Below are 57671 nucleotides of genomic sequence, written 5' to 3'. Positions count from 1 at the left end.
GTTATTGCTGGCCAGCGTCGGGTCCTCGAGCAAGGCGGTCTGACCCAGTACCTGGCACAGCGCATGCCACTGGCCTTCGCCGGTGGCAGCGACGAACATCTGCTCGCCGCCGGCGAAGCTGAACACGTCGTAGATGGCCCAAGCGCTGATGCGGTTAGGCATCGGCGCCGCCGCCTCGCCGGTGACCACGTATTGCTGCATGTGCTGGGCCGCCAGCAATACGCAGTTCTCGTACAGGGCGCTTTGCACCTCGCGGCCGTTGCCCGTGCGGTGGCGCTCGTTGAGCGCGGCCAGCACGCCAATGGCGCCGAACATGCCGCCCATGATGTCGTTCACCGAGCTGCCCGCGCGCAGCGGGCGGCCCACCGGCCCGGTCATGTAGGCCAGGCCGGCCATCATCTGCACCACCTCGTCCAGCGCTAGGCGGTTGTCGTAGGGGCCGCTGAGAAAACCCTTGTGCGAGGCATAGATCAGCCGTGGGTTGCGTTGGCGCAGTGCGGCGTAGCCCAGGCCCAGCTTGTGCATCCGCCCAGGCTTGAAGTTCTCGATGAAAACGTCGGCGGTGTCGACCAGTTGCAGCACGGCCTCGCGGCCTTCGGGCGTTTCGACATCCACGGCAATGCATTGCTTGTTGCGGTTGAAGGTGCGGAAAAAGCCCGCCCCCGCCCCCAGCAAGCGGCGCGTGCCGTCACCGTGCAGGGGTTCGATTTTGATCACTTCGGCGCCAAGGTCACCGAGGATCATGCCGCAGGTCGGGCCCATGACCATATGCGAAATCTCGACGACACGAATGCCGTCCAACGGAAGTTTGGACATCGTGGTATTCCTCGTTCGGGCGCTCAGGCGTGGGGGAAGTTCAGCGGTAGCCCGGCGCGGGCGATGCAGCCGTACAACGGTTCGCCCGGCAGCGCTTGGCTCAACACCTGGCGCGATTCGATCAGCGCTGGCAGGTCGATACCGGTGGCGTAGCCCATGCTCTGCAGCATGAACACCAGGTCTTCGGTGACCGTGTTGCCCGAAGCGCCTGGGGCGAATGGGCAGCCGCCCAAGCCTGCCAGGGAGGCGTCCAGTTCGCGGATGCCTTGCTGCACGGCGACCAGGCTGTTGGCCAGCGCCAGCCCGCGGGTGTCGTGAAAATGCGCGGCCTGGAGTTTGTCGCCGGCAATCGCCCGCACCGCCTGGATCACCGTTGCCACTTGGCCTGGGTTGGCGTAGCCGGTGGTGTCGCCCAGCGAGACAAGGTCGCAGCCCGCCTCGAGTACTTGCTGGGTCAGCGCGCACAAATCGGCCAGTGGCACGTCACCCTGGCGGGTGCAGCCGAAGGCAACCGACATGCCGGCCACTACCTGCACATGGTGCAGGCCCATGCCCGTGCGCAACTGGCACATGCGCCCCAGTTCCTCGACCATTTCCATCGGCGTGCGGCGTACATTGGCCAGGCTGTGCGCCATGCTGACCGATACCGGGGCAACGATGCGGTGAGCGCCGGATTCGAGCGCGTCCCTGGCGCCGCGAAGGTTTGGCGCCAGCACGGTAACCTGCAGGCCCGGGTACGTCAGGGCGTGGGCCACCACCTCGCGGGCATCGGCCATTTGTGGCAGCAGGCGTGCCGGCACGAACGAGGCGACTTCCATGTGGCGCACGCCGGCCGCGTAGGCAGCGTCGATCCAGCGGCGCTTGGCGGCCGTCGGCATGATCGCCTGGAGGCTCTGCAAGCCATCGCGCAGGCCAACTTCGTTGATTGTTATTGTTGTCATCACGGTCTCTCTGTCTCAAGCGTTGCGCCAGACTAAGAGCTGGATGGCGGCTAGAAAAGACGTGTTTTACGGGCTGATCCATCGTCAGCCACGATGGATCAGCCCGCTGCCTGCCAGGCCGGTGCGCGCAGCAACAGGTGATCGAGCAGGCGCCGCGCCGACAACGACAACGTGTGCCGGTCGCGCATGCAGATGACGAACTCGCCCAGCGCCCAGTCGTCGGTAAGCGGGATCACCCGCAGGTCGAACAACGCCGCATAGCGGGCCACGGCTTCTTGAGGGAATACCGCCAGGCCCAGGCCGAACTGCACCAGGCGGTACGCTGCGTCGAACGACGACACGTACGAACGAAAACGCAGCTGCCGGCCAGCCTGTTCAGCGCTCTTGCGCATGAAGGTGTTAAGCGTGGCGAAGGCCGACAGGCCAAGATGCTCGTAGCTAAGGGTTTCTGCAAAAGCAACCTGGCTATGCCCAGCCAACGGGTGGTCGGCACCGACCACCACGGCCAGGTGGTCCTGACGGTACGGCACGAACTCCAGGTCGCCTACCGCCATGGATTTGCGGCAAATACCCAGGTCTGCGCTGCCCTCCGCCACACCGCGTACCACATCGGGGCTGAAACGCTCTTCGATATCAACCTGAATCAGCGGGTGTTCGAGCATGAATGCCGACAGTTCCTCGGGCAGGAACTCCATGATCGAAGAGACATTGGCCAGCACCCGCACATGGCCACGGGCGCCCTCGGCGTATTCGCTCAGTTCGCTGTCCAGGCGCTCCATGGCGCGGGTCATTTCCCGGGCATGGCGCAGCAGGGCCAGCCCGGCCGGGGTGGGTGCCACGCCGCGCTTGCTGCGGCTGAGCAACTGGGTAGCGAAACGCGCCTCAATGTCCGAGAGGCGCTTGCTGACGGCGGACGGCGCCATGAACGCCCGTTCGCCAGCGCGGGCGATGGTGCCTTCTTCGCAAACGATGATGAACAGGTTCAGGGACAGCGGGTCGAGGGGCTGCATGCTTGGCTTGGCTCGGCTGGGCAGTTGGACGGGCCGCTGCAATGTAGCACGCAGGCGCTGACTTGCCCGCCAACAGCGGTGCCCTCAGTGCCATGCCTGGGGTTACCGCAGGCGTCAGGAGTGGGGCGCCACGACCAGCCCCAATCCCCAACCTTGGGGCAACGGGGCCCACAGGCAAATGCCTGGAAAATCCCCGTGCAGAAATTTGCATCCCTTGCCCGGCAAGGCCTGCACCGCTTTTTTTACAGGTTGGCACACCTATTGCCGATCTCCTCCCAGACGCCCCCAGTCCATGGGCCCGTTTGCAGGAGGAAATACTCATGCACCGACCGATACCCCACCCGCTGGCAGTAGCGATTTTCGCCGGTCTGCTCCAGCTCCCGGCGCAAGCCGCCTTGAATGCTGTTGACCAAGCCGCCTACGTCCCCGCCAATGGCGGCTTCCCCGCCTGGTACCAGGACAGTCACGGTCGTGCTCTCGACCTGTGCCTGACCAAGGCGGTCAGCTCTCGTGTACCTGGCGCCCCCGGCGCGCCGTCGTACATGTGCACGCTGCTGCCTACCCCCGGTGTGTTCGACGACACGCAACCCATTGTCTTCCCCACCAACTTCCCTGACGAAGCGTTCTGGTTCACCGCCGACGCCGCCATCGTCGACGCCGCCCGCGGTATCGACCTGGGCTACGGCACCGCCATCGAAGCGGCATTTGCTGCCGAAGAACCGGTTGACGGTGACCAGGTCAGCTTCGCCCGGGTGCGCATTCGGGTCGATGTACCCACCGCCGGTACCTACGTGATCACCCACCCCTACGGCGTCGAAGTATTCGATGTACCCGCCGCCGGGCGCAGGGCGATCAACATGACCCGCGACATCGGCATCGCCGGCGCTGGCGACTTCACCGGCGCCCTCAAAGGCGACGTCGGGCCGTTCCTGCGCAGTGTCAACGGCCCCTACACCGAAGGCAACGAGCGTTTCATCGGCGACCCGAACCTGGAAGAGCGGGTAACCGGCAGCCCGTTCAACACCAACTATGTACGCATCGAAGGCCCCGGTGGCATCGACCTGCGCACCGAACTGTTCTCGATCTCGGGCAAACTCTCGACCGTCGCGCTGCCGACCCCGCTGATGCCACAGCGCAGCACCTATTCGCGGCACACCGAAAACGGCGACCTGCGGGCCCAGCAAGACATCTTCGTGATGGCACCACCGCCACCGGCCACCGCCACCCTGACCAGCCAAACGCCAAACCTCAACCTCACCGAGGCCAATGGTACCGGCGCCTGGTACGCCCAGTCGGCCCTGAACCCGGCCGCTGGCACGATAGTGACGCTGACCGCCGACAACAGCGTGGCGATCCCCACCAGCAGCCTGACCACCCGCAACGTACCGCTAACCGACCTGGTCACCATTACCCAGGCCCAGTACCGCCTGTCCACCGGCGAGCTGACCCTGGTCGCCAGCACCAGCGACGAAACCACCCCGCCGGTCCTCACGGCGCACACCGGCAACGGCACGGTCATCGGCAACTTGAGCGGCAGCGGCGCAGTGAAGTCGTTGATCACCGGCCTCACACCGATACCGCCAGCCAAGGTGCAAGTGACGAGCACCAACGGCGGTAGCGACACCGAAGACGTGGTGCTGGTGCCATGAACAGACAAAGGCTCAGCCTTCAAGGAGGCAGCATGAACACTTGGTCGCGCCGTGCGCTGTTCGCCGCCGGTTTCTCCCTCACCGTTACCAGCGCCGCCTTTGCCGCGCTGTCTGATGTCGACCCGGGCCCCTATACCTTTGCCACCGGCGGCTACCCCATGTGGTACAAGGACAGCCTTAACCAGTCCTTGGAGCTGTGCCAGTCACGGGCCACCAGTTCGCGGGTTCCCGGTGCGCCGGGCGCACCGTCCTACATGTGTACCCTGCTGCCCGAGCCGGGCATCTACGACGACACCCTGCCGTTGGTGTTCCCCGACAACTGGCCCCCGGAAATGTTCTGGTTCCTGGCCGAGGCCACCATCCCAGCGGTGGGCAACAGCGGCTATGAACTGGATGCCTACGTTGCCGGTATAGAAGCGGCGTTCGCCGCAGAAAACCCAGTCGATGGCGACCAGCAGAGTTTCGCTCGCATCCGCATCCGGGTGTCGGTGCCACGTGCCGGTACCTACACCATTACCCACCCCTATGGCGTAGAAACGGTCAACGTCACCACGCCGGGGCGGCGCGCGATCAACATCACGCGTGACATCGGCATCGGCGCACCGGGCAACTTCCGTGGCGCGCTCAACGGCGCCGTCGGGCCATGGCTGCGCGGTGTTGGTGGGCCCTACCCGGAAGTCAACCCGGATACCGGCGCAACCGAAACCTTCATCGGCGACCCGAACCGGCCCGAAGCGGTGCTCGGCAGCCCATTCGACACCAACTATATCCGCATCGACGGCCCGCCTGGCCGTATCGAGACCTCGTTGTTCACGGTCTCGGGCAAGGTGCTGGACGAACGTGCGCAAACGCCGGCTACCCTCGAACGCGCCACTTATTCACGCAACGGCAGCGGCACCCGCGTAGAAGTGTTCGCCAAAGCCCCTAAAGAGGCCAGCGTGTGCATGCGCAATGGCCTGGCGCTGATCGGCACCCCACCTTCGCCGTGCCAGTTCGACTTGATCCCCGACGACCGTGGGCTGTTCTTCACCCAGCAATTCAGCCAAGACCCACCGCCGCCAGTGGTGGTCGTCACCGCCAGCAACAGCATAGGTGGCACCCAGCCGACTGCGCTGTCGAGCAAGCTCACCGACGTGGTCAAAGTCAGCACCGCACGCTACGAGTGGGCGAGCAAGCGCTTAGTGATCGAAGCCCGTTCCAGCGACGAAGTGTCAGTGCCCGACCTGCTCGCCCAGGGCTACGGCCGCCTGTCCAAGGGTGGCGCGCTGCAGACCCTGACCGTCAACGACGTGGCCCAACCACCGGCCACCGTTACCGTCAAGTCGGCCCATGGCGGCAGCGACGTCGAACCGGTGATCGTGGTCGGCAACGCCCCGGTCGAAGCGGCCAACCAGCCACCGCTAGCCCAGGCTGATGTCGGCAGCACCAGTGTCGGTATCCCGATCACCCTCAACCTGCTGCAGAACGACAGCGACCCAGACGGCAATGTGCCGCTGACCATCAGCGACCTCACTCAACCCGGTACCGGCCTTGGCGGTGTGGTGATGAACGGCACCACCTCGGTCACCTACACCCCGCCAGCTGGGGCTACGCAAGCGCTGGTGGCCACCTTCAATTATCAGGCGGTGGACGCCAAGGGCCTGAAGTCGGAACCGGCAACGGTGACCATCAACGTCGCGCCTAACCAGGCACCGACCGCAAACCCAGAAACGGTCGCCACCCTGGGCGTGCCATTGACCATCAACGTGCTGGCTAACGACACCGATCCGGAAGGCAACCTGCCGCTGACTGTCGTCGCGGCCTCCCTCACCCCACCGACCGGAGGCCGGGGCACGGTGAGCACCGACGGCACCACCATTACCTACACCCCACCAGCCACGGTAACGGCGCCGTTCACCACCACCTTCACCTACCAGGTGCGTGACTCGCTGGGGGCGCTGTCCAACCCCGGCACCGTCACTGTCAACGTATCGCCGAAACCCGCCGCCGAAACCTTCACGGTCACCGCCGCCACGGTCTCAGCCCGCTCCAACAACCGTTACAACTGGGACATCAGCGGTACCTCGTCGGTAACCACCGGCAACACCGTCACCGTGCGGGTGACTACGACCACTGGTGTGCAGACCCTTGGCACCGCCACGGTACCGGTGACCGGCCGCTGGCGCCTGGCGGTCAGCAACAGCACCACGGTGATCCCGACTGCCGCGCCGACGGCGACGATCACCACCAGCCAAGGCACCACACGCACCGTCAACGTCGTCGTGCAGTAAAGGCTGGAGGCTGCGATGAAACGCCTGATTCCCTTGCTGCTCAGCCTGGCCCTGGCGGGCCAGGCCAGCTGGGCCGACGACCTGATGGACAATGCCGACCTCGCGCCCGGCAACGACCTCGGTGAACCGGTAATCATCCGTCTACTGCCGGTCGGCGCCGGCCAGGCCGCGGTGATCGAGCAGCAAGGGTCGGGCAACCGTGCCGCCCTCGACCAGAACGGCCAGGCTCTGCTGGGCCGCATCGTCCAGGCCGGGGGTGCACAGGAAGCGTACATCTTGCAGGAAGGTAGTGACCTGATGGCCATCATCCGCCAACAGGGAAATGGCAACAGCGCGTCGATCCGTCAGAGCGGCAGCAGCAACAGCGCTGCCATCGAGCAGATCGGCAACGACAACAGCGCCAGCATCGTGCAGTCCGGCACAGGCCTTAACAGCTCCGTGACCCAGACCGGCAATGGCCAGCATGTTCAGATCACCCAATACCGATAGACCTGGAGGCACCACCATGTACAAGCTCGCTCCCTTAAGTGCCGCTATCGTCCTGGCCCTCGCAGGTCAGGCCATGGCTTCTGACAGCACCTCGTCCCAGACCCAGGACGGCAAGGAAAACATCGCCGAAGTCAGCCAGTCCCTGGCACCTTTCGCTTCGGCCACTCAAACCCAGACCGGCAAGGGCCACAACCACCTGGCGGTGCAGGACAACAGCACCAGCGACATCCAGCAGAGCGCCACGGGTTCGTACAACGCCGGCTACGCCGAGCAGTTGTACGAAAACGGCAGCCAGATCACCCAGCAAGCCGGGGGCACTTACAACGACGCCTTCGCCAGCCAGTCCCTGGGCCTGAACAACCAAGCGCTGCAAACCCAGCAAGGTGCCGAAAACGCCTCGACCGTGTGGCAGGACAGCCAGGAAGGCAGCAAGGCCACCACCTTGCAGTCTGGCCAGCGCAACGAAGCCTTTATCGAGCAGACCTTCGGTGGCAGCAACAACAAAAGCACCCTTAACCAAAACGGCCAAGGCAACTATGCGGCCGCCGAGCACCTGAACCAGGTCGATGGCGACATCCAGGTCTACCAGGACGGTCACGACAACTGGGCTTATGGCGACCAACGCGACGGTACTGGCGGCACCATCGGCATTGGTCAGTACGGTGGCGGCAACTCGGTGGAAGTGTGGCAGGACACCCAGGTCGGCAGCCAGGCGTCCGGGACCCAGTCGGGCCAAATGAACGAAGGCTATATCGACCAGAGCTTCGGCATGAGCAACAAGGTCAGCCTGTCGCAACAAGGGACCGCCAACGCCAGCTGGTCGGACCAGTTCGAGACCAACAACTCGAACACCACCATTACCCAGACCGGCAGCAACAACCTGCACTTCACCTACCAGAACGGTGAAAACCTCAACCTCACCATCAATACCAAGGGCGACGGCAACAGCGTTACCGCCAGCAACTGGAAGGGCGCCAAGATGGGCGGCCAGTTCGGCACCAACCAGAACGCCACCATCAACCAAAACGGCAGCGCCAACAGTGCCAACCTGACCCAGAACGGTGACAACCAGCTGGCCACACTGACCCAGAAAGGCAAGAGCAACCAAATGTCGACCAAGCAGGCCGACAGCAACAACGAGCTGTACTTCGAGCAGAACGGCACCGACAACATCCTGGTCGCCGACCAGCGCGGGACCGACAACTATGCCTACGGCAATAGCCAGGGCAACAGCAACTCCATCAGCTTGGACCAGTCCGGCTACAGCAACCAGAGCTATACCAACCAGCTGTACGGTAGCGGCAACGAAGCCACTATCAAGCAAACCGACAGTATCAACGTCGCCTACGTGACCCAAGGAGGTCAGGGCAACAAGGCGTTCGTCGACCAGAGCGGTATCGCCCAAACCGCCACTATCAGCCAGCTGGGCAGCGCGAACCTGGCTACTGTGACCCAGAAGTAAACGTCTCCCCCTTGAACCGCGGTGCTCCTCTCCCTGGTGCCGCGGTTCCTTTTTTCTTGGACCTACAGCGTTTTTCTTCTGCCCTACTCGCGGGCATGTCCGCGAATAGGCCAAACCTGCCAAGCGCATTACAATGGCCCTACCCAACCCGATACCCCGGCCATGATCCAGTCCGACCTCGACCTGTTCGACCCCCAGCCGCAACGCCTGGCCAGCCACACCGTGCTGCTGCCCGGCTTTGCCTTGGCCGACATCGAGCCGCTGCTCGACGCCCTGCGCCCGGTGTTGCGCGCCGCGCCGTTCCGGCACATGTACACCCCGGGCGGCCTGCGCATGGCGGTAGGGCTGACCAACTGTGGCACGCTGGGCTGGGTCAGTGATGAACATGGCTACCGCTACAGCCCCCGCGACCCCATCAGTGGCGAACCCTGGCCCGCCCTGCCCTCGCTGCTATTCAGCCTGGCCACCCGCGCGGCGGCCATGGCCGGGTTCGACGGTTTTGTGCCGGATGCCTGCCTGGTCAACCATTACCTGCCCGGCACCCGTCTAAGCCTGCACCAGGACCGCGACGAGCAGGACTTCGGCCAGCCGATCGTGTCGCTGTCGCTGGGCTTGCCTGCGGTGTTCCTGTTCGGTGGCTTGCAGCGCGCCGACAAAACCCAGCGCATTCCGCTGAACCACGGCGATGTGCTGGTCTGGGGCGGCGAGGACCGCTTGCGCTTCCATGGCGTGCTGCCGATCAAGCCCGGCGTCCATCCGCGCCTGGGGGAGCGGCGGATCAACCTCACCCTGCGCAAGGCCGGTGGCTGAATTGAGCCCGCGGCCCACCACCCGGCGCAAACCGTAGCAACGCCCGAAACCAGGTTGAACGTCTTGGCCTGGCAGGCTTCAAAAGATAGGCCACGCCCTATTCAGCCTGGAGCCCGCCATGCCCTACCTGTTCTATGCCCCCAACCCCCAGTTCGGAGCCGCGCCCCCATGAAAATGCCCTGCCGCGCGCCCAATGCCTGCCTGCAACTCGATTACGTACGCGACACCCTGTTCGGCCCGGTGGCGCAAAGCGTGGAATGCCAATGCCAGATCGCCGCCCTCAACCTGCAAGGCCTCCCGGGCCTGCGCCTGCACATCTGCCCGCCGCTGCCCGACAAGGTAGAGCGGGCCCACAGCGTGGCGTTTGTCTGGGATGGGCGCAGCTACCACGGTGTGGTGCGCGATCAGGGCAAGTGTGGCGATGGCGGCCTTAACCTGTTGCTAGAGCTGCAGTAAGCGATCAACGGCGGCCAACCGGGCTGAACCCGACGGTGCGGCGGGCCTCCATAGCAAAAGGCCCATGCCTGCCGGAGAACGCCATGAACAGTCCGTTGCTCAAGCTCTTCACCCACCCTGCCGACGCCTGGCTGGACATCCGCCGGGCCGAAGAAGACCACCCGCAACAATACCTGCCACGCCTGCTGGCCTTGGCGCTGATTCCCGCTGTATGCCTGTTCATCGGTACGACCACCTTCGGCTGGAGCCTGGCAGGCGAAGAGCGGGTGCGCCTGAGCATGGGCAGTGCCGGGCAACTGGCAGGCTTGCTCTACGCCACCACAGTCGTGGGGGTAATGTTGATGGGCGTAATGATCCGCTGGATGTCACGTGGCTTCGATGCGCAGCCCAGCCTTAACCAGTGCATCGGCTTTGCCGCTTACTGCGCGACGCCGTGGTTTTTTGCCGGGGTGGTCGGGGTGCTGCCGATCCGCTGGCTGGCCCTGACGGCGCTGCTGGCAGCTTCGGCTTATGCCAGTGTGTTGCTGTATGGCGGGTTGCAGACTTTTCTGCGGCTCAAGAAGGAACAGGCCATGTTGTTCGCGACCTGCGTATGGGGCGTGGGGTTACTACTGCTGGTAACCATTCTGGTGGCGATGATTTTGTTCTGGTTCAACGGCCTGATGCCGGAATATGTGCGCCCGGCCAGCCTAGGCTAACCGGGGCGCGGTGGGCGCGCTCAGGCGATGGCCTTGAGTGGCGCCGGGTGGCTGTCACGCAGCGCGTGCAACTGCCCCACCAGGTTGACCAGGTCACGGCAACTGTTGAGGCTTTGCAGCGGGACCCCGCTAAGGGTCACGCCCTCATCGAGACTCTGGCCCTGACCCAGGCGGATGGTCAGGTGGGCGCCGTCCGGGCAGCTGACTTCACAGCGGTCGGGCAGGCAGGCCTGCTCGATCATCTGCCGCATCTCCAGCATCGAAACTCCTATCAACGACATGGTACGACCCTCTCTGTGGGATGGCCTGTTGTGTGAGTACGCCTTTAGCAGGCGGGGCGCCAATTGATATTGCCCATGCCGCGGCAGGCGTCCATGCGCCAGGGCAATGATCATGCGGGGAAATCCTCTAGCACCTTAGTGGAAGATTGCCGGGGCGGGCCGAGTGTTCGAATGCAATAGGACATTTAACGACGAGCGGTCCGCTGTCGCCAAATGGGCTGCAAAGCAGCCCCGTGTTTTTCAGGCGACGCTTAATGCCGCGCACCGCCCCGCTCATCCTGCAGCTGCCCAAACCGCCCGGCCTCAAAATCGTCGAACGCCTCGGCAATCTCTGCTTGGCTGTTCATCACGAACGGGCCATAGCCCACGATCGGCTCATCGATCGGCTCACCGCTGAGTAGCAACACACTGGCGCCTTCCAGTGCTTCGATAGCCACGTCCTCACCAGCGCGGTCGAGCAGTACCAGGCTGGACGGGCCGGCTTCGCGCTCGCCGTTGATTCGCACATTGCCGCGCAACACCACCAGCGCTGCATTGCGCCCGGCGGCCAGCGGCAGTTGCAAGGCTGCACCAGCGTGCAGGCGTAAGTCCCAGACATCCATGGCGGTAAAGGTTTGCGCCGGCCCCGAGTGCCCTCCATAGCTACCTGCAATTACCCGCAGGCTACTGCCCTCGCCGTCCAGCGCTACCACCGGGATGTCCGCCGCCAGCAGCGTCTGGTAGCCAGCCGCTACACGCTTGTCCCGTGCCGGCAGGTTGACCCACAGCTGGACCATTTCCAGCGTACCGCCACTGCGGGCAAAGGCCGGCGAATGGAACTCTTCATGGATGATGCCGTTGGCCGCCGTCATCCACTGCACGTCACCGGGGCCGATCAAACCGCCAGCACCGGTGGAGTCACGGTGCTCCAACTCGCCCTGGTAAACGATGGTCACGGTCTCGAAACCGCGGTGCGGATGCTGGCCGACACCGCGCCGGGCATGGGTTGGGGTGAAGTCATGAGGGCCGGCATAGTCCAGCAGCAAAAACGGGCTGATCTTGCTGGCCAGGTTGTCGTAGGTGAACAGGCTGCGCACCGGGAAGCCATCGCCTACCCAATGCGCATGCGGGCTGCGGTGAATACCCAGAATCGTTTTCATGAGAAGGCTCCTCGCTTGGTTGGGATCACCTTATCAATCAAGCCAATCAGGCGGTAGCTGGCTGATTTGGCATACATCGTTCCAAAAATGGAACAATCAGCACTGCAAGAAACCAATCACCTGCTCGGCCGCCATGGCGGGGTCCTCTTGCATGAAGCAGTGCCCGCCGGCGACCTGCCGCGCGGACACGTTACGGTTGAGCGCCGCCAGGCGGCTCACTGAATGGGGCACAAAGGGGTAGGTATGCTCGCCATGCAGCACCTGCGTGGGCGTACGAATAGCCGCCAGGCTCGCCCACATGCGCTTGGGGAACGAGCTGAAGATTTCTACTTCGCGGCTGGGCCGGCACTTGAGCACCACCGCATCGCCACAGTCACCAATGGCATGGTCGATGTAAGCCCGCAAGGCCGCGTCGGTCCAGCCCTTGAAGATGCCCCGCCCGTGCAGCGAAGCCAGGGCGGCCTCACGATCGGGCCAGTGGCTGCGCCGGCTGGCGGCCTTACGTGCCAGGGCATGCCGCTGGTGCAAGCCGACCAGCGCCGCCGCCCCCATTACACCCAGCATACGCCGGCTAAACAGTACCGGGTCAAGCAGAACGGCCCGGGCGAACAACTGCGGCTCACTGGCCAAGATCAGGCCGGTGAGCACACCGCCGAAGCTGTGCCCCACGGCAAACCGCGGCACGTCGCCATACTCGCTTCGTCCGGCGGCAAAAGCTTCCACCGCCAGCGCGGCGGTGCGGTTCCAGCCACGAAACACCCCACCATGGTCACTGTCCCCATGGCCTTGGACATCGCTGAGCCACAGGTCGAAATGCTCGCCCAAGCGCATCAGCAATGGCTGGTAAGCCAGGCAGCAAAAACCGTTGCCGTGCAGAAAATGCAGCAAGGGCTTACCACTGGCCGGGGTTCGCCAGCCTCGCAGGGTAAAACCTTCGGCGCATTCATGGGACCAGGGGATCAACTGCATGGCGTTGCTGTACTCACGGGGTCAGGAAAATGCCGATTCTACAAACAGCAGCGGGTACAGGGAAATCACCAGCAACAAGGCCATCAGGACATTGAACAGCATTAGCCAGCGCGGGTTTTGCAGCAGGTTGCGCAGGGCGCTGCCAAACATCACCCATATGCCCACGCTGGGCAGGTTGACCAAGGCGAACAAGGCAGCAATGACAATGACATTGGTCACATAGCCTTGCGCCGGTGTGTAGGTGGTGATAGCCCCCACTGCCATCACCCAGGCCTTGGGGTTGACCCACTGGAATGCTGCGGCGCCCCAGAAGCCCAGCGGTTTACGGGCGTTGGACGAGGCTGTGCCGACAGGCCCGGAGGTGGCGATTTTCCACGCCAGGTACAGCAGGTACGCGGCGCCGGTGTAGCGCAGTACCGTATACAGCGGCGGCCAGGCCTTGAACACCTCACCCAAGCCCAGGCCAACGGCCAGCACCATCACCATGAAGCCGACGCTGATGCCAATGGCGTGGGGGATCGAGCGGCGTACACCAAAATTCACCCCCGAGGCCAGCAGCATGGTGTTGTTGGGGCCAGGAGTGATCGAGGACACGAAGGCGAACAGCACGAAGGCGGTCAGCAGGTCGGCAGAGGCAAGCATGGCGGGCATTCCAATTTCTTTGTAGGTGCTGTCACACTAACGGAGTCGCCCTTACCAGCGACCGGTACAGCTCTACGAAATTATGCAGATACACATTTTTGTACCGCCATCATCTGACCAAGGAAGCCGTCACCATGAGCATCACCATTCGTCCTGCCGTTCGCACTGATGCCGAACAGATCCTGGCCTTCATCACCGAACTGGCCGAGTACGAACGCGCCCGCCACGAAGTGATCGCCAGCGTTGCCGATATCGAGCACAGCCTGTTCGGCGAGGGCAGCACGGTGCACAGCTTGATGTGCGAGCGTGATGGCCGAGCAATCGGATTTGCCGTGTATTTCTACAGCTACTCGACCTGGCTTGGGCGCAACGGCATTTATCTGGAAGACCTCTACGTGACCCCCGAACAGCGCGGCGACGGCGCTGGCCGGCAAGTGCTGCGGCACATTGCCCGCGAGGCGGTGGCGAATAACTGTGGGCGCTTGGAATGGAGCGTACTGGACTGGAACGAGCCGGCGATTGGCTTTTACCAGTCGCTGGGGGCCGAGGCACAGGATGAGTGGGTGCGCTACCGGTTGGATGGGGACAAGCTGGCGGCATTTGCCCGGGGGTGATTAGGGGGCGCTTTACGCCAATGTCATAAGGCGATGCTGTGACAATCCAAGGGAACCGTATTATTCTCCCAAGGTATGTCCCATCGCCCCAATATGTGAGCGCCTCATATGAAAATCGATGATATGGACGCCTTCGTGGCGGTCATACGTTGCCAGTCGACCAACCTCGCCGCCGAGGCCCTGCAGCTAACCCAGCCGGCCATTACCCGGCGGCTGCAAAACTTCGAGGAAGACCTGGGCGCCACCCTGCTCGACCGCAACACCAAGCCGCTCAAGCCAACGCCCATGGGCCTGCGGGTCTATGAACAATGCAAAGCCATTTTGCGCGAGATCGACTCGCTACGCGAACTGGTGGCCAACGACGGCGCCCCCTCCGGCACCTTGCGCCTGGGCGTGCCGCAAACACTCGGCGATGTGGTGCTGCTTGATGCCTTGGCACAAATTCGCCTGGCCTACCCCGACCTGCGTACGCAGGTCACCAGTGGCTGGGGCAGCAGCCTGATCGCGCGTATGGAAAACGGCGAACTGGACGCCGCCGCCGCGTTGTTCCCACCGGGCAAGATCTTCCCCGAGGGCATCACCAGCCAGTCGATCGCGCGCATGCCGCTGCGGGTGGTGGCGGCCAAAGGCAGCGCTGGCAAGCGCAACCTCAAACTCAGGGAATGTTACACCCGCGGCTGGGTGCTCAACCCGGATGGTTGCGGCTTCCGCGCCGGGTTGCAACGGGCGTTGAGTGAACAGGGGCTGAGCCTGTCGATCAACCTGGAGACCTTTGGTACCGAACTGCAGCTGGGGCTGGTGGCCAATGGGCAGGGCCTTGGGCTGGTGCCCGAGCCGCTGCTGCAGAACAGCCGCCACCGGGATGCGCTGGACGTGGTCAACGTGACGGATTTCAAACCGCAGGTGGACTTGTGGCTGTTCCACCCGCGCTACCTGGGCAACTTGCAGGAGCCGGTGGAGTTGTTTGGCCGTGTGGCTGGGCAGCAGCTTTGCGGATGAGTTGAAATTGCTGGGGGGCTCTCGCGCAGAAGGCTGAGCTCGCAATTGGCCCGCGCCGCCACGAGGCCCCTGCTAAATCACAGCACAGTTTGCTGTGACCACATATAAAAGTTAACACTCCGCCGCTATTGGCCTCGCGCGCCTGCAAAGCGGCCTCGACCTCTTGCGGCAAGAGAACGGGCATCTGGTGGTACCTAGGCTCTGTATGAAAAAAGGTGTCGCAGACACCGCATGGAACAAGCCAGCGAGACCATTGAAGCGTAGCTTTTTGCAAGTTTGTCGAAGCGCGTCACGATACGGCGGTTCTCTTTCAGCCAGCCGAACATGCGCTCGATGATGTTGCGCTGCCGGTACTTGGGGCGATCAAAAAGTCTCGGTAAACCAGGCTTGGGTTTGCGCTTCATGGAGCGCGGGATGACGGGCTGCATGCGATACCGGTCGCAGTACCGGCGCAATGCCTCGGCATCATAACCCTTGTCGGCCAGCAACCATTTGCAGCGTTTGCGAGGACGGCCACGTTGGCTTGTCGGAATGCTGACGTCATCCAGCAAGGGCTGGGCGTAGCTGATATCACTGGCTTGCCCGCCAGAGAGGAGGAAGCGCAACGGCACGCCGTTGGCGTCGCAGAGCATGTGAATTTTGGTAGTCAGGCCACCGCGACTGCGGCCTAAAGCGTGATCGGCAGGCTCATCAAGCCCCCCTTTTTCCGCGCCCCAGATGAGGCGCGGGGAGCCCGCACAGCTGTCGAATCAATCATCCAGGTTTGCAAGTCGATCAAACCTTGATCATTGAGCTTGAGGTGCAATCGTCTGAGCATTTGATCGAATGTTCCCTGGTTTCGCCAAGCTCGAAACCGATAGTAGACCGTCAAAACCACCCACGTAATGCCAATTTCGCATAAAACTGAAAACACATAATTCCACAAACAAATAATTAGCATAGAACTAAAAAGAATTTTACAGCCTTCATCCATGCGAATACGGTCTTAGAAACCCACCGTGTTCCAGGGATGAATACCCCATGAATCACCCCCCTTCCGCCAGCACCCTTGCCGAACTGACCCAAGCCCTGGCTGCCAACGCCGAACGCTACGACCGTACCGGCGAGTTCCCCGTCGACAATTTCAACCTGCTGCACCGCCACCACCTGCTAGGGTTCACCGTACCGCGCGCGCTGGGCGGCGGCGGTGCCGACCTGGCCAGCGCACGCCAGGTAATCGCTGCCGTTGCCAAGGGCTGCCCGGCCACCGCGCTAATCCTGGTAATGCAATACCTGCAGCATTTCCGCCTGCAGGACGAGCAGCGCTGGCCCGAGCACCTGCGCCTGCAGGTGGCCCGCGACGCGGTAGCCAATGGCGCGCTGATCAACGCCTTTCGCGTCGAACCAGACCTGGGCACGCCAGCCCGCGGCGGCCTGCCGGCCACCCTTGCCCGGCGCACCTCCGAGGGCTGGCGCTTGTCCGGGCGCAAAATCTACTCCACCGGCAGCCACGGCCTGACCTGGTACCTGGTGTGGGCCCGCAGCGACGATCAGGACCCACTGGTGGGCGGCTTCCTGGTGCACAAGGACACACCCGGCATCCACATCGTCGAGGACTGGGACCATCTGGGCATGCGCGCCACCTGCAGCCATGAAGTGCAATTCGACGAGGTGCTAATACCGCTCGATCACGCTGTCAGCGTCAGCCCGGCCAGTGCACCGCGCCCCGAACTCGATAGCACTGCCCTGCTGTGGATGGCCGTGTTACTGCCTGCGCTGTACAACGGTGTGGCCCAGGCCGCACGGGACTGGCTGGTGCAATTCCTGAACCACCGCGCGCCCTCCAACTTGGGCGCTGCGCTGGCCAGCTTGCCGCGCTTCCAGGAGCTGGTGGGGCGCATCGACACCTTGCTGTTCAACAACCAGAGCCTGCTGGACGCCGCCGTGGCGGGGCAGGTTGACCCGCGCCATGCCGGGCAGCTCAAGCACCTGGTCAGCCGCCACGCTATCCAGGCGGTGGAACTGGCCATCGAAGCCGCCGGTAACCCTGGGTTGTCGCGGCGCAACCCGCTGGAACGGCACTACCGTGATGTGCTGTGCAGCCGCATCCACACCCCGCAGGACGATGTGGTGCTCGGCCAGGTTGGCCGCGCAGCGTTGGCGGAGGTGGCGGCATGAGCCACTCGATCATCGCCAGCCAGCTAGACGCCCAGGCCAATCAGTACCTGCGCGACCACTTGCCCGACCATGAAGTGGTCGACATCGCCCCGGGCCAACTGCAGCTGGGCCTACCCGCCGACGTGTTCATCCTGCGCCCGATCAACGTACGGGGTAACCGGGTGGACACCCCGCCAGCCGGCTGGCCGTGGTCGCTGCGCTGGGTGCAGGTGGTGTCCTCGGGCATCGACTTCTACCCCGACTGGGTGTTCCAGGGGCCGCCAGTCACCAGCGGCCGCGGCGCCAATGCCGAACAGGTCGCCGAGTTTGCCCTGGCCTTGGTGTTCGCCGCAGCCAAGCAGTTGCCGGGCCTGTGGGTGAAGGACGCCGATTGGCGCTTGACCCCACTGGCACCGGTGCGAGGCCGCACCCTGGGCATCTTCGGTTTCGGCAGCATCGGCCAAAGCTTGGCACGCAAGGCGAGCGCCCTGGGCATGGCGGTACGGGCGCTGAACCGCCCAGGCCAGGCCATCGCCGAGGTGCCGGACGTACAACGCGTCGACGACCTGCAGCAACTGTTCGCCGGCAGCGACCATTTGGTCATCGCTGCCCCGCTTACCCCTGCCACCCGTGGCCTGATCGACCGCCAGGTGCTGGCCCAAGCCAAGCCAGGGCTGCACCTGGTCAACATCGCCCGTGGCGGGCTGCTGGACCAGGACGCCCTGCTCGAAGCCCTGGACCGCGGCCTTATCGGCCGCGCCAGCCTTGATGTCACCGAGCCGGAGCCATTGCCGGCGAGCCACCCGCTGTACCAGCACCCGCGGGTGTTCCTGTCGCCGCACACCTCGGCGATTTCCGAGGACGGCTACCCCGCGCTGCTTGAAGCGTTTCTCGACAACTTCGCCCGTTACCGCGAACGGGCACCGCTGCACAACCTGGTCGACACCCAGCGCGGCTACTGAACCCACACATTTTGGAGAACACCATGACTGCACTGTCTGTCATCACCCCCCAGGAAAACACCGTGCGCCAACGGGTCAGTGCCGAGGAGTGGGAGGTGCGGGTCAAGCTGGCCGCGGCCTACCGCCTGGCCGCGCTGTTGCGCTGGACCGACCACATCTACACGCATTTCTCGGCGCGCGTACCGGGGCCCGACGAACACTTTCTGATCAACGCCTTCGGCCTGCTGTTCGACGAGATCAGCGCATCCAACCTGGTGAAGGTGGATGTCGACGGCACAATCATCGACGACCCGCTGGGCCTGGGCATCAACCAGGCCGGTTATGTGATTCACAGCGCCATCCACCGCGCCCGGCCCGACCTCAAGGCCGTGCTGCACACCCACACTCGCGATGGGGCGGCAGTATCGGCCCAGCGCGACGGCTTGTTGCCGATTTCCCAGCACGCCCTGGCCTACTACAGCCGGGTGGCGTACCACGACTACGAGGGCGTCGCCCTGGACCTGGACGAGCAGCAACGGCTGGTGGCCAACCTGGGCGACAGCAACATCCTGATCCTGCGCAACCACGGCCTGCTGACCGGCGGTATCAGCGTCGAGCACGCCTTCCGCGAACTACACGGCCTGGAACGTGCCTGCAACATCCAGGTAGCGGCGCAAGCCGGGGGTAATGACCAGTTGCTGCAGGCCGCGCCGGCGGCGATTGCCAAGGTGCACGAGCAGTCCAAACGGTTTGCCGACGGTTTGGGCGAAGGCATCCAGCGGCATTGGGATGCGCTGATTCGGCAGCTGGAGCGGGAGGGGCTGGATTATCAGGCCTGACTGATCTCTACAGCCTGTGCCCGCCAGGCCGGTACAGGCACACCCCACCTCCACTGAAGGAACGTCCCATGCCACCATTCCCCTTGGTCAGAAGCCTGTTAGCCTGCGCCACCCTAGCCCTTACCCTCACCGGCTGCTCCCCCTCCAGCGAGGAAAACGCCGGCAAAACCTTGAATATCGCCTTCTGGGGCGACAACACCACCCTGGTCAGCGTCGACCCCTTCCAGGTCTACTGGCTGGAGCACCGCGTGCTGCTGCGCAACGTCGCCGAATCGCTCACCGACCAAGACCCGGCCACGGGCCGCATCATCCCCTGGCTGGCAAAAAGCTGGGAGGTCAGCGATGACGCCCTCGCCTATACTTTCCAGCTGCGCCAGGACGTCACCTTCAGCAACGGTGAGCGCTTCGACGCGCAAGCCGTGAAAACCGCCTTCGACAGCAACAAGGCCTTCGCCGCGCAGCTGCCCGCCACCTTCGGCGCCACCTACCTGGCCGGCTATGACCACGCCGAGGTGGTCGATGGCTTTACCGTGCGCCTAGTGCTGTCGCGCCCCAATGCCGGCTTCCTGCAGGCCACCTCCACCACCAACCTGGCCATCCTCGCCCCTGCCTCTTATGCGCTTAGCGCGCAGGAGCGCTCGTTGGGCAAGATCATCGGCACCGGCCCATTCATCCTCGAACACTACACCCCGGAAGTCGGCGCCCGCCTGGTCAAACGGGCGGACTACGCCTGGGCCTCGGCCAACGTCAAAAACCCCGGCGCCGCCCACCTGGACAGCGTAAACATCAGTTATATCGCCGAAGAAAGCGTGCGCAACGGCCTGTTTTTGCAGGGCAAGGCCGACATCCTGTGGCCGCGCAACCCATTTTCCGAGGTTGACCTCAAGCTGTTCCAAGCCAAGGGCGCGTCCATCCAAAGCCGCTCGCTGCCGGGCCCTGCGCTTAACCTCTACCCCAACACCCGCAACGGCCGCCTGCTGGGCGACCGCCAGGTACGCCTGGCCTTGCAGAAGGCCATCGACCGCACCAGCTATGCGCACACCGTGTACAACGCCGAGTTTCCGGTGGTGGCCGGGGTGTATGACGTAACCACACCGTACTTCAAGCCCCAGGCCGACAAGCTCGCCTACGACCCGCAGGGTGCCGAACGCCTGCTGGAAGCTGCCGGCTGGCACAAGGGTGACGACGGCTACCGGCACAAAGGCGGCCAGCGCCTGACCTTGCGGTACAACCTCACCCCCGCCGAAAGCGCCGGTGATGTGCTGGTTCAGGACCAACTGCGCAAAGTCGGCATTGACCTCAAACTGAATGTGCTGACCCGTGCCGAGTGGGTAGCCGGCAATGCCTCGGGCAACTACGACCTCACCTCCACCTACATGACCCGCGCCGACCCGATCATTCTGCAAACCATCCTTGACCCGCGCGCGGCCAGCAGTGCCACCCTGGCAACCAACACCTACGAACCGCACATCCTGACCAAGGCGCAAAGCCTGTTCGACAACGGCATCAGCGCCACCCGCGACGCGCAACGCGCCCAGGCCTACGGCCAGTTACAGGACCTGCTGGTGGACGAAGCCTCAGCGTTCCCGCTGTACGAACGGGTGTGGCAGGCCGCCACCGCGCCGCGGGTCAAGGACTTCCGCTGGACTGCCGAGGGCTTCGCGTTCCTCAGCGACATTCAGGTGTCGCAGCCATGAGCCGTTACCTGATCGCCCGTTTCGGCCAAGCGCTGCTGGTGCTTTGGGGCGCTTACACCATCACCTACTTCATTCTCTACCTGCTGCCCGGCGACACCTTGGCGATCATGCTCAGTGCCTCGGGTATGGAAGCCGATGGCCTGTCGCCCGAGGACTTGGCCAAGGCCCGTGCCTACTATGGGCTGGACAAGGGCCTGTTCGAGCAGTACTTCGACCTGCTGTGGCGCGCCCTGCACGGCGACTTGGGCCAGTCGCTGTCACTCAACCGCCCGGTTACCGCGCTGCTGGCCGAGCGCTTGCCGCAAACCTTGGCGCTGGCCGGCCTGGCCATCGTGCTGTCGCTACTTGGCGGCATCGGCCTGGGCTACCTCACCGCCTACCTGCAATGGCAACCGCTGAGAGTCGCGCTGGCGCGCCTGCCATCATTGGGCTTTTCGGTCCCGGTATTCTGGATGGGCCTGTTGTTGATCCAGGTATTCGCCTTTGGCCTGGGCTGGTTCCCAGCCACCGGCAGCCAGGGTTTTGCCAGCTTGGTGCTGCCTGCTGTGACCCTGGCCATTCCCAGCGCAGCGGTGTACGCCCAGGTGCTGCAACGTGGCTTCCAGGGCGTGTGGCAGGAGCCGTATATCGCCACCGCGTTCGCCAAGGGCCTGAGCCGCGCCCAGGTGCAGGCACGCCACGGCCTGCGTAACGCCGCCCTGCCCATCCTCACCCTGGTTGGCCTGCAGGTAGGCAACACGGTGTCCGGCGCGGTGCTGGTCGAGACCATCTTCTCGCGCAATGGCGTCGGCCGGTTGGCCCAGGAAGCGGTGCTGCGCCAAGACATCCCGGTGGTACTGGCGATTGTCGCGGTGTCGGCGGCGGCCTTCGTGCTGGTCAACCTGATCGTCGACCTGCTCTACCCCTACCTCGACCCACGTATTACCCACATGGCCAAGGTGCACTGAGATGACCATCAACATACCCCTGCCCCCGATCGACAGCGCGGCTTGTGGCAGCCGGCTTGCCGGCGATGCGGCCCGCCCCGCCAGCGCCTGGCGGCGCCGCACACGCCTGCAGCGCGCGCATCAAGCCTTGATCCCGCTGCTGCGCCGGCCCGGCTTCAGCCTGGCCCTGTTGATTGTGCTGTTCGCCCTGCTCTGCGCGCTGGCCCCCCATGGGCTAAGCCATTTCGACCCTTATGCCACTGCGCCCGCCGACAAGCTGCAGGCACCTAGCGCCGCACACTGGTTTGGCACCGATGAACTGGGCCGCGACCTGTATACCCGCGTGGTGTATGGCGCGCGCCTGTCCGTGCAGGCCGCGCTGCTGGCCGTCGGCATCGCCCTGGCCGGGGGCTTGAGCTTGGGTGTAGTGGCCGGTTTCGCCGGCGGGCGCCTGGACGCGGCAATCATGCGCCTGGTCGATGTGCTGCTGGCCCTGCCCGGCCTGCTGCTGGCCCTGGCCATCGTCACCGCTATCGGCTTTGGCACGGTACCGGTGGCCATTGCCGTGGGCGTGGGCATCATCCCCGGTTTTGCCCGCACCACCCGCGGCGAAGTACTGCGGGTAAAGACCCTGCCCTATGTCGAGGCCGCGCGCCTGGGCGGCGCCAGTTGGCGGCGCACCTTGCTGCGCCATGTGCTGCCAAACGCCTGGGGCCCGGTGGCGGTACTGGCCACACTCGATTTTGGCGCCGCCATCCTGGCCACCGCCGGCCTCAGCTTCCTCGGTTTTGGTGCGGCGCCCCCGGCTGCGGAATGGGGCACGCTGATCGCCAACGGCAGGCATTTTCTGATCACCGCCCCATGGCTGTCGCTGCTGCCCGGCCTGTTCGTGGTCGCCGTGGTGTTCAGCCTCAACCACCTTGCCCGTACCTTCGAGGAGCACGCGCGATGAACCACCAGCCCTTGTTGGCCGTACGCGACCTGAGCATCAGCTACCACGCCGCCGGCCAGGCCACCCAGGCCGTCAAACACCTTTCATTCACCTTGAACCAAGGCGAGACCGTGGCTATCGTCGGCGAGTCCGGTTCGGGCAAGTCGACCCTCGCCAACGCCCTGCTCGGCTTGCTGCCGCCTGCCGCGCGCATCGACCACGGGCAACTGTGGGTTGACGGGCTTGATGTGGCGCGCGCCAGTGAGCGGCAAAAGCGTCAGCTGCGCGGGCGCACCCTCGGCCTGGTGCCACAAGACCCAATGGTCAGCCTCAACCCCACCCTGCGCATTGGCCAGCAGATAGCTGAAGCACTGGCGCTGGCCCATGGCAGCCGCTACCGCCGTGTCGCTGCCGATGTGCTCGACCTGCTCGCCCAAGTCGGCCTGGACAACCCGGCCCTGCGCGCCCGCCAGTACCCACACGAGTTGTCTGGCGGCATGCGCCAGCGGGTACTGATTGCCATTGCCCTGGCCGGCAACCCGCGCCTGATCATCGCCGACGAACCCACCAGCGCGCTGGACGTGACGGTGCAGCGCAAAATCCTCGATCACCTGCAACGGCTGGTGGCGGAGCGCGGCATCTCGCTGCTGATCATCACCCACGACCTGGGTATGGCCACCGATCGCGCCGACCGCCTGCTGGTAATGAAGCAGGGCGAACTGGTCGAGCAAGGCCCGCCTGCACAGATCGTACAGGCGCCCCAGCATCCCTATACCCGCGCCCTGCTCGACGCCGCACCGGCGTTCAGCGGCCGGCGCCAGTCCCGGCCATTGGCACCGGGTTCAACGCCGATTCTGAGCCTGCAGGGGGTGGGCAAAACCTTCGAATTGGCCAGGGTCAAGGGCCAAGCCAACCGCTTTGTCGCCCTGCAAGGCCTGGACTTGCAGGTTTACCCCGGGCAAACCTTGGCTATTGTCGGTGAGTCGGGCTCAGGCAAGAGTACTGCCCTGCGCATCGCCCTGGGCCTGGAGGCGCCCAGCCAAGGCCGGGTGCTGATCGACCAACAGGATGTCACCGGCCATGGCTGGCGCCAGTTCCGCCCATTGCGCCGGCGCATGCAGCTGGTACAGCAAAACCCGTTCGCCGCCCTGGACCCGCGTTTTACCGTGTTCGACAGCATTGTCGAGCCGCTGGTGTCGTTTGGCGTGCTCAAGGGTGCTGCACTGGAGCAGCGCGCCCGCGAGCTGATCGAGCGGGTGCACCTGCCGCTCAGCTACCTCGACCGCCTGCCGCGCGAACTGTCCGGCGGCCAGCGCCAGCGGGTGGCCATCGCCCGGGCGTTGGCGTTACAACCGCAACTGTTGCTGCTCGACGAGCCGGTCAGCGCGCTGGATGTGTCAGTGCAAGCGCAAATCCTGGCACTGCTGGAGGAGCTGCAGCGCGAGCTGGGCATGGCTTATGTGCTGGTTTCGCATGACCTGGCGGTAGTGGCGAGCATGGCTGACCAGGTGTTGGTACTGCGCCAGGGGCAGGTGGTAGAGCATGGGACGGTGGAGCAGGTATTCGAGCGGCCGGTGAACAATTACACGCGCGAACTGGTTGCTGCCATTCCTGGGCAGCGGGCAACCATTGTGGCCTAACTTAAAATACACAAAAAGCATTTAATGTAATTATGTTTATACATATAAATCATAATTAGCATAGAACCACAAAGCCTTTCACAACTCCACTCACCCCACGCTAAGGTTTAGCCATCCCGACCGACCCCATACCTGGCGGAGGTTTCTACCCAGACCACCCACCACAGGTAACCCTAATGAGCACACGACAGATCCGCCTGGGCGCCATGATCCATGGCGTCGGCCACGGCTGGGGCGAATGGCGCCATCCGCAGGCGCTCGCTGATGCCAGCGTGAACTTCGGTTTCTACAAACACCAGGCAGCACTGGCCGAAGCAGCCAAATTCGACTTCGCCTTCATTGCCGACAGCCTGCACATACACGCCCGCTCCAGCCCGCATTACTTGAACCGTTTCGAGCCCCTCACCCTGTTATCGGCGCTGGCGGCAGGCACCGAACATATCGGCTTGGTCGCTACCGTCACCGTCAGCTACACCGAGCCTTTCCAGGTGGCCCGCCAGTTCGCCTCGCTGGACCTGATCAGTGGCGGGCGCGCCGGCTGGAACGTGGTCACCTCGTGGCTGTCTGGCACCGCCGACAACTTTGGCAAGGCCGAGCACCCACCCCACGCAGTGCGCTACCGCATCGCCCGCGAGCATGTGCAGGTGGTCAAGGGGCTATGGGACTCCTGGGAAGATGACGCATTTACCCGTGACAAGCAGTCGGGCCAGTTCTTCGACCCTGCCAAGCTGCATACCCTCGGCCACCAAGGTGAGTTCTTCAAGGTCAAAGGCCCGCTTAACATTCAGCGCTCACCGCAAGGCCAACCGCTGATCTTCCAGGCGGGTGTGTCCGAGGACGGGCGCAATTTCGCTGCGCAGAATGCCGATGCCATTTTCGTTAGCCCCGAGTCGTTCGAGGACGCCCGCGCCTACTACCAAGACCTCAAGCAACGCGCCGTGCAGCATGGGCGCAACCCCACTGAACTGTTCATCCTGCCGGGCATCCGCCCCATCATCGGGCGAGACACCGAAGAAACAGAAGCCCGCTACCAGCAAGCGGTGCAGCTGGTCAGCATCGAAGATGCGCTGGTCGCGCTTGGCCGGCCATTCAACGACTACGACTTCAGCCAGCATGCGCTGGACGCGCCTTTCCCCGACCTCGGCACCCTAGGCGATAACAGCCACAAAGGCACCGCCGACCAGCTCAAGCAGCTGGCACGTGAAGAACGCTTGAGCCTGCGCGAGCTGGCACTGCGCTTCTCACGCCCACGGCGTGACTTCGTCGGCACCCCGGAGCAGGTCGCTGATGCCCTGCAGCATTGGTTCGATCAGGGCGCCGCCGACGGATTCATCATCAACTCGCTGCTGCCCGATGGCCTGCAGTACTTCACCGAATACGTGGTCCCCCTGCTACAGGCTCGTGGCCTGACACGCCGAGAGTATCAGGGCACCACACTGCGTAGTCATTTTGGCCTCGATGTCCCCGCAAACCGCAACAGCCAGCGCCGCGCCCAAGCGGCGGTTGCCTGAGCCCCAACGACAAGGAGTGTGATTACATGAGCCTAGAGTTCATCGGCCTGATCGGCCCGCAGGAAAGCAGCGAATCCCAGGCACCGCGCGGCCCGCTGGTAGACCTCGATTTCATCAAGGCGTTTGCCCAGGCCCAGGAGTACGGGGGCTTCGACAAGGCCCTGCTGGCAGTCAACACCAGTGCACCGGATTCGCTGATATTGGCCAGCTACGTGGCCGCCCTCACCGAGCGCATCGGCCTGCTGGTAGCGCACCGCCCGGGTTTCCAGGCCCCGACCTTCGCCGCCCGCCAGTTCGCTACCCTCGACCAACTGAGCCGTGGCCGGGCCTCGATCAATGTCATCACCGGCGGCGACAGCGGCGACCTCCAGCGTGATGGCGACTTTCTTGATAAAGACGCCCGCTATGCCCGTACCGATGAGTACCTTGAGGTATTGCGCAACACCTGGACCCGCCAGGAGCCCTTCGACCACCAGGGCAGCCACTACCGCATCGAAGACAACCTGACCTTGGTCAAGCCCGTGCACCAGCTACCGATCTACTTCTCTGGCGCTTCCGACGCGGCGGTCGAGGTGGCCGCCAAGCACGCCGATGTCTACATGATGTGGGGCGAGCCGCTGGAACAGGTACGCGAGCGCATCGCCAAAGTGCGCAAGGCCGCTGCCCGCTACGGGCGCGAAAAACACATTCGCTTCAGCTTGTCGCTGCGGCCAATCCTGGGGGCTACCGAGGCCGAGGCCTGGGCCCGCGCCGAACGCATTCTGGCCGACGCCCAGCAACGTATCGGCATTCGCCAAGGCACCCGCCGCGAAAAGAACTTCGGCAAAAGCAACGCCGGCTCCGAGCGCCTGGTGCAGTTGGCCAGCCAACGCAAGGTGCATGACACCCGGCTGTGGACCGAGATTGCGGCGCTGGGCGGTGGTGCGGGTAACTCCACCTCGCTGGTGGGGACTGCCGAGCAGGTGGCCGAGGCCGCGTTGGCCTACTACGCGCTGGGCGTTAGCACCTTCCTGTTCCGCGGTTTCGATCAACTGCGTGATGCGGTGGAATACGGGCAGGCGCTGATCCCGCGCATTCGCGCGCGGGTAGCACAGCATGACGCCGGGCTTACCGCGCGCAGGGCGTAGACCGCTACTGGCTGAGCCGGGTTGCGGGAGGGCTTGAGGGTGCATGCATTGGGCTTTTCAGCGCCTGTGCGCGCGAGCGCATAGGTACCCCAAAGCCAAAGCCCTACCCTCAGGGCAATTGACGCCAAGCCCGCCCCATGCTCTCCTTATGCCTGCGTTCAGGTGCCCCTTTGGGGGTGAAACGGGAAACCGGTGCGTCGCAGGCCCTCCAACAGGGCCGGACAAGGCCGGTGCTGCCCCCGCAACGGTAAGCGAGCGAAGCGTCTATACCACTGTGCCCGGTCAACCGGCGTGGGAAGGTGACGCTTTTACAGGAGCCCAGCTCCTCCTCGCAAGCCCGGAGACCGGCCTGGCGTTCATGAACACCCCGCGGTGGGCGGGCGCTGTTGCATTCCCCTGGGCGGCCACGCTCGGGGCTGCCGCGCTTGCCCATTGCCCACAAAAAGCAGAGGACCGCGTCATGCCCGTCACCACCGCCAAACAACACAGCACTACCACCCCCGTCACTCTCAGCCAACGTGTGGTCATCGCCGTCGGTGCCAGCCTGCTGGGCCTGTGCCTGGTGTACTTCGCCGGTTTCTCGCACATCGAGGCCGTGCACAACGCCGCCCACGACACCCGCCACAGCGCCGCCTTCCCCTGCCACTGAGTACGCCCAATGATCACGCGCATTGCCCGTACCGCGGGCTTCAGCGGGCTGCTTGCGGCCCTGCTGCTGACCCTGCTGCAAAGCTTCTGGGTCGCCCCACTGATACTTGAAGCAGAAACCTACGAGTCCTCGGCCCCGGTCGCCCATCACGAACATGGTGGCGAAGTGGCAGCCCATGAACACAGCGCCGAAGCCTGGTCGCCGGAAGACGGCTGGCAGCGTGTGCTGGCCACCACCGGCGGCAACCTGGTGGTCGCCGTCGGCTTCGCCCTGCTCCTGGCCGCCTTGTACAGCCTGCGCGAACCGCGACGCATCGGCACCGGGGCCCTGTGGGGCCTGGCCGGCTTCGCCGTGTTCTGCTTGGCCCCGACCCTGGGCCTACCGCCGGAACTGCCGGGCACGGCAGCCGCCGACCTCGGGCAACGCCAGGCCTGGTGGGTTGGCACCGCCAGCGCCACCGCCGTGGGCCTGGCGTTGCTGGTGTTCGCCCGTCACTGGCTGCTAAAGGTGCTGGGCGTCGTACTGCTGGTGGCCCCGCACGTCATTGGCGCGCCGCAACCCGAAGTGCATGAAAGCCTGGCCCCCGAAGCACTGGAAACCCAGTTCATGCTGGCCTCCTGGCTGACCAACGTCGCGTTCTGGCTAGCCCTGGGCCTGTTCAGCGCGTGGCTGTTCCGCCGCTCCAGTCAGGCCTAATGCCGGCCTTTTATGCCGGTTTGGGCTGCCGCCGGGGATGCCCGGTGACTACGCTGGCAACCTTGCTATGCCAAGCCCTGAGCCATCAGGGCCTGGCGCTGGCCGACTTGCATGGCATTGCCAGCATCAGCCTGAAGGCCGACGAACCCGCCTTGCAGCAGCTGGCCGAACGCCTCGGTGTGCCCTTGGTGCTGTACGATATTGCCGTGCTCCAGCCCTACGAACCGCAACTCAGCCACCGTTCTGCAGCAGCCCATGCCCACACCGGCTGCTGGGGCGTGGCCGAGAGTGCGGCACTGGCACTGGCCAGCCAGCGGCTTGGCCGGGCCAGGTTGCTGTTGACACGCCAGGTACTGGGCCCGGCCACCCTTGCCTTGGCCTACTGAACGTTCTACCTCCTCTATTGTTTGCAAGGACTTCCCATGACGGTCTACTTCATCGGCGCCGGCCCCGGCGACCCGGAACTGATCACGGTCAAGGGCCAACGGCTGATCCGCCAGTGCCCGGTGATCATCTATGCCGGCTCGCTGGTACCTGCTGCGGTACTCGAGGGCCACCAGGCCGAGACCGTGATCAACAGCGCCGAGTTGCACCTGGAGCAGATCATCGCCGCCATGCAATGCGCGCACGAAAAAGGCCAGGATGTGGCCCGGGTGCACAGTGGCGACCCCAGCCTGTATGGCGCCATTGGCGAGCAAATCCGCCACTTGCAGGCGCTGGGCATCGATTACCAGATTATCCCCGGGGTCACTGCCACGGCGGCCAGCGCCGCCCTGCTCGGCTGCGAACTGACCCTGCCACAGGTAGCGCAAACCGTGATCCTCACCCGCTTTGGTGACAGCTCGCCCATGCCACCTGGCGAGCAGTTGGGCGACCTGGCGCGGCATAAATGCACACTGGCCATTCACCTGGGGGTCAAGCACCTGGCGCGTATCGTCGATGAGTTGCTGCCGCACTACGGCGCGCACTGCCCGGTGGCAGTGGTGCATCGTGCCACTTGGCCAGACCAGGACTGGGTACGCGGCACCCTCGACGACATCGTCGCACGCGTTGCGGCCAAGCGCTTCCGGCGCACGGCATTGATCCTGGTGGGCCACGTGCTGGGCGACACACCGTTCGCCGAGTCCGCCTTGTACCGTGCAGGGCATGCACACTTGTATCGCCCGGGCGACTGAGCATTGCCAGCTTCGCCAGCGGCATAGCAGACTCCGGGTTCCCACCTGCGAACAGGAGTCTTGCCCATGCTGGATTTACGCCCCAACTGCGAGTGCTGCGATACCGACCTGCCGGGTGACAGCCCCGACGCGCTGATCTGCTCGTTCGAATGCACCTTCTGCCGGGCCTGCGCCGAAACCCGCTTCCAACGCCACTGCCCGAATTGCACCGGGCAACTGGTGGCCCGCCCGACGCGGGTCGGCCAGGCACTGGCCAACAACCCCGCTTCGACCTTGCGCGTAAACAAAGCGCACCCCGCCTGCGCCTGACTGGCCGCTAAAACCGACATTGCCGCTTTGATAGGGTGATGTCTTTCCCGTTTCTTGTAGGGCTTTTCAACAACAAGCACGGGGACTTTCAACACTTCTATACTCGGCATTACCAAATTTCAGGAATGGTCGTATCGTGCAGCGCTTCCGATATCCCTACTTGCAGACGTATTCCTGAGTGATCCAGGAAGCGGACCACATCCTGACAGGAGTTTTCCTCATGACTACCGTGCTGATCGTCGACGACCACCCCATCGTCCGGCTGTCCTTGCGCTTATTGCTCGAGCGCGAGCGCTTTCATGTCCTCGGCGAGGTCGGCAATGGCAGCGAGGTGGCACAAGTGGCCCGCGAACTGCGCCCGGACGTGGTCATTCTCGACATCGGCCTACCCGGCCTGGATGGCATGGAGGTGATCAAACGCCTGCAGTGCCTGGAGTCGGTCCCCAAGATCATGGTGCTGACCGGGCAAGCCACCGACCTGTACGTGCGGCGCTGCCTGGATGCCGGGATCGGCGCCTTCGTCACCAAGGAAGAGGACCACGAAGCGTTGTTGTTTGCCCTCAAGGCTTTGGTCAAGGGCTATTCCACCTTCCCGCAGATGTCGGTCAATAGCAACTCGTTGGAAAGCGAGCCGGTGCGCCTGGCCAGCCTCTCCAACCGAGAAATGGAAGTACTGCGGCGCCTGGCGCGTGGCGAGAACAACAAGAATATTGGCACCTGCATGAACCTCAGTGCCAAGACCATCAGTACTTACCGGGGTCGCATCATGGAAAAACTCAAGACCGAGTCGTTGGTTGAAATGGTCGACCTGGCCAAACGCAACAGCGTCTACTGAGTACTCGGCGGCGATGAAGCGCCTGTTGGCAAGCATCCTTCTGGCCATCGGCCTGGCCAGCCCCGCCGCGCTCCAGGCCAGCAGCGAGCCCCGCCAGTTGCTGGCTCGCTCGGTCAGTGCCGCCGCCCCGCTAAGGCTTACCGACGCAGAGCGGCAATGGCTTCAGCAACGCCAGCACTTGGTGCTGGGCAGTTCGCGGCCCGACTACCCGCCCTTTGAAATCAACGTTAGCCAGCAGGACTACGAAGGCCTTAGCGCCGATTACGCGGGCATCATTGCCGAACAGTTAGGCATTACCATCGAAGTTAGGCGCTACGACAGCCGCCACCAAGCCATTGCAGCGCTGCGCGAGGGCCATATCGACTTACTGGGCAGCTCCAATGCCTTCGAAGCGGCGGATGCCCAACTCAGCCTTAGCACGCCCTATGCCGACGACCTACCGGTCATCGTCACCCGCGAGGGGCGCAGCCTGAAGAATAGCCCCGACCTCGCCGGCCTGCGCCTGGCCATGGTCGACCATTACCTGCCAGCCAATAACGTTCGCACCCTCTACCCCAAGTCGCAATTGAGCCTGTATCGCTCCACCCTGGCCGGGCTGGCCGCCGTCGAACTGGGCGAGGCCGACGCCTATCTGGGCGATGCCATCAGTACCGATTTCACGATTGGCAAAAGTTACCAGGGCACACTGAAGATCGACCATTTCTGCCAGGTCACCCCTGGGGCATTTGCCTTTGCCCTGGCCAACGACAACCCGCGCCTGCACCAACTGGTCGACAAGGCGCTGGCGCGCATCAGCGAAAGCGAACGCCTGAACATCCTGCGCCGCTGGAGCAGCGGCAACACCAGCTTGCTGTTGCAACGCCACCTCACCGCCTTGAGCGCCGAGGAAGAAGCCTGGATCGCTGCCAACCCCACCGTCAACGTGCTGGTCAACACAGCGCTGGCGCCGTTGACCTTCAACGATGGCCAGCACCGCCCCAGTGGCATTACCCTCGACCTGCTCAAGCAGATTTCGCTGCGCACGGGGCTGCACTTCCAGCCGGTCGAAAGCCCTTCAGCGCAAGCGATGGTCGAACGCCTGGCGCGCGGTGATGCGCAGATGATCGGGGCCCTGGGCTATGGCGCGGACCGCGCCAGGCAAATGCGCTACACCCGGCCCTACCTGGTCAGCCCACGGGTGCTGGTCACCCGCAGCGACTATGCATCGACGGCGCAGGCGCTGGACGGCCAGCGCATCGCCCTGGTGCGCGGCTCGCCGCAGGGGGCGGTGTTGCAGCAACGCTACCCGCAGGCCAAGGTGGTCGAAGTGGACAACCCCCTAGGCCAGATGGAAGCCGTGGTCAACGGCACTGCCGATGTCGCCCTGAGCAGCCATATCAATGCCGCCTACTACATCAGCCATGTATTCGAGGGCCGCTTGCGCATCGCTAGCGTGCTTGACGATGACCCGGCCGTTGCCGCCTTCGCCGTAGGCGCAGACCAGCCGCAACTGCAAGCGATCCTCGATAAGGCACTGCTGAGCATTCCGCCCGAAGAACTGGACCAGCTGATCAACCGCTGGCGCACCAGCACCTTGGTCAGTGACAGCCCATGGCGCGACTACCGCACGCTGGCCTTGCAGGTGCTGGTACTGTCGGCCCTGCTGCTGGCCGGGGTGGTGTTCTGGAACAGCTACTTGCGCAAGCTGATCGATCAGCGCACCGAGGCCCAACATGCGCTGCAAGCGCAACTGGCCCTGAGCCGCGGCCTGCTGGATCAACTGCGCCAGGCCAAAGACGACGCCGAGCAGGCCAGCCAGACCAAAAGCACCTTCCTGGCTACCATGAGCCATGAAATTCGCACCCCCATGAACGCGGTGATCGGGCTGCTGGAGCTGGCCCTGGAAGACAGCCACGCCGGCCGTTGCGACACCCAGACCCTGCAGACCGCGCATGAATCGGCCATCGGCCTGCTGGAGCTGATTGGCGATATTCTCGACATTTCCCGCATCGAATCCGGGCACATCACCTTGCAGCCAGTACCCACCAACCTGGTCGAACTGGTGCGCGCCACCGTACGCGTATTCGAAGGCAATGCACGGGCCAAAGGCCTGCTTTTGCACAGCGAATTGCCCGTAGCGCCGGTCTGGGTGCTGGCTGATCCGCTGCGGCTCAAGCAAATCTTGTCCAACCTGATCAGCAACGCCATCAAGTTCACTGACCGCGGTGAAGTCCAAGCTAATCTGCTGTTGCCCTCGGCCGCCGAGCCCAACAGCCAGCCTATCGAATTGTCGGTGCGTGACACCGGCATCGGCATCAGCCCCACCGACCAGGCCCGGCTGTTCAATGCCTTCGTCCAAGCTGAGGGCCCCCGAGCCCGCCAGGGTGCCGGCCTGGGGCTGGTTATTAGCCGCACCCTGACCGAGTTGATGGGCGGCTCCTTGAGTTTGCAGAGTGTCGAAGGTGTTGGCAGCAAGGTGCTGGTCAACTTGCAACTGCCAACCTGCGCAGCCCCGGCACAGGCCGAACAGCATCCCCCGGTGCACGAAAGCAGCGGCGGCCCCCTGAACATATTGGTGGTCGACGATTACCCCGCTAACTTGCTGTTGCTCGAGCGGCAACTGCAAACCTTGGGGCATCGCGTGACGCTGGCGGAGAACGGCGAAATTGCCCTGGCCCACTGGCAGGCTGCACGCTTTGACCTGGTGATCACTGATTGCAGCATGCCGGTCATGGACGGCCACCAACTGACGCGCCGCATCCGCAGCCTTGAGGCTGAACGCGGCGCGCCGGCATGCCGAATTCTCGGTGTGACCGCCAACGCCCAGGCCGAGGAACGTGCCCGCTGCCTGGCCAACGGCATGGACGAGTGCCTGTTCAAACCCATTGGCCTACGCACGCTCAAGGCCCACCTGCCGCAGGCCCTCCGCGGGCAACACCTGCCGGCGCGGCCCGGCAGCGGGTTCAACCTGAGCGAACTGCGCCACCTCACACAAGACGATGAACAGCTGACGCGGCATCTGCTGGAGCAGCTGTCCGAAAGCGTCAGCGAAGACCTGGCCGCCTTGCGCGCATTGGCACCCGACGTTACTGGCGAAGCGCTGCGCGACCTGGCTCACCGAATCAAGGGCGGGGCGAAGATGATCAAGGTGCGCACGCTGGTCAGCGATTGCGAAGCCATCGAGCAGGCCCATGGCCAAGGCCTGCCAACGGCCGACTTGCGCCTGCAATTGCAAGCCAGCCTGCAGGCTCTGCTGGATGAACTGGGCGATGCGCTCAATGCAACTGCAGCGTCGAAGTGATCTGGCTGATGGCATCCACCACGTGCCGTGAGCCCTGCTGAATCTCCATGATCACCGTGCCGGCCTGGTTGGCCAGCGCCACGCCATGATCGGTGCGGTTCAGGCTCGACTGCATGCTGGCTACGGCCAACAGCGACAGGTCGTGGTTCTGCCGCACCACATCGACGATTTCCAAGGTTGCCTTGCTGGTCCGCGCCGCCAGGTTGCGCACCTCGTCGGCTACCACGGCAAAACCGCGCCCGTGTTCACCGGCGCGGGCCGCCTCGATGGCCGCGTTCAAGGCCAGCAGGTTGGTCTGGTCGGCAATGCCGCGAATGGTCAGCACGATCTGCCCGATCACATCCGACTGCTTGCTCACCGCATCGATGCTGCGTGCGGCGTCGTTAAGCTCATGGGAAATCTGCTCGATCACCTGCACGGTCTGCTGCACCACCTCAGTCCCCTTGCGCGCACAGGCATCGGTTTGCACCGAACTGGCATGGGCGGCAACGGCAGCGCTTTGTTGGGTGCTGACCTGGGAGGTGATGTCACTGGCGAATTTCACAACCTTGTACAAGCGGCCCTTGCTGTCGAAGATCGGGTTGTATGAGGCCTCCAGGTAAACCGTACGGCCATGCTTGTCGATGCGCTCGAAGCGGTGCGAGTGGTATTCGCCGCGGTTGAGCGAAGCCCAGAACTCGCGGTATTCGGCCGACTCGCGTTCATGTGGCAGGCAAAACAGCCCGTGATGGCGACCGACCACCTCGTCCAGGCGATAGCCCATGGTGTCGAGGAAGTTTTGGTTGGCCTTGATTACCCGGCCTTGCGGCGTGAATTCGATCACCGCCATCGAGCGGCTGATAGCCTTGAGCAGGCTTTCGCTTTCGTGTTCCTGCACCACCCGCTGGCTGATGTCAGAGGCTACCTTGATCACGCTGCTGACTTGGCGCTGCTCATCCAGTACCGGCATGTAACTGGCTTCCAACCAGACCTCGCGGCCAGCCTTGTCGATGCGCTCGAAGGTACCGCTGATGGCCTTGCCCTGCCCCAGTTCGCGCCACAATTGCTGATACTCGGCACTTTTCGCATAGCCTGGGTCGCAGAACAGCCGGTGATGCTTGCCACGCAACTCATCGGCGCTGTAGCCCATGGCCTGGCAGAAGCGCTCGTTGGCATCGAGGATGGTGCCGTCGGGGGCGAACTCGATCATTGCCATGGAGCGGCTGATCGCCGCCAGCTTGGCCTGCAAACTGGCCAAAGCCTGATGACTGCGCTGGATTTCGACCAGATCGGACTTGCGGTGGAAATCGAACATGGCGCCGGGCTCCTGTCTGCGCAGAGTCCTGAGCATAGATCGCCGGAGCCAGGATGGAGCGTGGATCGCCGGGTGTAAGCGGGTTTTTTTGGCGTCTGTAAGATCGAGCGCCGCCCGCGCGGCGCTTCGCGGGGCAAGCCCGCTCCCACATTTGTTTCGGGCCAATCATGCCTGTGCCATCTGCGCGCGACCGCCTTGTTTGTACGACTCGATATCGAGCCATGCGCCAGAGCGGTCGCGCGCTTTTGCCACAGGAAAAACTGGCCCGAAACAAATGTGGGAGCGGGCTTGCCCCGCGAAGCGCCGCGCGGGCGGCGCTCGATCTCCCAGGCGCCCTACATCTCAAGCCAGGCACCCGCCTCCCCCAATTCAGGAGCTTTCCCGCACCATCAACTCAAACCCCAGATCCTGCTGCGCATTCGCCACCCGCTTGCCATCGAGCAACGCCAGCAGCGCCTGCGCCGCACCGCGCCCTACGGCGGCCCGCGGTGTGCGGATCGAAGTCAGCCGCGGCACCATGTGCGCCGAAGCCGGCAGGTCGTTAAAGCCCACCATCGCCACCTGACGAGGCACCTCGACCCCTTGGCGCAACGCCTGCAGCACCGCGCCCTGGGCCAGGTCATCGTTGCAGAAGAAAATACCGTCGACATCCGGCGCTTGCAGCAGCAACTGGCTGAACAGCCTGCTACCCAGGGCGATTGAAGAAGGCTCCGGCGCCAGCACCTCCAGCTCTGCCGCCTGCAAACCAGCCTCGGCCAACGCCTGGCGGAAGCCTTCGGCGCGCTGCATTACCCGCGGGTCGAGCTGCGCGGCAATGAACGCCAGGCGCTTGCGCCCCCGCTCGATCAGGTGGCGAGCCGCAGCACGCCCCGCCTGTTGCTGCGAAAAGCCCACCGACAACGCCCCGGCTTCGCCATTGAGCTCCATCATGTGTACACAGGGCACGCCACTGGCCGCCAGCATCTGCCGCGACGCCTCGCTGCGCTCGAAACCGGTCAACAACATGCCACAGGGCTGGTAGGCCAGGTAGTTGCGAATCAGGTTCTCTTCTTCGGCAAGGTCGTAGTGATAGTTGCCGATCAGCACTTCGAGCCCACGCGGGCGCATGACCTCGTGAATGGCCTCGAGGGTATCGATGAACAGCTGGTTGGACAGCGACGGGATCAACACCACCACCGACTGACTGCGTGCCGAGGCCAGCGCCCGAGCTGCCGGGTTGGCCACGTAACCCAGGCTGGCCGCTGCGGCAATGACCTTTTCGACCAGCTCCGGCGCAACCGTGCTGACCCCACGCAAGGCGCGCGAGGCGGTAATCGGGGAAACCCCGGAAAGCCTGGCAACTTCTGCCAGGGTAGGACGACCTGTGGTACGGGAGCCGGTGCGGGACATGGATGTTGTAATTTTACTACTTGCAAGGAAGGGGAACGGCCACTAAGGTAGCGCTGTCTCAGGACGCAGGCAATGTAATCTTTGGCAGCAGCCACCACGCGCTCGCCGCCGGGCATCCATACTGCGTAAGGACAAGACCAATAACACCGGGGAGGTGTCTGTTCGTCAACGACGAGACAGCGCTATCTCACCCGCAGGAGGTACTGATGAATTCTCCCCTGTCCGCCATTGTGGTGATGGGCGTAGCTGGTTGCGGCAAAAGCTGCATCGGCGCCGCCATTGCTGCCAGAAGCGGCGGCCGCCTGATCGAAGGCGACGCTTTCCACCCTGCCGAAAACATTCGCAAGATGAGCGCTGGCATCCCCCTGGACGACAACGACCGTGCCGGCTGGCTGGTGCGCCTTGGCGAGGAGCTGCAAACCACGACCCAGGCTGGAGAGCGCCCGATCCTGACCTGTTCGGCCCTCAAGCGCCGCTACCGCGAAACCCTGCGCGAGGCCATGCCTGGGCTGGTGTTCGTATTCCTCGAACTGTCGCCCGCCGAAGCCGAAAAACGCGTGCTGGCCCGCCCTGGGCATTTCATGCCGGCGAGTCTGATTGACAGCCAGTTCGCCGCCCTGGAGTCGCCACGCGGCGAACCCCTGACCTTGGCGCTGGACGCCACCCAGCCCATCGAAGCGCTTGCCGAAGCGGTGGACAGCTGGTTAAAGGGCCACGGTGAGCTGGGCCTGGCACAAACCGCCTGACCCCGGCGGCTTTCCCAGCTCACCCAAGACAGCGCTACCTCGCCCAGTAAGCGCGGGCAAAGTTCCAAATACGCAACGCCAAAACAACGATAAGACCGAGGCCTTCAAACCATGTTCGGACTGGCTACTGATACCTTCCTGCTGCTCGACGCGCTGGTTACCATCGTCGGGCTGATCCTGCTGATCACCCACTTCAAAGTTCACCCCTTCGTCGCCCTGACCATCGCGGCCGGCTTCCTTGGCCTAACCTCCGGCATGCCGGTGGCGAAAGTCATGAAATCGTTCCAGGACGGTTTTGGTGGGGTATTGGGCTTCGTCGGCATCGTGCTCGCCTTGGGCACCATGCTCGGCAAGCTGATGGCCGACTCCGGTGGTGCCGACCAGATCGCACAAACCCTCATCCGCGGCTTCGGCAAGAAGAACGTGCATTGGGCCATGATGTTCGCCGCCTTCCTGGTAGGCATCCCGCTGTTCTTCGAAATCGGCTTCGTGCTGCTGATCCCACTGGTGTTCATCGTGGCCCGGCGCTCCGGCGTGTCGCTGATCAAAATCGGCATTCCGCTGCTGGCCGGGCTCTCGGTGGTGCACGGCCTGGTGCCCCCGCACCCCGGCCCGCTGCTGGCGATCGGCATCTTCAATGCCGACATTGGCAAGACCATCTTCTATGGCCTGATCGTGGCGCTGCCTACCGCGATCATCGCCGGCCCGTTGTTTGGTAACTTCATTTCCCGCTACATCCCGGGCAGCCCGTCCCAAGAGCTGATGGACCAGATCGCCAAGGAGTCCGACCAAGGCAACCTGCCAAGCTTCACCATCACCCTGGTCACCGTGCTGCTGCCAGTGGTGCTGATGTTGCTGAAGACCTTCGCCGACGTGGTGCTGCCCGCCGAGCACATCGTGCGCCAGTGGATGGACCTGATCGGCCACCCCATCACCGCGCTGCTCGCCGCCCTGCTGCTGGCCTTCTACACCTTTGGTTCGGCGCGTGGCTTCAACCGCCAGCAAATCATGAAGATGCTCGACCAGAGCCTGGCGCCGACCGCGGCAATCGTGCTCATCGTGGGTGCTGGCGGTGGCTTCAAGCAGATGCTGGTCGACACCGGCGTGGGTAACGTCATTGGGCAGATGGCCGTGCAGGCAGAAATTTCCCCGATCATGCTGGCCTGGCTGGTGGCGGCGGTGATCCGCATCGCCACCGGGTCCGCCACGGTCGCTACCATCACCGGCGCCGGCATCGTCGCGCCCGTGATCGACATGGTGCCTGGGGTAAACCGTGAGCTGCTGGTGCTGGCCACCGGTGCCGGTTCGTTGATCCTGTCCCACGTGAACGACGCCGGCTTCTGGCTGGTGAAGCAGTACTTCAACATGACCGTGGCGGAAACCTTCAAGACCTGGAGCATGATGGAGACGATCCTGTCGATCGTCGGCATCATCTTCATCATGTTGCTGTCGCTGGTGGTGTGACCGTTGATCGGGGTAATGGCACCTTGAAGTTTCGCCTAGGGCCGAACAGCAATATCAGCCCTACGAAGCCAAGGAGCCTGCCATGCCCCGCTCAAGCATTCTGTTACTTGCCCTGCTCGCCGCGCCGCTGGCCTTTGCGGCCGGCACTGGCCCCACCTACCCCGACGACCCACACAACCCGGCGCCCAAACCGGGCGTGGACAGCACCCTCAACCCGATCGAAAAGCCCATGCCACGGGACACCGACCCGCGCATACAGGGTAACGCCCCAGAAAGCCCACCGGCGAAACAGAATGACAACCGTGACTTGCCAGGGGTGGATGGCAGGGGCGCTGAGGGTATCGGGGGGCAAGGGGGAAGCGGGACTGACGCTAGTAAGCGCTAGGCCCGCGGGCTGCTTTGCAGCCCCATGCCTTACCACTGACGCTTGTCGGGGCGGGTCAGCCCGAGTTTCTCGATGCGGTAACGCAGCATGTCCCGCGACAAGCCGAGCATGCGCGCCGACTTGGTCACGTTCCAGTCCGTGCGGTCCAAGGTCTTGCACACCAAGTCGCGCTCCATATCCGGCAAACTGGTGCCCGGTTCTGGCTCGTGGCGAGGCATTTCGAACATCGCCGGCGCCGGTTGCTGCACCAATGGCTCGTCGATGAGCGTCATGCATAGGTTCAACTGGTGCGCCTGCACCACCTCGTTCGGTGCCAACAGCACGGTCTGTTCCAGCATATTGCGCAGTTCGCGCACATTGCCAGGCCAGCTGTAGCCAAGCATCAGGCTCTCAGCCTCGGCAGAAAAACGCAGGTTCGGCTTGCCGTAACGCCGACCATGGTGGGCCAGGAAATGCCGCGCCAGCAGCAGCACGTCCTGGCCGCGGGAATACAGGCGCGGCACCTTCAGGGCAATGATGCGCAAGCGGAAGAACAGGTCGCGGCGAAACTTGCCCTGCTGCACCATCTGCTCCAGGTTGCAGTTGGTGGCGCTGATCACCCGCAGGTCGACTTTGCGCTCCTTCACTGCACCAATCCGCCGGATGCTGCGGTCTTCCAGCAGCTTGAGCAACTTGGCCTGCAGTACCAAGTCCATTTCGCCGATCTCATCAAGGAACAAAGTACCGCCATCGGCAGCTTCCACCAGGCCTACCCGGCGCTCCTTGGCATCGGTGAAGGCGCCCTTCTCATGACCAAACAGCTCAGCCTCCAGCAGGTTGGCGGGGATCGAGGCGCAGTTGAACTCGATGAACGGCCCCTTGCTGCGCGACCCATCGAAATGCAGGGCGCGGGCCACCAGCTCTTTACCGGTACCGGTTTCGCCTTCGATTAGCACTGGCGGCAGGTCGTCGCTGGCCATGCGCCGTTCGGCATCCAGCACCTGGCGCAGGGTGTGCTTGAGGGTAAGCATCGTCGGCGATTCGCCGATCAACGCCTGCAAGCCGGACTTCTGCGCCTCACGTTCCTGATAGAACGACAGCGTGCGCTCCATGCGCTCGGCGGCCAGCGCTTTGTCCAAGGTCAGCTTGAGCTCTGCCAGCACCACCGGTTTGGTCAGGTAATGGAAGGCGCCCTCCTTCATTGCCTGCACAGCATCTTCGACATTGCCGTAGCCGGTCATCATGATCACTTTCAGCTCCGGCGCCTGCGCCACCAGGGTACGCAGCAGGTCATGCCCGCTCATGCCGGGTAGCGAGTTGTCGGTCAGCACCGCATCGGGCTGGGCCCGCTGGATCTGCTCCAGCGCCAGCTCCGCGCTGTGGCACACGGTGACCTCGAAGCCCTTGAGGCCGAGGTAGGTGCGAATATTGTCGGCGAGGATTTCATCATCCTCGACTACCAGGATGCTGTGCTCCATGGACCCCTCCCGCTGCGATATTGAATGTAAGGCTGACGCGGGTTCCTTCCTCTTCGCGGCTGCTCAGGCTAACTGAGCCGCCAAACCGTTCCATGATGCGCTTGACCAGGGCCAGGCCTACGCCAAGGCCGCCCTGCTTGGTGGTGTAGAACGGCTTGAACACCATCCGTTCCTGCTGTTGGCTCATGCCCTTGCCAGTATCGGTAAGGACGAATTCAGCACGCTGGCCACCCAGCAGGTTGACCTGGGCGGTCAGCATGCCGCCGGCTGGCATGGCTTCGATGGCATTGGAGAACAAGCTGTTGAGAATTTGTGTGAGTTGCAGTGGCTGGCTGGCCACCCACTGCAGGTCGGGGCCTTCGTAATGGAAGCGCACCCCGTTGCGTTCGATCTGCTGAACGAACGCGAGGTGGGTGTCCTGGATGGCCGCCACCAGGTCCACCGCTTCGGCCTCATCGCTAAGTGGGCGCAATGACACCAGCAGGTCGCGCACCCAGCGCGACATGCGGTCCACTTGGCCGATGATATCGGTGATGTTTTTCTGCGCCACAGGGTTGGCGATTTCCTGCGCCAGCTCGGCGCTGGAGCGGATATTAGCCAGCGGGTTGCGCAGGCTATGCGCCACCGCCGAAGACATCTCGCCCAGGGCCACATAGGTTTCACTGGCCACCAACCGGTCCTGCTGCAGGTGCAGCAGTCGCGCCGCCCGGCGCACGATCCAGAACAGGCCAAAGTAGATCAGCGCCCCGCCCACCAAGGTCGAGGCCCAGATCAGCACGTAGCCGCGCTGAATGCGCCGCACCAGGTCCTGCGGCTCCTTGTAGATTTCCACCATGGCCAGCACCTGTTCGCCCTGGCTATCGAACAGCGGGATGTAGTTTTCGATGAACAAGTAGCGCGGTTCGCGCTGGAATTTTTGCTCTTCGCGGTCATCCTTGGCCTGGTGGTAGCTGGCCGACACCGCCTTGCGCGAGTGGAAGGCGCGGTCGAGGTCGCCATCGGCCTCGATGCGCTTGCCGATCAGCTCCGGGTTGGTCGACCAGACGATGCTGCGGTCGCGGGCATAGACGTTGGCCAACAAGGTGTCTGGCAAGTGCTCGACATGGTCGAGGAACTCGACCCGGGTCGCTTCGGCCAATGCAGGGGAAAATTGCAGGTGCTGTTGATCCAGGCGTGGGTCGAGCAACTCGCCCATGGTGGTGCCCGGTGGCAACTGCGAATGGCGCACCTCGGCCTGGGCCATGGCCTGGATGAACTGGGCGGTCAGCATGGCATCGCGCTCGACGCTGTCGCGCACCACGAAACGTGTCGACACATAACCCAGCCCGCCCGCCACCGAGGCGATGATCAGCAAGCTGATAACCGAAAACCAGCGCAGCAGGTTGAACTCACGCAATGGGACGGCCAGACCGCGGGCGGTGGCACTGGCCTTGTCGGAAACTTCGTTTTCCAGCATCTGCATCGCGTGGTTCCCGCGCAGGGCGTCCGTTCAAAAATGCATCAACGCAACGAACACTAGCCAATTGATAGCATCTCACCTGTGCAGCCGCAGCTGCCATTTGTCGCGTATAACAGTGCAAGAACTTAGCCAGCCAACGGGTAAAAAACTAACTTATTGAATTTCAAGTAATTACAAGTAATTTCTAAATTCAACTTAAAGAAAATTACCCACAGTTGGGGATTTTTTACCCAATAACGAGAAACGCTTATAAAACATCAAAATATGAAACATTGCTAACGTTAACTAAGAAGCTTTAACCAAGCGGAAACTCAGCGAAACCCGGGTACCGTGGCCCTCACTGCTGCTAAGCCGTACCGTACCGCCGAAGCGTTCCATGATGCGTTTCACCAACACCAGGCCCACGCCCAGGCCACCCTGTTTGGTGGTGAAGAAGGGCCGAAAGGCCATGCGCTGCTGCTCTTCGTTCATGCCCTTGCCGTTGTCGGACAGGCGCAGGGTCAGGTTACGCCGGTCTTGGCGTACCACCTCGACACGCAGCCGCCCGCCCTGCTCCATCGACTCCAGGGCGTTGGCAAGCAGGCTACTGAAAATTTGCCGCAGTAACGCCGGATGCCCCAGCACCTGCACCGCCGGTAACGGTTGCAGGTCCAGGCTGACTCCTGCGCGCGCCAATGGCACCGCGTAGGCCTGCAGGCTTTCCTGCAAGGCCAGCGGCAAATCCACCGCCACGGCCTCATCATTGAGCGGGCGCAGTGACTGCAACATCTGGCGGATCCACTGCGACATGCGGTCGACCTGGCTGATGATGTCGCTGATGTTGCGCTGCGCCGGCCCATCGTCGAACGCCTGGGCCAGCTCGGCACTGGAGCGGATCGTCGCCAGCGGGTTGCGCAAGCTGTGGGCCACCGCCGAGGACACCTCACCCAGTGCCACGTAGGTTTCGTTGTTGATCAGCCGCTTCTGCTGCACCGCCAACAGCCGCGCAGCGCGGTGCATGATGCCGTACAGGCCGATGTAGACCAGGCCGGCACCGACAGTGATCGCCAACCAGATCAGGATCAACCCATGTTCGATACGCACGATCAGGTCATGGGGCTCTTTGTAGATTTCGACCATTGCCGTGACCTGCTCACCATCGGCGTCAAACAGCGGGATGTAGTTTTCAATGAACAGCTGCTCGGGCGGGGTGACGAATTTTTGCTCGGTGCGAACCTGTTCGAAATTGTGGTAGCTGGCCGATACCCGCATCTTGTACTCGAAGGCCTGTTCCAGGTCATCGTCACCTTGGATCAGCTTGCCGACCAGCGCCGGGTTGCTGGACCAGATCACCGTACGGTCCGGTGCGTAGATGTTGGCCAACAACATGTCGGGCAGGTGGGCGATGTGGTCGAGAAACTCACCACGCGCCTTGCGCCGGGCGTCCGGGTCGACGTCGATCAGGTTGCTGCGGTCGGTGCGCGGGTCAAGCAGTTCACCCATGGTACGCACATTGGGTATCGATACATGGCGCACTTCGGCATCGGCGATCGAGGTAATGAACTGCGCGGTGAGCAAAGCATCGCGCTCAACGCTCTCATCAATGATGAAACGGCTGGAAATCAGCCCCAGCCCAGCGGCGACCGAGAGGATGATGGCCAGGCTGACCCAGGCGTACCAACGCAGCAGGTTGAACGGCCTGCGCGGGGGGGCCAGCTCGTTACCGGCAGGCACGTCGATAGCGTCGGAACGAGGGACGATGTCCATGGCGGACTCCACAGCTGGGCACCTTCAGAAGGTTATAGCCCAGAGTCGGGGAAGCCATAGTGGTAAATTGATGGCATCCGCCGAAGGGTATGGCTTTGCCTGGCAAGCCGTGTGTTTGGCAGCGGCTATTCATCCGCCAACCCCTGCAACTTGCGGTATTCGCGCAACACGTTGGGCACATAGCGCCGGGTCTCGGCGAACGGCGGTACCGCACCGCGCCGTAGCACGGCTTCGGGGCCGGCGTTGTAGGCCGCCACCGCCAGGGTAATGTCGTTGTCGAACAGGGTGAGCATGCGCTTGAGGTAGCGAGCCCCGCCTTGCACGTTGTCTTCCGGATCCAGGCGGTTTTCCACGCCCATCTCGCGGGCGGTATCCGGCATCAACTGCATCAGCCCCACCGCGCCTGCCGGGGAGCGAGCCTTGGGGTTGTAGCCGGATTCAGCCTTGATCACCGCATGCAGCAGCGCCGGGGGGACGTTGTGGGTTCGCGCCGCGTCAGCGACCAGCTTGGCGTAGGGGCGGCCGGTGATCAACTGCGCGCTGGCTTGGCCAGGCTGGGCCTTTGGCTCGCGGATTACCGTTTCATAGAGGCGCCCGGGGCGATGCACGTTGGTGAGTATGTAGCGGCCTTGGGCGTCGATGGAAACGTACACATCAGCGTGGACACCAGTTGCCGCCAGCCAGATCAAACCGAGAATGAGTCCACGCATGTCAGCTGCCTCTTCGTCGTGGCCCCCGAAGTGGGGGAAATGCCCCGGAAAACCCGAGCCTGATGACCACGACGCAAGCACTGTGCCGCTTCCTGTACCGCATGGCGCAAGGCCTCAAGGCAGACGTGCACGGCTGTTGCATGGTGCCTTGAAACGCTTGTCCCCATGCCGTGGAGGGTTTCACCATGCAGCGCAAAACCAACCGCCAACGTGGCTTCACCCTGCTCGAACTGCTGGTCGTCCTAGTCGTGCTCGGCCTGTTGGCCGGTATCGTCGCGCCCAAATACTTCAGCCAGCTCGGCCGCTCCGAGGCCAAGGTGGCGCGGGCGCAGATTGAGGGCCTGAGCAAGGCCCTGGACCTGTACCGCCTGGAAGTCGGCCACTACCCCAACAGTGAGCAAGGATTGCAGGCACTGGTGGTCGCCCCCAGTGGCGAAGCCCGCTGGACCGGGCCGTACCTGCAAAAGGCCGTGCCGCAAGACCCGTGGGGCCGCGCATACATTTACCGGCAGCCCGGCGAGAACGGCGGTGAGTACGACCTGCTGTCGATGGGCAAGGACGGCCAGCCGGGTGGCGACGGGGAAAACGCCGAAATCACTAGCTGGCAGTAAGGAGAGCGGCCATGCGCTACAGCCTCAAGGCCCTGGGCAGACAGGGCGTGGTGCAGTTGCAGATCGATGCCGAAGACGCCGACCAGGCGCGCCGCCAGGCCGAGGACCAGGGCCTGCGCGTGCTCAGCCTGCGTGGCCGTGGCGGCGCGCTGCGCGGCATGGCCTGGCGCCGCGAGGCAAGCTTTGACCTGGTGCTGTTCAGCCAGGAGCTTTCGACCCTGCTCAACGCCGGCCTGCCGCTGATCGACGCCTTGGAGAGCCTGGCCGAAAAGGCCCCCGCAGCCGCAGCGCGCAAGGTGCTGGCCGAACTGGTACGCCAGTTGTATGAGGGCCGCTCGTTGTCCCAGGCCCTGGGCCAGCAACCACGGGTGTTCCCCCCGTTGTACGTGGCGCTGGTGCAGTCCAGCGAGCGCACCGGTGCGCTGGGTGACGCCCTCACCCGCTACATCAGCTACCGCCAGCGCCTGGACCTGGTACGGCAAAAGTTAGTGGGGGCTTCGGTTTACCCGTTGCTGCTGTTGCTGGTGGGCGGTGGTGTGGTGCTGTTCCTGCTTGGCTACGTGGTCCCGCGTTTCAGCCAAGTGTTCGAGGGCATGGGCACCGAGCTGCCTTGGTTGTCACGGGTGTTGATGCAAATCGGCCTGTTCCTGCATGCCCAGCAACTGCCGCTGGCGCTGGGCAGCCTGGGGGCGATCACGGCGCTGTGGCTGCTGCGCCGCCACCCGCGGGTGCGGCGCTGGGCTGCCTGCCAGCTTCGGCGGCTGCCGGCCCTGCACCAGCGTTTGATGATGTACGAACTGGCGCGCTTCTACCGCTCGCTGGGCATCCTGCTGCAAGGTGGCATCCCCATCCTTACCGCCATGGGCATGGCCCGCGGCCTGCTCGGCAGCGCAGCGGCCCAAGGCCTGGAGCAGGCCAGCCAGCGGGTCGGCGAAGGGTTGCCGCTGTCTGATGCGCTGGAGGCCGGGCAACTGGTCACGCCGGTATCGCTGCGCCTGCTGCGGGCCGGCGAGCAGTCCGGCAACCTGGGCGAAATGCTGGAGCGCTGCGCCGACTTCCATGACCAAGAAATCGGCCGCTGGGTGGAATGGTTCGTCAAATTGTTCGAACCGCTGCTAATGACTTTTATTGGCCTGCTGATCGGCCTGATCGTGATCCTGATGTACATGCCCATCTTCGAGCTGGCCTCAAGCATTCATTGAATCGCCAGGCCCAGGCTTTCACGCAGGGTGGTGCCCTCGTAGGCGGTGCGGTATACCCCACGCGCCTGCAGCAGCGGCACCACTTCCTGGGTAAAGCGACGGAACTGCCCAGGGTGGCCGATGTAGATGTTGAAGCCATCCAGTGCCCGCGCCTCGAACCAGTCGGCCATTTTTGCCGCTACGGTTGCGGCTGAACCGACGAAGGCGCCGGGTCGCAGCTGGCGGCCGAACTCCACCGCTTGGCGCAAGCTGAAACCCTGCTCCCGCGCCTGGTCGGCGATGCGCTTGGCGTTGGTGAAGAAGCTACTGCGTGCATGCTCTAGGCTTTGCTGTGGGAACGGTGCATCGAGGTTGTACTGGCTGAAGTCGTGCCAGCCGAAATTGCGCCCGAACTCCTTGAGCGCCAGCTCGAAGCTATGGTCCTGCTGGTGGTAATGCCGCTCGATCTCACGGGCGTGTTCGTCCGTGTCGCCAACGTAGATCTCTGCTCCAGGCAATACCAGCAGCTGTTCGGGGTCACGCCCTAGCCGCGCGGCGCGGCCTTTCACATCACGGTAGAACGCCTGGCCCTGCTCGATGCTGGCGGCGTGGGTGAAGACCACGTCCGCCGTGGCGGCGCCAAGGTCACGCCCCTGCTGGGAGTCGCCAGCCTGGAAGATCACCGGCTGGCCTTGGGGCGAACGCTGGATGTTCAACGGCCCCACCACCGAGAAGTAATCGCCCTTGTGGTTCAGCGCGTGCATCCGGCTTGGGTCGAGGAACTGCCCGGTGGCCCGGTTACGCGGGAAAGCGCCTTCTTCGTAGGAGTGCCACAGGCCCTGCACCACCGCGACGTGCTCCAGGGCACGGGCATAGCGGGTGTCATAGTCGTAGTGTTCGTCACGGCCATAGTTGCCGGCGGTGCCGGCGTCGCCGCTGGTGACCACGTTCCAACCGGCGCGGCCTTTGCTGATCAGGTCAAGCGAGGCCAGGCGGCGGGCGACGTTGAAGGGTTCGTTGTAGGACGTGGTCAGGGTGCCGACCAGGCCTATGTGGCGGGTAGTTACCGCCAACGCCGAGAGCAGGGTCAGCGGTTCCAGACGGTTGAGGTAATGGGAAGGCGAGCCGGGGGTGATGTACTGGCTGTCGACAATGAACATCAGGTCGAACAGCGCTGCCTCGGCCTGGCGCGCGATGTCGATGTACCAGTCGATGTTGACGCTGGCGTCGGCAGGTAGCTGCGGGTCGAGCCACAGGTTGTGCCGGCCGGGGCCGCCGCAGCCCATGGTCAGGGCGCCGAGTTTGATCTTGCGGGTGGTCATGGGTACTCCTCAAAAGGCTTGTCGCCTGTCACGGCCCTATCGCCGGTACAAGAAACTCAGTGCTCGAATGCCGCCGCAAACGAGGTATCGAACAGGCTCGCCGCCGGGTAGGCCTTGATCAGCCCCAACCCGGCAAAAAAGTCCACGGTCTTCTGCGCCTCCACGATCACCTGCGGGTTCAACGCCGCCACATCAGTACGTGCCCGGGCAAACCAGGCGCGGGCGATATCGCGGTCGGCGCGGGTACGCTTGGCCCAGGCATCGGCATAGGCTTCGGTATGGGCCGGGTCGCTCAAGGTCCAGTCACGGGCCTTTTTCAGGCGCTGGAGAAAATCACTGATTTGCGCCCGTTTGGCCTCCACCGCCTTGGCATTGGCCACCACGAAACTCTGCGCCGGTATCAGCCCTTCGGCAGTGGCCAGCACTCGCGCCCCTTGGCGCTCCTGCTGGGTGACATACGGCTCCCAGGTGGCGATCACGTCCACCGCACCGCCATCCAGTGCATGCGAGGCATCCAGGGCGCTGAGGTAGCGCAGCTCCAGGGCATCCCGAGGCACCGCAGCCTTATCCAACGCGCTGAACAGCAACTGTTGGCTCCAGGAACCCTTCCAAATCGCCGCGCGCTTGCCGCGCAGGTCTTCCAGGCTGTGAATGTTCGAGTCCTTGCGCGCCAGAATGGCTACGCCATCCAGGTTTTGCCGGCTGACCGCAATCACCTTGATCGGCGCACCTAGCGCCCCGAGGAACAACGGCGGGGCGTCCCCCAGCAGCCCGATGTCCAGGCTGCCCACGTTCAGCGCCTCGGCCACCGGCGAGCCGGCGGTGAACTGCTTCCATTCCAAGGTATAAGGCAGGTCGTTGAGCACGCCGGCGGCTTCCATCACGGCACGGGCGTTAAAGCTCTGGTCGCCCACCACCAAGGTTTGCGCAGCAGCGGCCAGGCTAAGAGAGCTGGCCAGCACACCGGCGGCCAATTGCTTGAGGTATCGCACGTTCGTCTCCAGGTACCGTTGGGGTACATAAGGCCGATCCGCGCGTGCGGTCTCGAGAGGGTTGTCACGGGGCTGGCATATTCGCTTTAACTATAACCAGCGCAATGCTTATAAGTTATCTGCTAAGTACAACGGCGTGAAATTCGTTTTGGGCATAAGCTAATGCGCTGCGCAGGGCTCATCACCCAACGGATCGATCAGCCTATAAATGCATTTGTTGCATATTAGCTTATGCCTATTTCTACTTTTGAGAATATTCAGTGCGTTTGCTAGGGTTTAACCAAACCGTCAGCCGAGCCTGAACCATGAGCCACCCCCTGCACCTTGAGCGCCTGCGCCACTTCATCGACGCCCTCTCGCAACTGCTGGACCGGGAAACCGACGAAGCCACCCTCCTCGATCAGGGCCAGGGCCTGCTGCGCAGCCTGATCGCCCATGACGATTGGTTACCCGAGGCACTGGCGCAACCGGACCCGGCCCGCTATCAGCAATATCTGCTGCACTGCGATTCACGCCAGCGCTTTTCCATCGTCAGTTTCGTCTGGGGGCCGGGCCAGCAAACGCCGATCCATGACCACCGCGTATGGGGCCTGATCGGCATGTTGCGCGGCGCCGAATACTCGCAAGGCTATAACCGTAGCGAACACGGCGCATTGCTACCGGCAGGCGAACCGGTACGTATCGACCCCGGCCACGTGGAAGCTGTTTCGCCGCGCATCGGTGACATCCACCAGGTCAGCAATGCTTACCACGACCGTGTTTCGATCAGCATTCACGTGTATGGCGCCAACATCGGCGCAGTCAACCGCGCCGTGTACCTGCCCGACGGCAGCGAAAAACCGTTCATTTCCGGCTATTCCAACAGCCTTCTGCCCAACATTTGGGACCTGTCCAAAGAGAACCCTGCCCCATGAGTAACGTAGCCACCCGCTCCTACCACGCTATTCGCGGGGCATTACTGGCCCAGGAAGAACTGGCGCTGATCGATGTGCGCGAAGAAGACCCGTTCGCCCAGGAACACCCGCTGTTCGCCGCCAACGTGCCCTTGTCCAAGTTGGAACTGGAGATTTTTGCCCGCGTGCCCCGGCGCGACACCGCCATCACCCTGTATGACGACGGCGAAGGCCTGGCAGCCCAGGCCGCCGAGCGCCTGCTAACCCTGGGCTACAGCGATATCGCAACGCTCGAAGGCGGCCTGGCCGGCTGGCGCGCAGCCGGCGGTGAACTGTTCCGCGACGTCAACGTACCGAGCAAGGCCTTTGGCGAGCTGGTCGAAAGCGTGCGCCACACGCCATCGCTGGCGGCCGAACAGGTGCAGGCGCTGCTGGAAGCCAAGGCCGATGTGGTAGTGCTCGATGCCCGCCGCTTCGACGAGTACCAAACCATGAGCATCCCAGGTGGCATCAGCGTGCCGGGTGCCGAACTGGTGCTGCGCGTTGCCGAACTGGCGCCCAGCCCTGCCACCCAGGTAATCGTCAACTGCGCCGGGCGCACCCGCAGCATCATCGGCACCCAGTCACTGGTCAACGCCGGCATCCCCAACCCAGTAGCGGCCCTGCGCAACGGCACCATCGGCTGGACCTTAGCCGGGCAAACCTTGGCCCACGGCCAGGAACGCCGCTTCGCCGAGGTCGCCGACAGCACCCGTAGCGACGCCGCAGTGCGGGCGCGCAGCGTGGCCGACCGCGCAGGCGTGGCTCGGCTTGAGCGAGCAGGCCTCGCGGCCTGGCAGGCCGATGGCCAACGCACCACCTACCTGTTCGACGTGCGCACCCCGGAGGAATATGCCCAAGGCCACCTGCCGGCCAGCCGCAGCGTGCCGGGTGGGCAGCTGGTGCAGGAAACCGACCATGTTGCCAGCGTGCGCGGGGCGCGCATCGTGCTGGTGGATGATGACGGTGTGCGGGCCAACATGAGCGCCTCGTGGTTGGCGCAGATGGGCTGGCAGGTCGCGGTGCTGGACGGTTTGTCGGCGGAGGACTTCACTGAGGTTGGCGAGTGGCAGGCACCGCAGCCCGCGTTACCCGCAGTGACCGAGATCGGTGTCGAGCAACTGCAAACCTGGCTGCAGGCGCCGGGTACGGTGCTGCTCGATTTCACCAGCAGTGCCAACTATGTCAAACGGCACATTCCCGGTGCCCACTGGGCGATCCGTGCGCAGCTGCCACAGGTGTTGGAGCGCTTGCCGGTCGCCGAACGTTACGTGCTCACCTGCGGCAGCAGCTTGCTGGCGCGCTTTGCGGCGGTGGACTTGCAGGCGCTTACGCAAACCCCGGTGTATGTGCTGGAGGGTGGCACGGCGCACTGGATTGCTGCGGGCAAGCCATTGCAGAGTGGTGAAACGCGCCTGGCCGTGGCGCGTACCGACCGCTATCGTCGGCCCTATGAAGGGACTGATAACCCACGTGAAGCCATGCAAGGGTATCTGGACTGGGAATTCGGCCTGATTGCCCAACTGCAGCGGGATGGGACCCATGGGTTCAGCGTGTTGAGCTGAAAATGCCGGGGGCGCCTTGCGCCCCTTACGCTGCAAACCTCCACGGCCAAGCCCACCATGCCCAAAATCGATGAATGACCCACACATATCATTCAGCGTGATAATAACCTTCGGCCCGTTCGATTCGTGCCTCACGCGCAACACACTCACACTCCGCCCACTATCAATACATTGGCGGAGTTCTCCATGGAACAATCACTCAAACCCTTGCGCTTGCCCCTCGCTGCCCTGGCAGTGGTGGTGATCAGCGCTTGTGGTCGAACCCCCGACGCCGTGCAGGCTCCCGCCGCGCCGAAGGTCACTGTAGCCAAGGTGATCGAGCAACCCATCAACGAATGGGACGAGTTCACCGGCCGCCTCGAAGCCCCGGAAACCGTCGAAGTCCGCCCGCGGGTCTCTGGCCAGATCGATCAGGTTGCCTTTACCGAAGGCGCCCAGGTCAAGAAAGGCGACCTGCTGTTCCAGATCGACCCACGCCCGTTCCAGGCCGACGTGCGCCGCCTCGAAGCCCAGCTGCAACAAGCCAAGGCCACCGCCATCCGCAGCGCCAACGAAGCCCGCCGCGGCGAACGCCTGCGTGACAGCAATGCCATTTCTGCAGAACTGGCCGAATCGCGCAGCAGCGCTGCCGCCGAAGCCCGTGCCGGGGTCGACGCGATCCAGGCCCAGCTCGACCTGGCCCGCCTGAACCTGAGCTTCACCCGCGTCACCGCGCCCATCAGCGGCCGTGTCAGCCGCGCCCAGTTCACCGCCGGCAACATCGTTACCGCCGACGTCACCCCGCTGACCAGCGTGGTCTCCACCGACAAGGTTTACGCCTACTTCGACGCCGACGAGCGCGTGTACCTCAAGTACACCCAGCTGGCCCGCGAAGGCCAGCGTGGCCAGAGCACCCCGGTGTACCTGGGCCTGACTAACGAAACCGGTAACCCGCACCTGGGCCAAATGAACTTCGTCGACAACCAGGTCAACCCGCGCACCGGCACCATCCGTGGCCGTGCGGTATTCGACAACAGCGACGGCCAATTCACCCCGGGCCTGTACGCGCGCCTGAAGCTGGTCGGCAGCGCCCAGTACGACGCCGTGCTGATCAACGACGAAGCCGTGGGCACCGACCTTGGCAAGAAGTTCGTACTGGTCATGGACAAGGACAACAAGGCCGCCTACCGCGCCGTGGAGCTGGGGCCGAAGCTCGAAGGCCTGCGCATCGTGCGCAGTGGCCTGGGCAAGGACGACCGCATCGTGGTCAAGGGCCTGCAGCGCGTGCGCCCTGGTTCGCCAGTTACCCCGGAAGAAACCCAGATGGCCAGCGAACAAACCCTCGCCGCCCTCGCCCAGCAACGCCAGGCGCTGGAGGCCAGCAACCCGGCACCGAAGGTAGCGGGCAACAACGTGAAAGTCGCCAGCGCTCAGGCGCCACGCGGTTAAGGGACCACACCGATGAACTTCTCGAAATTCTTCATTACCCGGCCGATCTTCGCCGCGGTGCTGTCGCTGGTGCTGCTGATTGCGGGTTCAATCTCGCTGTTCCAACTGCCAATCAGCGAATACCCCGAGGTGGTGCCACCCACTGTGGTGGTGCGCGCCAACTTCCCTGGTGCCAACCCCAAAGTCATCGGCGAAACCGTCGCCGCGCCGCTGGAGCAGGCGATCACGGGCGTGGAGAACATGTTGTACATGTCCTCCCAGTCCACCGCTGACGGCAAGCTGACGCTGACCATCACCTTCGCCCTGGGCACCGACCTGGACAACGCCCAGGTGCAGGTACAGAACCGCGTCACTCGCACCCAGCCCAAGCTGCCCGAGGAAGTGACCCGTATCGGTATCACCGTCGACAAGGCCTCGCCCGACCTGACCATGGTCGTGCACCTGACCTCGCCGGACAACCGCTACGACATGCTCTACCTGTCCAACTACGCCATCCTCAACATCAAGGACGAGCTGGCGCGCCTGGGCGGCGTGGGTGACGTGCAACTGTTTGGCATGGGCGACTACTCGCTGCGTGTGTGGCTGGACCCGAACAAGACCGCTTCGCGTAACCTCACCGCCAGTGATGTAGTAGCGGCGATCCGCGAGCAGAACCGCCAGGTGGCCGCTGGCCAATTGGGCGCCCCACCCGCCCCCGGTTCGACCAGCTTCCAGTTGTCGATCAACACTCAAGGCCGCTTGGTCAACGAGGAGGAGTTCGAAAACATCATCATCCGTGCCGGTGCCGATGGCGAAATCACGCGCCTGAAAGACATCGCCCGGGTCGAACTCGGCTCCAGCCAGTACGCGCTGCGCTCGCTGCTGAACAACCAACCGGCTGTGGCCATCCCAATCTTCCAACGCCCAGGCTCCAACGCCATCGAGATCTCCGATGAAGTGCGGGCGAAAATGGCTGAGCTGAAGAAGGACTTCCCTGAGGGCATGGACTACAGCATCGTCTATGACCCGACCGTGTTCGTGCGGGGCTCCATCGAAGCCGTCGTGCACACCCTGTTCGAAGCCCTGGTGCTGGTCGTGCTGGTGGTGATCCTGTTCCTGCAGACCTGGCGCGCCTCGATCATCCCGCTGCTGGCCGTGCCGGTCTCGCTGATCGGTACCTTTGCGGTCATGCACCTGTTCGGCTTTTCGCTCAACGCGTTGTCATTGTTCGGCCTGGTGCTGGCCATCGGTATCGTGGTGGACGACGCCATCGTCGTGGTGGAGAACGTCGAACGTAACATCGGGCTTGGCCTGAAACCGCTGGAAGCCACGCAAAAGGCCATGGGCGAAGTGACCGGGCCGATCATCGCCACCGCCCTGGTGCTGTGCGCGGTATTCGTACCCGCCGCGTTCATTTCCGGCCTGACCGGGCAGTTCTACAAACAGTTCGCCCTGACCATCGCCATTTCCACGGTGATCTCGGCCTTCAACTCGCTGACCCTGTCGCCGGCCCTGGCTGCTGTGCTGCTCAAGGAGCACCACGCGCCCAAGGACCGCTTCTCGCGGTTCCTGGATAAACTGCTGGGCAGTTGGCTGTTCGCCCCGTTCAACCGCTTCTTCGACCGCGCCTCCAACCGCTACGTCGGCGGCGTGCGCCGGGTCATACGCTCCAGCGGCATCGCCCTGTTCGTGTATGCCGGCCTGATGGGCCTGACCTACCTGGGCTTCTCGTCCACCCCGACCGGTTTCGTGCCGGCCCAGGACAAGCAGTATCTGGTGGCGTTCGCCCAACTGCCTGATGCGGCCAGCCTGGACCGCACCGAGGCTGTGATCAAGCGCATGAGCGAAATCGCCCTGAAGCAGCCTGGCGTGGCCGATTCGGTGGCCTTCCCTGGCCTGTCGATCAATGGTTTCACCAACAGCCCGAATAGCGGCATCGTGTTCACTCCACTGAAGCCGTTCGACGAGCGCAAAGACCCAAGCCAATCGGCGGCGGCCATTGCTGCTGCGCTGAATGCCCAGTTCGCTGACATTCAGGACGCCTACATCGCGATCTTCCCGCCACCGCCGGTTCAAGGCCTTGGCACCATCGGCGGCTTCCGCCTGCAAATCGAAGACCGCGGCAACCTGGGCTACGAAGCGCTGTACAAAGAAACCCAGAACATCATCGCCAAGAGCCACAACGTGCCGGAACTGGCTGGCCTGTTCACCAGCTACCAGGTCAACGTGCCACAGGTCGATGCCGCCATCGACCGCGAAAAGGCCAAGACCCACGGCGTGGCGATCAACGACATCTTCGACACCCTGCAGGTCTACCTGGGTTCGCTGTACACCAACGACTTCAACCGCTTTGGCCGCACCTACCAAGTCAACGTCCAGGCCGAGCAGCAGTTCCGCCTCGATGCCGAGCAGATCGGCCAGTTGAAGGTGCGCAACAACCTGGGCGAGATGATCCCGCTGGCGACCTTCCTCAAGGTCAGCGATACCTCTGGGCCGGACCGGGTGATGCACTACAACGGCTTCATCACCGCTGAAATCAACGGTGCCGCGGCGCCGGGCTACAGCTCCGGCCAGGCCGAGGCGGCGATCGAGAAGCTGCTGAAAGAAGAACTGCCCAACGGCATGACCTTCGAGTGGACCGACCTGACCTACCAACAGATCCTCTCGGGTAACACCGCGCTGTTGGTGTTCCCGCTGTGCGTGCTGCTGGCCTTCCTGGTGCTGGCTGCCCAGTACGAAAGCTGGAGCTTGCCGCTGGCGGTGATCCTGATCGTGCCGATGACCCTGCTGTCGGCCATCACCGGCGTGATCATTTCCGGTGGTGACAATAACATCTTCACCCAGATCGGCCTGATCGTACTGGTAGGCCTGGCGTGCAAGAACGCCATCCTGATCGTCGAGTTCGCCAAGGACGAACAGGCCAAGGGCCTCGACCCGCTGGCCGCGGTACTGGAAGCCTGCCGCCTGCGCCTGCGGCCGATCCTGATGACCTCGATCGCGTTCATCATGGGTGTGGTGCCGCTGGTGTTCAGCTCCGGTGCCGGCTCGGAAATGCGTCATGCCATGGGTGTGGCGGTGTTCTCGGGGATGATCGGCGTGACCGTGTTCGGCCTGTTCCTGACCCCGGTGTTCTTCTTCCTGATCCGCCGTTTCGTCGAACGTCGCCAAACCCGCAAGGCCGCACGCGTGCACTCGCTGGAGAACCCTGCATGAACCTGCTCAAACCCCTGACCCCGAGCCTGCTGGCGCTGGCCCTGGCGGCCTGCGCAGTAGGCCCGGACTACCACGCGCCGGCTACCGAGCCTGCTCAGCTGGCCAGCGATGTACAGGCCAAGGCCTATGACCGTAGCCGCTTCGAAAGCCTGTGGTGGAAGCAGTTCGACGACCCGGTACTGAACCAACTGGTGCAGGCTTCGCTGGACGGCAACCGTGACTTGCGGGTGGCTTTTGCCCGCCTGAAGTCGGCCCGTTCGATCCGTGAAGACGCTGAGAACGATCAGTTCCCAGTGGTCACCAGCCGCGTCAGCAGCGACCTCGGCAAGGGCCAGATCCCAGGCCAGACCACGCAGCGGGTGAACAGCGAGCGCTACGACCTGGGCCTGGACATGGCGTGGGAGCTTGACCTGTTTGGCCGCATCCAGCGCCAGATCGAAGCCAGCGAGGCCCAGGAAGCGGTAGCCGCCGCTGACCTGCAGCAGCTGCAGGTCAGCCTGATCGCCGAACTGGTCGATGCTTACGGGCAGCTACGTGGTGCGCAATTGCGGGAAAAAATTGCCCTGGCCAACCTCAAGACCCAGCAGGAATCGCGCAACATCACCGAAACCCTGCGCGATGCCGGCGTGGGCAACGACCTTGACGTGGTACGTGCCGATGCGCGCCTTGCCGGGGTCGAAGCCACCGTGCCGCAACTGCAAGCGGAACAGGCACGGGCCCGGCATCGCATTGCCACCCTGCTTGGCCAACGCCCCGACGCGCTCAGCGTAGACCTGTCGCCCAAAGCCTTGCCGGCCATCGCCAAAGCATTACCGGTGGGTGACCCAGGTGAACTGTTGCGCCGCCGCCCAGACATCCGCAGCGCCGAACGCCAACTGGCGGCCGCCACCGCCAATGTCGGCGTGGCCACCGCCGACCTGTTCCCGCGTGTCAGCCTCAGCGGCTTCCTTGGCTTTACTGCCGCGCGTGGCTCGCAGATCGGCTCGTCGGCGGCCAATGCCTGGGCACTGGGCCCGAGCATTACCTGGGCTGCCTTCGACCTGGGCAGTGTGCGGGCCCGCCTGCGCGGCGCCAAAGCCGATGCCGACGGGGCTCTGGCCAACTACGAGCAGCAGGTGTTGCTGGCCTTGGAAGAATCGGCCAACGCCTTCAGCGATTACGACAAGACCCAACAGCGCCTGTTATCGCTGATGCGCCAAAGCGATGCCAGCCGCAAGGCGGCGGAGCTGGCCTCGATTCGCTATCGCGAAGGTACGGTGGATTACCTGGTGCTGCTCGATGCCGAGCGTGAGCGGCTGAGCGCAGAAGATGCGCAGGCCCAGGGTGAGGTCGAGCTGTACCGCGGCATCGTCTCGATCTACAAGGCCCTGGGGGGCGGCTGGCAACCGGAGACCGTGGCCAGCGCGCGCTGATACTCCCTGATTCAACGCCTCCTTTGGTTGGTTCCTCCCCCAACCGTTTGCCCTGCAGGCCCTGGTCCGCGGGGCTTTTTTATACCTTTTGAAAGGTGTTTCGGTGTGTGTGTTCGGCACAACATTTTCATTGCCTGTGAGTTCGAGCGCCGCGCGGGCGGCGCTCGATGGGCGCACCACCTCATAACTTGAGCCAGGTACCTGGCAGCCTTCACTCGGTTGCATTTACCCCCCACCTAGCCCAAGCTCTGCCCTTCCCGCCGCCACGGATCGTCCGATGTCCAGACGCAACCGCTACCTGATCGCCCTGCTGCTGTTGATCCTGGTATCGGCCCTGTTCGGCTACCTGCGGCGCGACGACCAGCCAGCGCCAGCGGTTTTACCTGCACACAGCTATGCCAAAGCCCTGCGCCAGGCCCACGACGGCCTGCCTGGCGCTGCACGGGTGC

At 63.8% G+C, this 57671-nt stretch carries 50 protein-coding genes, 3 pseudogenes and 1 riboswitch (2 of these 54 only partly in view); of the genes and pseudogenes, 36 read left to right on the top strand and 17 right to left on the bottom strand.

Going from position 1 to position 57671, the window contains the following annotated elements; all coding sequences use genetic code 11:
- The 3 genes from DV532_RS11945 to DV532_RS11935 form a co-directional block, all read right to left on the bottom strand.
- Positions 1-816, bottom strand: partial view of a CaiB/BaiF CoA-transferase family protein gene (locus DV532_RS11945; protein WP_056796945.1) — the 5' portion only. It extends 375 nt beyond the left edge of the window; the window shows 816 of its 1191 coding nt (coding positions 1-816); it begins with the start codon at positions 814-816; its stop codon lies beyond the left edge, outside the window.
- Between the two features lie 23 nt (positions 817-839).
- Positions 840-1757 (bottom strand): hydroxymethylglutaryl-CoA lyase, encoded by a 918-nt coding sequence (locus DV532_RS11940; RefSeq protein WP_056796943.1) that lies wholly within the window; start codon positions 1755-1757, stop codon positions 840-842.
- Positions 1758-1855: 98 nt separating this feature from the next.
- On the bottom strand, positions 1856-2767 hold the full coding sequence (locus DV532_RS11935) for a LysR substrate-binding domain-containing protein (protein ID WP_056796939.1): 912 nt from the start codon (positions 2765-2767) through the stop codon (positions 1856-1858).
- Between the two features lie 320 nt (positions 2768-3087).
- Between DV532_RS11935 and DV532_RS11930 the strand changes: the two genes are divergently transcribed.
- From DV532_RS11930 to DV532_RS11900, 7 genes are all read left to right on the top strand, one after another.
- On the top strand, positions 3088-4416 hold the full coding sequence (locus DV532_RS11930) for a hypothetical protein (RefSeq protein ID WP_056796936.1): 1329 nt from the start codon (positions 3088-3090) through the stop codon (positions 4414-4416).
- Between the two features lie 32 nt (positions 4417-4448).
- Positions 4449-6686 (top strand): Ig-like domain-containing protein, encoded by a 2238-nt coding sequence (locus DV532_RS11925; protein WP_056796933.1) that lies wholly within the window; start codon positions 4449-4451, stop codon positions 6684-6686.
- Positions 6687-6701: 15 nt separating this feature from the next.
- Positions 6702-7175 (top strand): curlin, encoded by a 474-nt coding sequence (locus DV532_RS11920; protein WP_056796930.1) that lies wholly within the window; start codon positions 6702-6704, stop codon positions 7173-7175.
- A 16-nt stretch (positions 7176-7191) separates the two neighbouring features.
- Positions 7192-8637: a curlin gene (locus DV532_RS11915; RefSeq protein WP_056796927.1), complete on the top strand. Its 1446-nt coding sequence runs from the start codon at positions 7192-7194 to the stop codon at positions 8635-8637.
- Between the two features lie 162 nt (positions 8638-8799).
- Positions 8800-9447, top strand: a complete 648-nt coding sequence (gene alkB, locus DV532_RS11910; RefSeq protein WP_056796924.1) for a DNA oxidative demethylase AlkB — start codon at positions 8800-8802, stop codon at positions 9445-9447.
- Between the two features lie 168 nt (positions 9448-9615).
- Positions 9616-9903: a hypothetical protein gene (locus DV532_RS11905; RefSeq protein WP_056796921.1), complete on the top strand. Its 288-nt coding sequence runs from the start codon at positions 9616-9618 to the stop codon at positions 9901-9903.
- Positions 9904-9986: 83 nt separating this feature from the next.
- A complete protein-coding gene (locus DV532_RS11900; protein WP_056796919.1) occupies positions 9987-10601 on the top strand; it encodes a Yip1 family protein in 615 nt (204 codons plus the stop codon).
- Between the two features lie 20 nt (positions 10602-10621).
- Here DV532_RS11900 and DV532_RS11895 read toward each other — a convergent pair whose 3' ends face one another.
- The 4 genes from DV532_RS11895 to DV532_RS11880 all read right to left on the bottom strand — a co-directional run bounded on the left by DV532_RS11895 (position 10622) and on the right by DV532_RS11880 (position 13641).
- A complete protein-coding gene (locus DV532_RS11895) occupies positions 10622-10882 on the bottom strand; it encodes a DUF1652 domain-containing protein (protein WP_056796968.1) in 261 nt (86 codons plus the stop codon).
- A gap of 251 nt (positions 10883-11133) precedes the next feature.
- A complete protein-coding gene (locus tag DV532_RS11890; RefSeq protein WP_056796914.1) occupies positions 11134-12021 on the bottom strand; it encodes a pirin family protein in 888 nt (295 codons plus the stop codon).
- 96 nt (positions 12022-12117) lie between these two features.
- A complete protein-coding gene (locus DV532_RS11885; protein WP_056796912.1) occupies positions 12118-12990 on the bottom strand; it encodes an alpha/beta fold hydrolase in 873 nt (290 codons plus the stop codon).
- A gap of 21 nt (positions 12991-13011) precedes the next feature.
- Complete coding sequence (locus DV532_RS11880) at positions 13012-13641, bottom strand: LysE family translocator (protein WP_056796907.1); 630 nt, start codon at positions 13639-13641, stop codon at positions 13012-13014.
- Between the two features lie 125 nt (positions 13642-13766).
- On the opposite strand from DV532_RS11880, the gene DV532_RS11875 reads away from it, so the two are divergent.
- Both DV532_RS11875 and DV532_RS11870 read left to right on the top strand, forming a co-directional pair.
- The gene (locus DV532_RS11875; protein WP_056796905.1) at positions 13767-14246 is read left to right on the top strand and encodes a GNAT family N-acetyltransferase; all 480 of its coding nucleotides are present in this window, start codon (positions 13767-13769) and stop codon (positions 14244-14246) included.
- A gap of 108 nt (positions 14247-14354) precedes the next feature.
- Positions 14355-15245 (top strand): LysR family transcriptional regulator, encoded by an 891-nt coding sequence (locus DV532_RS11870; protein ID WP_056796901.1) that lies wholly within the window; start codon positions 14355-14357, stop codon positions 15243-15245.
- A 194-nt stretch (positions 15246-15439) separates the two neighbouring features.
- On the opposite strand, the pseudogene DV532_RS11865 reads toward DV532_RS11870, so the two are convergent.
- Positions 15440-16164 (bottom strand): annotated as a pseudogene (locus DV532_RS11865) (IS5 family transposase); the annotation flags it as partial.
- Between the two features lie 101 nt (positions 16165-16265).
- On the opposite strand from DV532_RS11865, the gene DV532_RS11860 reads away from it, so the two are divergent.
- From DV532_RS11860 to DV532_RS11785, 16 genes are all read left to right on the top strand, one after another.
- Positions 16266-17402, top strand: a complete 1137-nt coding sequence (locus DV532_RS11860) for an acyl-CoA dehydrogenase family protein (RefSeq protein ID WP_056796895.1) — start codon at positions 16266-16268, stop codon at positions 17400-17402.
- A complete protein-coding gene (locus tag DV532_RS11855; RefSeq protein ID WP_056796891.1) occupies positions 17399-18343 on the top strand; it encodes a D-isomer specific 2-hydroxyacid dehydrogenase family protein in 945 nt (314 codons plus the stop codon). Before DV532_RS11860 ends, DV532_RS11855 begins: the two co-directional genes overlap by 4 nt.
- A 23-nt stretch (positions 18344-18366) precedes the next feature.
- Entirely contained in the window at positions 18367-19161 is a 795-nt protein-coding gene (locus DV532_RS11850; RefSeq protein ID WP_056796889.1) for a class II aldolase/adducin family protein, read from the top strand.
- A 68-nt stretch (positions 19162-19229) separates the two neighbouring features.
- Positions 19230-20858, top strand: a complete 1629-nt coding sequence (locus tag DV532_RS11845; RefSeq protein ID WP_056796885.1) for an ABC transporter substrate-binding protein — start codon at positions 19230-19232, stop codon at positions 20856-20858.
- A complete protein-coding gene (locus tag DV532_RS11840; RefSeq protein ID WP_056796882.1) occupies positions 20855-21805 on the top strand; it encodes an ABC transporter permease in 951 nt (316 codons plus the stop codon). Before DV532_RS11845 ends, DV532_RS11840 begins: the two co-directional genes overlap by 4 nt.
- 1 nt (position 21806) lies before the next feature.
- Entirely contained in the window at positions 21807-22736 is a 930-nt protein-coding gene (locus tag DV532_RS11835) for an ABC transporter permease (RefSeq protein ID WP_056796879.1), read from the top strand.
- Positions 22733-24355 (top strand): ABC transporter ATP-binding protein, encoded by a 1623-nt coding sequence (locus tag DV532_RS11830; protein ID WP_056796876.1) that lies wholly within the window; start codon positions 22733-22735, stop codon positions 24353-24355. The genes DV532_RS11835 and DV532_RS11830 overlap by 4 nt, the downstream gene beginning before the upstream one ends.
- A 176-nt stretch (positions 24356-24531) precedes the next feature.
- The gene (locus DV532_RS11825; RefSeq protein ID WP_056796873.1) at positions 24532-25866 is read left to right on the top strand and encodes an LLM class flavin-dependent oxidoreductase; all 1335 of its coding nucleotides are present in this window, start codon (positions 24532-24534) and stop codon (positions 25864-25866) included.
- Positions 25867-25892: 26 nt separating this feature from the next.
- Positions 25893-26993: an LLM class flavin-dependent oxidoreductase gene (locus tag DV532_RS11820; protein WP_056796870.1), complete on the top strand. Its 1101-nt coding sequence runs from the start codon at positions 25893-25895 to the stop codon at positions 26991-26993.
- A gap of 143 nt (positions 26994-27136) precedes the next feature.
- Positions 27137-27361: riboswitch (cobalamin riboswitch) on the top strand.
- Between the two features lie 92 nt (positions 27362-27453).
- Positions 27454-27642, top strand: a complete 189-nt coding sequence (locus DV532_RS11815; RefSeq protein WP_056796867.1) for a CbtB domain-containing protein — start codon at positions 27454-27456, stop codon at positions 27640-27642.
- A 9-nt stretch (positions 27643-27651) separates the two neighbouring features.
- Positions 27652-28338, top strand: a complete 687-nt coding sequence (locus tag DV532_RS11810) for a CbtA family protein (protein ID WP_056796865.1) — start codon at positions 27652-27654, stop codon at positions 28336-28338.
- The gene (locus DV532_RS11805; RefSeq protein ID WP_056796862.1) at positions 28338-28724 is read left to right on the top strand and encodes a cobalamin biosynthesis protein; all 387 of its coding nucleotides are present in this window, start codon (positions 28338-28340) and stop codon (positions 28722-28724) included. The genes DV532_RS11810 and DV532_RS11805 overlap by 1 nt, the downstream gene beginning before the upstream one ends.
- 36 nt (positions 28725-28760) lie before the next feature.
- Positions 28761-29513 carry a precorrin-4 C(11)-methyltransferase gene (cobM, locus tag DV532_RS11800; protein ID WP_056796859.1) on the top strand — a complete coding sequence of 251 codons (753 nt, stop codon included), beginning with the start codon at positions 28761-28763 and terminating at the stop codon, positions 29511-29513.
- A gap of 66 nt (positions 29514-29579) precedes the next feature.
- A complete protein-coding gene (locus DV532_RS11795; protein WP_056796856.1) occupies positions 29580-29822 on the top strand; it encodes a DUF1272 domain-containing protein in 243 nt (80 codons plus the stop codon).
- A 220-nt stretch (positions 29823-30042) separates the two neighbouring features.
- Positions 30043-30657, top strand: coding sequence for a response regulator transcription factor (locus tag DV532_RS11790; protein ID WP_056796853.1), 615 nt, complete (start codon positions 30043-30045; stop codon positions 30655-30657).
- A 13-nt stretch (positions 30658-30670) separates the two neighbouring features.
- On the top strand, positions 30671-33937 hold the full coding sequence (locus DV532_RS11785; RefSeq protein ID WP_056796851.1) for a transporter substrate-binding domain-containing protein: 3267 nt from the start codon (positions 30671-30673) through the stop codon (positions 33935-33937).
- Here DV532_RS11785 and DV532_RS31220 read toward each other — a convergent pair.
- The 3 genes and pseudogenes from DV532_RS31220 to DV532_RS11775 all read right to left on the bottom strand — a co-directional run.
- Positions 33912-34343: pseudogene (locus tag DV532_RS31220) on the bottom strand (methyl-accepting chemotaxis protein); the annotation flags it as partial. The gene DV532_RS11785 and the pseudogene DV532_RS31220 overlap by 26 nt on opposite strands.
- Before the next feature lie 105 nt (positions 34344-34448).
- Positions 34449-35132: pseudogene (locus tag DV532_RS31215) on the bottom strand (PAS domain-containing protein); the annotation flags it as partial.
- A gap of 468 nt (positions 35133-35600) precedes the next feature.
- Positions 35601-36620 carry a LacI family DNA-binding transcriptional regulator gene (locus tag DV532_RS11775; RefSeq protein WP_056796841.1) on the bottom strand — a complete coding sequence of 340 codons (1020 nt, stop codon included), beginning with the start codon at positions 36618-36620 and terminating at the stop codon, positions 35601-35603.
- Positions 36621-36826: 206 nt separating this feature from the next.
- Between DV532_RS11775 and DV532_RS11770 the strand changes: the two genes are divergently transcribed.
- The 3 genes from DV532_RS11770 to DV532_RS11760 all read left to right on the top strand — a co-directional run bounded on the left by DV532_RS11770 (position 36827) and on the right by DV532_RS11760 (position 39215).
- A complete protein-coding gene (locus DV532_RS11770; protein WP_056796838.1) occupies positions 36827-37366 on the top strand; it encodes a gluconokinase in 540 nt (179 codons plus the stop codon).
- A gap of 111 nt (positions 37367-37477) precedes the next feature.
- Positions 37478-38830: a GntP family permease gene (locus DV532_RS11765; protein WP_056796834.1), complete on the top strand. Its 1353-nt coding sequence runs from the start codon at positions 37478-37480 to the stop codon at positions 38828-38830.
- Between the two features lie 82 nt (positions 38831-38912).
- Positions 38913-39215 (top strand): hypothetical protein, encoded by a 303-nt coding sequence (locus DV532_RS11760; RefSeq protein ID WP_056796832.1) that lies wholly within the window; start codon positions 38913-38915, stop codon positions 39213-39215.
- 29 nt (positions 39216-39244) lie between these two features.
- Here the strand turns inward: DV532_RS11760 and DV532_RS11755 are convergent, their stop codons facing one another.
- The 4 genes from DV532_RS11755 to DV532_RS11740 all read right to left on the bottom strand — a co-directional run bounded on the left by DV532_RS11755 (position 39245) and on the right by DV532_RS11740 (position 44587).
- Positions 39245-40672, bottom strand: a complete 1428-nt coding sequence (locus tag DV532_RS11755; RefSeq protein ID WP_056796829.1) for a sigma-54 dependent transcriptional regulator — start codon at positions 40670-40672, stop codon at positions 39245-39247.
- On the bottom strand, positions 40641-42134 hold the full coding sequence (locus tag DV532_RS11750) for a HAMP domain-containing sensor histidine kinase (RefSeq protein WP_056796825.1): 1494 nt from the start codon (positions 42132-42134) through the stop codon (positions 40641-40643). Before DV532_RS11750 ends, DV532_RS11755 begins: the two co-directional genes overlap by 32 nt.
- A gap of 282 nt (positions 42135-42416) precedes the next feature.
- Positions 42417-43877 (bottom strand): HAMP domain-containing sensor histidine kinase, encoded by a 1461-nt coding sequence (locus DV532_RS11745; RefSeq protein WP_056796821.1) that lies wholly within the window; start codon positions 43875-43877, stop codon positions 42417-42419.
- A 125-nt stretch (positions 43878-44002) separates the two neighbouring features.
- A complete protein-coding gene (locus tag DV532_RS11740) occupies positions 44003-44587 on the bottom strand; it encodes a lytic transglycosylase domain-containing protein (RefSeq protein ID WP_056796817.1) in 585 nt (194 codons plus the stop codon).
- 185 nt (positions 44588-44772) lie between these two features.
- On the opposite strand from DV532_RS11740, the gene gspG reads away from it, so the two are divergent.
- Positions 44773-45198: a type II secretion system major pseudopilin GspG gene (gene gspG / locus DV532_RS11735; protein WP_056796812.1), complete on the top strand. Its 426-nt coding sequence runs from the start codon at positions 44773-44775 to the stop codon at positions 45196-45198.
- Positions 45199-45209: 11 nt separating this feature from the next.
- On the top strand, positions 45210-46400 hold the full coding sequence (locus DV532_RS11730; RefSeq protein WP_056796810.1) for a type II secretion system F family protein: 1191 nt from the start codon (positions 45210-45212) through the stop codon (positions 46398-46400).
- Here DV532_RS11730 and DV532_RS11725 read toward each other — a convergent pair.
- Both DV532_RS11725 and DV532_RS11720 read right to left on the bottom strand, forming a co-directional pair.
- Entirely contained in the window at positions 46394-47701 is a 1308-nt protein-coding gene (locus DV532_RS11725; RefSeq protein ID WP_056796809.1) for an LLM class flavin-dependent oxidoreductase, read from the bottom strand. The genes DV532_RS11730 and DV532_RS11725 overlap by 7 nt on opposite strands.
- 56 nt (positions 47702-47757) lie before the next feature.
- A complete protein-coding gene (locus DV532_RS11720) occupies positions 47758-48693 on the bottom strand; it encodes an ABC transporter substrate-binding protein (RefSeq protein WP_056796806.1) in 936 nt (311 codons plus the stop codon).
- A gap of 305 nt (positions 48694-48998) precedes the next feature.
- On the opposite strand from DV532_RS11720, the gene DV532_RS11715 reads away from it, so the two are divergent.
- The 6 genes from DV532_RS11715 to DV532_RS11690 form a co-directional block, all read left to right on the top strand.
- A complete protein-coding gene (locus tag DV532_RS11715; protein WP_056796803.1) occupies positions 48999-49607 on the top strand; it encodes a cysteine dioxygenase in 609 nt (202 codons plus the stop codon).
- Positions 49604-51190, top strand: a complete 1587-nt coding sequence (locus tag DV532_RS11710; RefSeq protein WP_056796800.1) for a rhodanese-related sulfurtransferase — start codon at positions 49604-49606, stop codon at positions 51188-51190. The genes DV532_RS11715 and DV532_RS11710 overlap by 4 nt, the downstream gene beginning before the upstream one ends.
- A 186-nt stretch (positions 51191-51376) precedes the next feature.
- Complete coding sequence (gene mexE / locus DV532_RS11705) at positions 51377-52618, top strand: multidrug efflux RND transporter periplasmic adaptor subunit MexE (protein ID WP_056796797.1); 1242 nt, start codon at positions 51377-51379, stop codon at positions 52616-52618.
- Positions 52619-52630: 12 nt separating this feature from the next.
- Positions 52631-55810 carry an efflux RND transporter permease subunit gene (locus tag DV532_RS11700; protein ID WP_056796794.1) on the top strand — a complete coding sequence of 1060 codons (3180 nt, stop codon included), beginning with the start codon at positions 52631-52633 and terminating at the stop codon, positions 55808-55810.
- On the top strand, positions 55807-57222 hold the full coding sequence (locus DV532_RS11695) for an efflux transporter outer membrane subunit (protein ID WP_056796791.1): 1416 nt from the start codon (positions 55807-55809) through the stop codon (positions 57220-57222). The genes DV532_RS11700 and DV532_RS11695 overlap by 4 nt, the downstream gene beginning before the upstream one ends.
- A gap of 277 nt (positions 57223-57499) precedes the next feature.
- A protein-coding gene (locus DV532_RS11690; protein ID WP_056796788.1) for a tetratricopeptide repeat protein crosses the window boundary here: on the top strand, positions 57500-57671 show its start. Its footprint extends 884 nt past the window's final position; 172 of the gene's 1056 nt are visible here — the first part of the coding sequence; it begins with the start codon at positions 57500-57502; its stop codon lies off the right edge, out of view.

It is taken from the genome of Pseudomonas sp. Leaf58 (assembly GCF_003627215.1).
Classification (GTDB): domain Bacteria; phylum Pseudomonadota; class Gammaproteobacteria; order Pseudomonadales; family Pseudomonadaceae; genus Aquipseudomonas.
This window is presented reverse-complemented; position numbering and strand designations above follow the sequence as displayed.

Coding starts and splice junctions, on each gene's coding strand:
- DV532_RS11880 (WP_056796907.1), bottom strand. CDS start 13,641: ATGCCCGCCATGCTTGCCTCTGCCGACCTGCTGACCGCCTTCGTGCTG.
- cobM (WP_056796859.1), top strand. CDS start 28,761: ATGACGGTCTACTTCATCGGCGCCGGCCCCGGCGACCCGGAACTGATC.
- DV532_RS11925 (WP_056796933.1), top strand. CDS start 4,449: ATGAACACTTGGTCGCGCCGTGCGCTGTTCGCCGCCGGTTTCTCCCTC.
- DV532_RS11830 (WP_056796876.1), top strand. CDS start 22,733: ATGAACCACCAGCCCTTGTTGGCCGTACGCGACCTGAGCATCAGCTAC.
- DV532_RS11750 (WP_056796825.1), bottom strand. CDS start 42,134: ATGCAGATGCTGGAAAACGAAGTTTCCGACAAGGCCAGTGCCACCGCC.
- DV532_RS11725 (WP_056796809.1), bottom strand. CDS start 47,701: ATGACCACCCGCAAGATCAAACTCGGCGCCCTGACCATGGGCTGCGGC.
- DV532_RS11930 (WP_056796936.1), top strand. CDS start 3,088: ATGCACCGACCGATACCCCACCCGCTGGCAGTAGCGATTTTCGCCGGT.
- gspG (WP_056796812.1), top strand. CDS start 44,773: ATGCAGCGCAAAACCAACCGCCAACGTGGCTTCACCCTGCTCGAACTG.
- DV532_RS11935 (WP_056796939.1), bottom strand. CDS start 2,767: ATGCAGCCCCTCGACCCGCTGTCCCTGAACCTGTTCATCATCGTTTGC.
- DV532_RS11915 (WP_056796927.1), top strand. CDS start 7,192: ATGTACAAGCTCGCTCCCTTAAGTGCCGCTATCGTCCTGGCCCTCGCA.
- DV532_RS11820 (WP_056796870.1), top strand. CDS start 25,893: ATGAGCCTAGAGTTCATCGGCCTGATCGGCCCGCAGGAAAGCAGCGAA.
- DV532_RS11745 (WP_056796821.1), bottom strand. CDS start 43,877: ATGGACATCGTCCCTCGTTCCGACGCTATCGACGTGCCTGCCGGTAAC.
- DV532_RS11710 (WP_056796800.1), top strand. CDS start 49,604: ATGAGTAACGTAGCCACCCGCTCCTACCACGCTATTCGCGGGGCATTA.
- DV532_RS11700 (WP_056796794.1), top strand. CDS start 52,631: ATGAACTTCTCGAAATTCTTCATTACCCGGCCGATCTTCGCCGCGGTG.
- DV532_RS11695 (WP_056796791.1), top strand. CDS start 55,807: ATGAACCTGCTCAAACCCCTGACCCCGAGCCTGCTGGCGCTGGCCCTG.
- DV532_RS11740 (WP_056796817.1), bottom strand. CDS start 44,587: ATGCGTGGACTCATTCTCGGTTTGATCTGGCTGGCGGCAACTGGTGTC.
- DV532_RS11870 (WP_056796901.1), top strand. CDS start 14,355: ATGAAAATCGATGATATGGACGCCTTCGTGGCGGTCATACGTTGCCAG.
- DV532_RS11860 (WP_056796895.1), top strand. CDS start 16,266: ATGAATCACCCCCCTTCCGCCAGCACCCTTGCCGAACTGACCCAAGCC.
- DV532_RS11855 (WP_056796891.1), top strand. CDS start 17,399: ATGAGCCACTCGATCATCGCCAGCCAGCTAGACGCCCAGGCCAATCAG.
- DV532_RS11850 (WP_056796889.1), top strand. CDS start 18,367: ATGACTGCACTGTCTGTCATCACCCCCCAGGAAAACACCGTGCGCCAA.
- DV532_RS11825 (WP_056796873.1), top strand. CDS start 24,532: ATGAGCACACGACAGATCCGCCTGGGCGCCATGATCCATGGCGTCGGC.
- mexE (WP_056796797.1), top strand. CDS start 51,377: ATGGAACAATCACTCAAACCCTTGCGCTTGCCCCTCGCTGCCCTGGCA.
- DV532_RS11770 (WP_056796838.1), top strand. CDS start 36,827: ATGAATTCTCCCCTGTCCGCCATTGTGGTGATGGGCGTAGCTGGTTGC.
- DV532_RS11845 (WP_056796885.1), top strand. CDS start 19,230: ATGCCACCATTCCCCTTGGTCAGAAGCCTGTTAGCCTGCGCCACCCTA.
- DV532_RS11920 (WP_056796930.1), top strand. CDS start 6,702: ATGAAACGCCTGATTCCCTTGCTGCTCAGCCTGGCCCTGGCGGGCCAG.
- DV532_RS11715 (WP_056796803.1), top strand. CDS start 48,999: ATGAGCCACCCCCTGCACCTTGAGCGCCTGCGCCACTTCATCGACGCC.
- DV532_RS11890 (WP_056796914.1), bottom strand. CDS start 12,021: ATGAAAACGATTCTGGGTATTCACCGCAGCCCGCATGCGCATTGGGTA.
- DV532_RS11785 (WP_056796851.1), top strand. CDS start 30,671: ATGAAGCGCCTGTTGGCAAGCATCCTTCTGGCCATCGGCCTGGCCAGC.
- DV532_RS11730 (WP_056796810.1), top strand. CDS start 45,210: ATGCGCTACAGCCTCAAGGCCCTGGGCAGACAGGGCGTGGTGCAGTTG.
- DV532_RS11810 (WP_056796865.1), top strand. CDS start 27,652: ATGATCACGCGCATTGCCCGTACCGCGGGCTTCAGCGGGCTGCTTGCG.
- DV532_RS11805 (WP_056796862.1), top strand. CDS start 28,338: ATGCCGGCCTTTTATGCCGGTTTGGGCTGCCGCCGGGGATGCCCGGTG.
- DV532_RS11765 (WP_056796834.1), top strand. CDS start 37,478: ATGTTCGGACTGGCTACTGATACCTTCCTGCTGCTCGACGCGCTGGTT.
- DV532_RS11775 (WP_056796841.1), bottom strand. CDS start 36,620: ATGTCCCGCACCGGCTCCCGTACCACAGGTCGTCCTACCCTGGCAGAA.
- DV532_RS11895 (WP_056796968.1), bottom strand. CDS start 10,882: ATGTCGTTGATAGGAGTTTCGATGCTGGAGATGCGGCAGATGATCGAG.
- DV532_RS11790 (WP_056796853.1), top strand. CDS start 30,043: ATGACTACCGTGCTGATCGTCGACGACCACCCCATCGTCCGGCTGTCC.
- DV532_RS11815 (WP_056796867.1), top strand. CDS start 27,454: ATGCCCGTCACCACCGCCAAACAACACAGCACTACCACCCCCGTCACT.
- DV532_RS11840 (WP_056796882.1), top strand. CDS start 20,855: ATGAGCCGTTACCTGATCGCCCGTTTCGGCCAAGCGCTGCTGGTGCTT.
- DV532_RS11795 (WP_056796856.1), top strand. CDS start 29,580: ATGCTGGATTTACGCCCCAACTGCGAGTGCTGCGATACCGACCTGCCG.
- alkB (WP_056796924.1), top strand. CDS start 8,800: ATGATCCAGTCCGACCTCGACCTGTTCGACCCCCAGCCGCAACGCCTG.
- DV532_RS11940 (WP_056796943.1), bottom strand. CDS start 1,757: ATGACAACAATAACAATCAACGAAGTTGGCCTGCGCGATGGCTTGCAG.
- DV532_RS11835 (WP_056796879.1), top strand. CDS start 21,807: ATGACCATCAACATACCCCTGCCCCCGATCGACAGCGCGGCTTGTGGC.
- DV532_RS11900 (WP_056796919.1), top strand. CDS start 9,987: ATGAACAGTCCGTTGCTCAAGCTCTTCACCCACCCTGCCGACGCCTGG.
- DV532_RS11755 (WP_056796829.1), bottom strand. CDS start 40,672: ATGGAGCACAGCATCCTGGTAGTCGAGGATGATGAAATCCTCGCCGAC.
- DV532_RS11885 (WP_056796912.1), bottom strand. CDS start 12,990: ATGCAGTTGATCCCCTGGTCCCATGAATGCGCCGAAGGTTTTACCCTG.
- DV532_RS11905 (WP_056796921.1), top strand. CDS start 9,616: ATGAAAATGCCCTGCCGCGCGCCCAATGCCTGCCTGCAACTCGATTAC.
- DV532_RS11875 (WP_056796905.1), top strand. CDS start 13,767: ATGAGCATCACCATTCGTCCTGCCGTTCGCACTGATGCCGAACAGATC.
- DV532_RS11760 (WP_056796832.1), top strand. CDS start 38,913: ATGCCCCGCTCAAGCATTCTGTTACTTGCCCTGCTCGCCGCGCCGCTG.